The sequence below is a fragment of the Pseudomonas sp. PA-4-8C genome, assembly GCF_021606625.1.
GTDB lineage: Bacteria > Pseudomonadota > Gammaproteobacteria > Pseudomonadales > Pseudomonadaceae > Aquipseudomonas > Aquipseudomonas lactis.
In genome coordinates, this window is sequence record NZ_WKCD01000013.1 from 1 (window position 1) to 57,333 (window position 57,333).

General features: G+C 60.4%; 53 protein-coding genes and 5 pseudogenes (1 of these 58 only partly in view). 35 read left to right on the forward strand and 23 right to left on the reverse strand.

The genetic code is table 11. The features are described from left to right. The 5 genes from GIW04_RS04230 to GIW04_RS04250 form a co-directional block, all read right to left on the reverse strand. On the reverse strand, nt 1-1,125 hold a 1,125-nt coding region (locus tag GIW04_RS04230), incomplete at its 3' end, for an AMP-binding protein (RefSeq protein WP_236478934.1). Nucleotides 1,126-1,269: 144 nt separating this feature from the next. Beyond that, nucleotides 1,270-2,037 carry an SDR family NAD(P)-dependent oxidoreductase gene (locus GIW04_RS04235; protein WP_057005322.1) on the reverse strand — a complete coding sequence of 256 codons (768 nt, stop codon included), beginning with the start codon at nt 2,035-2,037 and terminating at the stop codon, nt 1,270-1,272. Continuing rightward, nucleotides 2,037-3,209 carry an acyl-CoA dehydrogenase family protein gene (locus tag GIW04_RS04240; RefSeq protein ID WP_057005323.1) on the reverse strand — a complete coding sequence of 391 codons (1,173 nt, stop codon included), beginning with the start codon at nt 3,207-3,209 and terminating at the stop codon, nt 2,037-2,039. The genes GIW04_RS04235 and GIW04_RS04240 overlap by 1 nt, the downstream gene beginning before the upstream one ends. Nucleotides 3,210-3,261: 52 nt before the next feature. Next, entirely contained in the window at nt 3,262-3,618 is a 357-nt protein-coding gene (locus tag GIW04_RS04245; RefSeq protein WP_057005324.1) for a DUF6285 domain-containing protein, read from the reverse strand. Then, nucleotides 3,615-4,673 carry a phosphotransferase family protein gene (locus GIW04_RS04250; protein ID WP_057005325.1) on the reverse strand — a complete coding sequence of 353 codons (1,059 nt, stop codon included), beginning with the start codon at nt 4,671-4,673 and terminating at the stop codon, nt 3,615-3,617. The genes GIW04_RS04245 and GIW04_RS04250 overlap by 4 nt, the downstream gene beginning before the upstream one ends. Nucleotides 4,674-4,917: 244 nt before the next feature. Here GIW04_RS04250 and prpR point away from each other — a divergent pair, with 244 nt between their 5' ends. Beyond that, nucleotides 4,918-6,873, forward strand: a complete 1,956-nt coding sequence (gene prpR, locus GIW04_RS04255; protein ID WP_057005326.1) for a propionate catabolism operon regulatory protein PrpR — start codon at nt 4,918-4,920, stop codon at nt 6,871-6,873. Nucleotides 6,874-6,989: 116 nt separating this feature from the next. Here the strand turns inward: prpR and GIW04_RS04260 are convergent, their stop codons facing one another. The 13 genes and pseudogenes from GIW04_RS04260 to GIW04_RS04320 all read right to left on the reverse strand — a co-directional run. Then, a complete protein-coding gene (locus GIW04_RS04260; RefSeq protein ID WP_057005327.1) occupies nt 6,990-8,408 on the reverse strand; it encodes an IS1182 family transposase in 1,419 nt (472 codons plus the stop codon). Between the two features lie 464 nt (nt 8,409-8,872). Then, nucleotides 8,873-10,118: pseudogene (locus tag GIW04_RS04265) on the reverse strand (OprD family porin). A gap of 182 nt (nt 10,119-10,300) precedes the next feature. Beyond that, the gene (locus GIW04_RS04270; protein WP_057005328.1) at nt 10,301-11,455 is read right to left on the reverse strand and encodes an iron-containing alcohol dehydrogenase; all 1,155 of its coding nucleotides are present in this window, start codon (nt 11,453-11,455) and stop codon (nt 10,301-10,303) included. A 17-nt stretch (nt 11,456-11,472) separates the two neighbouring features. Beyond that, nucleotides 11,473-12,627, reverse strand: coding sequence for an iron-containing alcohol dehydrogenase (locus tag GIW04_RS04275; RefSeq protein WP_057005329.1), 1,155 nt, complete (start codon nt 12,625-12,627; stop codon nt 11,473-11,475). Nucleotides 12,628-12,636: 9 nt separating this feature from the next. Then, complete coding sequence (locus GIW04_RS04280; RefSeq protein WP_057005330.1) at nt 12,637-13,284, reverse strand: ATP-binding cassette domain-containing protein; 648 nt, start codon at nt 13,282-13,284, stop codon at nt 12,637-12,639. Then, the gene (locus GIW04_RS04285) at nt 13,281-14,075 is read right to left on the reverse strand and encodes an ABC transporter ATP-binding protein (protein ID WP_057005331.1); all 795 of its coding nucleotides are present in this window, start codon (nt 14,073-14,075) and stop codon (nt 13,281-13,283) included. The genes GIW04_RS04280 and GIW04_RS04285 overlap by 4 nt, the downstream gene beginning before the upstream one ends. After that, nucleotides 14,072-15,016, reverse strand: coding sequence for a branched-chain amino acid ABC transporter permease (locus GIW04_RS04290; RefSeq protein WP_057005332.1), 945 nt, complete (start codon nt 15,014-15,016; stop codon nt 14,072-14,074). Before GIW04_RS04290 ends, GIW04_RS04285 begins: the two co-directional genes overlap by 4 nt. Further along, nucleotides 15,016-15,912 (reverse strand): branched-chain amino acid ABC transporter permease, encoded by an 897-nt coding sequence (locus tag GIW04_RS04295; protein ID WP_196765148.1) that lies wholly within the window; start codon nt 15,910-15,912, stop codon nt 15,016-15,018. Before GIW04_RS04295 ends, GIW04_RS04290 begins: the two co-directional genes overlap by 1 nt. A gap of 74 nt (nt 15,913-15,986) precedes the next feature. Next, a complete protein-coding gene (locus GIW04_RS04300) occupies nt 15,987-17,306 on the reverse strand; it encodes an ABC transporter substrate-binding protein (protein WP_057005334.1) in 1,320 nt (439 codons plus the stop codon). A gap of 30 nt (nt 17,307-17,336) precedes the next feature. After that, entirely contained in the window at nt 17,337-18,668 is a 1,332-nt protein-coding gene (locus GIW04_RS04305) for an ABC transporter substrate-binding protein (RefSeq protein WP_057005335.1), read from the reverse strand. Between the two features lie 270 nt (nt 18,669-18,938). Further along, nucleotides 18,939-20,288: a sigma-54-dependent transcriptional regulator gene (locus GIW04_RS04310; protein WP_057005336.1), complete on the reverse strand. Its 1,350-nt coding sequence runs from the start codon at nt 20,286-20,288 to the stop codon at nt 18,939-18,941. Between the two features lie 17 nt (nt 20,289-20,305). Further along, on the reverse strand, nt 20,306-22,012 hold the full coding sequence (locus GIW04_RS04315) for a sensor histidine kinase (RefSeq protein WP_057005337.1): 1,707 nt from the start codon (nt 22,010-22,012) through the stop codon (nt 20,306-20,308). Nucleotides 22,013-22,249: 237 nt separating this feature from the next. Continuing rightward, nucleotides 22,250-22,431: pseudogene (locus tag GIW04_RS04320) on the reverse strand (integrase); the annotation flags it as partial. 138 nt (nt 22,432-22,569) lie between these two features. On the opposite strand from GIW04_RS04320, the pseudogene GIW04_RS04325 reads away from it, so the two are divergent. After that, a pseudogene (locus tag GIW04_RS04325) lies at nt 22,570-23,146 on the forward strand (Tn3 family transposase); the annotation flags it as partial. Nucleotides 23,147-23,202: 56 nt separating this feature from the next. On the opposite strand, the pseudogene GIW04_RS04330 reads toward GIW04_RS04325, so the two are convergent. Beyond that, a pseudogene (locus tag GIW04_RS04330) lies at nt 23,203-23,476 on the reverse strand (IS481 family transposase); the annotation flags it as partial. A 260-nt stretch (nt 23,477-23,736) separates the two neighbouring features. Between GIW04_RS04330 and GIW04_RS04335 the strand changes: the two are divergent. The 10 genes from GIW04_RS04335 (at nt 23,737) to GIW04_RS04380 (ending at nt 32,307) form a co-directional block, all read left to right on the forward strand. Continuing rightward, on the forward strand, nt 23,737-24,642 hold the full coding sequence (locus GIW04_RS04335) for a LysR family transcriptional regulator (protein ID WP_057005340.1): 906 nt from the start codon (nt 23,737-23,739) through the stop codon (nt 24,640-24,642). 483 nt (nt 24,643-25,125) lie between these two features. Then, nucleotides 25,126-25,338, forward strand: coding sequence for an AlpA family transcriptional regulator (locus tag GIW04_RS04340; RefSeq protein ID WP_057005341.1), 213 nt, complete (start codon nt 25,126-25,128; stop codon nt 25,336-25,338). Nucleotides 25,339-25,374: 36 nt separating this feature from the next. Then, nucleotides 25,375-26,238 carry a ParA family protein gene (locus GIW04_RS04345; protein ID WP_057005342.1) on the forward strand — a complete coding sequence of 288 codons (864 nt, stop codon included), beginning with the start codon at nt 25,375-25,377 and terminating at the stop codon, nt 26,236-26,238. Continuing rightward, nucleotides 26,222-26,482 (forward strand): hypothetical protein, encoded by a 261-nt coding sequence (locus tag GIW04_RS04350; protein ID WP_019689285.1) that lies wholly within the window; start codon nt 26,222-26,224, stop codon nt 26,480-26,482. Before GIW04_RS04345 ends, GIW04_RS04350 begins: the two co-directional genes overlap by 17 nt. Then, nucleotides 26,475-28,199, forward strand: coding sequence for a ParB family protein (locus GIW04_RS04355; RefSeq protein ID WP_057005343.1), 1,725 nt, complete (start codon nt 26,475-26,477; stop codon nt 28,197-28,199). Before GIW04_RS04350 ends, GIW04_RS04355 begins: the two co-directional genes overlap by 8 nt. Before the next feature lie 11 nt (nt 28,200-28,210). Beyond that, the gene (locus tag GIW04_RS04360) at nt 28,211-28,771 is read left to right on the forward strand and encodes a DUF2857 domain-containing protein (protein WP_057005382.1); all 561 of its coding nucleotides are present in this window, start codon (nt 28,211-28,213) and stop codon (nt 28,769-28,771) included. Beyond that, on the forward strand, nt 28,771-29,958 hold the full coding sequence (locus tag GIW04_RS04365; protein ID WP_057005344.1) for an STY4528 family pathogenicity island replication protein: 1,188 nt from the start codon (nt 28,771-28,773) through the stop codon (nt 29,956-29,958). The genes GIW04_RS04360 and GIW04_RS04365 overlap by 1 nt, the downstream gene beginning before the upstream one ends. A gap of 617 nt (nt 29,959-30,575) precedes the next feature. Next, nucleotides 30,576-31,403 carry a PFL_4669 family integrating conjugative element protein gene (locus GIW04_RS04370; protein WP_057005346.1) on the forward strand — a complete coding sequence of 276 codons (828 nt, stop codon included), beginning with the start codon at nt 30,576-30,578 and terminating at the stop codon, nt 31,401-31,403. After that, a complete protein-coding gene (locus tag GIW04_RS04375) occupies nt 31,400-31,915 on the forward strand; it encodes a DUF3158 family protein (RefSeq protein WP_057005347.1) in 516 nt (171 codons plus the stop codon). The genes GIW04_RS04370 and GIW04_RS04375 overlap by 4 nt, the downstream gene beginning before the upstream one ends. Then, the gene (locus GIW04_RS04380; RefSeq protein WP_019689279.1) at nt 31,912-32,307 is read left to right on the forward strand and encodes a single-stranded DNA-binding protein; all 396 of its coding nucleotides are present in this window, start codon (nt 31,912-31,914) and stop codon (nt 32,305-32,307) included. Before GIW04_RS04375 ends, GIW04_RS04380 begins: the two co-directional genes overlap by 4 nt. Nucleotides 32,308-32,511: 204 nt before the next feature. On the opposite strand, the gene GIW04_RS04385 is transcribed toward GIW04_RS04380, so the two are convergent. Together GIW04_RS04385 and GIW04_RS04390 are read right to left on the reverse strand one after the other, a co-directional pair. Further along, nucleotides 32,512-32,751 (reverse strand): DUF7740 domain-containing protein, encoded by a 240-nt coding sequence (locus GIW04_RS04385; protein WP_082643880.1) that lies wholly within the window; start codon nt 32,749-32,751, stop codon nt 32,512-32,514. A gap of 223 nt (nt 32,752-32,974) precedes the next feature. Next, complete coding sequence (locus GIW04_RS04390; RefSeq protein WP_156422912.1) at nt 32,975-33,139, reverse strand: hypothetical protein; 165 nt, start codon at nt 33,137-33,139, stop codon at nt 32,975-32,977. Nucleotides 33,140-33,172: 33 nt separating this feature from the next. Here GIW04_RS04390 and GIW04_RS04395 point away from each other — a divergent pair, with 33 nt between their 5' ends. The 17 genes and pseudogenes from GIW04_RS04395 (at nt 33,173) to GIW04_RS04475 (ending at nt 53,210) form a co-directional block, all read left to right on the forward strand. Continuing rightward, nucleotides 33,173-35,599 carry an ATP-binding protein gene (locus GIW04_RS04395; protein WP_057005348.1) on the forward strand — a complete coding sequence of 809 codons (2,427 nt, stop codon included), beginning with the start codon at nt 33,173-33,175 and terminating at the stop codon, nt 35,597-35,599. Between the two features lie 319 nt (nt 35,600-35,918). After that, complete coding sequence (locus GIW04_RS04400) at nt 35,919-37,943, forward strand: DNA topoisomerase III (RefSeq protein WP_057005349.1); 2,025 nt, start codon at nt 35,919-35,921, stop codon at nt 37,941-37,943. 1,607 nt (nt 37,944-39,550) lie between these two features. Then, nucleotides 39,551-40,264 (forward strand): DUF5983 family protein, encoded by a 714-nt coding sequence (locus tag GIW04_RS04405; RefSeq protein ID WP_057005350.1) that lies wholly within the window; start codon nt 39,551-39,553, stop codon nt 40,262-40,264. Between the two features lie 309 nt (nt 40,265-40,573). Further along, nucleotides 40,574-41,374, forward strand: coding sequence for a hypothetical protein (locus GIW04_RS04410; protein ID WP_057005351.1), 801 nt, complete (start codon nt 40,574-40,576; stop codon nt 41,372-41,374). 83 nt (nt 41,375-41,457) lie between these two features. Beyond that, complete coding sequence (locus tag GIW04_RS04415; RefSeq protein WP_057005352.1) at nt 41,458-41,820, forward strand: DUF3085 domain-containing protein; 363 nt, start codon at nt 41,458-41,460, stop codon at nt 41,818-41,820. Between the two features lie 113 nt (nt 41,821-41,933). Next, a complete protein-coding gene (locus GIW04_RS04420) occupies nt 41,934-43,271 on the forward strand; it encodes an IS4 family transposase (protein ID WP_082643881.1) in 1,338 nt (445 codons plus the stop codon). A gap of 131 nt (nt 43,272-43,402) precedes the next feature. Further along, nucleotides 43,403-44,237 (forward strand): annotated as a pseudogene (locus tag GIW04_RS04425) (phosphoadenosine phosphosulfate reductase domain-containing protein). A gap of 319 nt (nt 44,238-44,556) precedes the next feature. After that, nucleotides 44,557-45,108, forward strand: coding sequence for an STY4534 family ICE replication protein (locus tag GIW04_RS04430; protein ID WP_057005353.1), 552 nt, complete (start codon nt 44,557-44,559; stop codon nt 45,106-45,108). A gap of 263 nt (nt 45,109-45,371) precedes the next feature. Further along, complete coding sequence (locus tag GIW04_RS04435; RefSeq protein WP_057005354.1) at nt 45,372-46,199, forward strand: DUF932 domain-containing protein; 828 nt, start codon at nt 45,372-45,374, stop codon at nt 46,197-46,199. Between the two features lie 449 nt (nt 46,200-46,648). After that, the gene (locus tag GIW04_RS04440; protein WP_024718111.1) at nt 46,649-46,957 is read left to right on the forward strand and encodes a hypothetical protein; all 309 of its coding nucleotides are present in this window, start codon (nt 46,649-46,651) and stop codon (nt 46,955-46,957) included. A 226-nt stretch (nt 46,958-47,183) separates the two neighbouring features. Continuing rightward, nucleotides 47,184-47,768: a PFGI-1 class ICE element type IV pilus protein PilL2 gene (gene pilL2, locus GIW04_RS04445; RefSeq protein WP_057005355.1), complete on the forward strand. Its 585-nt coding sequence runs from the start codon at nt 47,184-47,186 to the stop codon at nt 47,766-47,768. Next, nucleotides 47,765-48,421, forward strand: a complete 657-nt coding sequence (locus GIW04_RS04450) for a hypothetical protein (protein ID WP_057005356.1) — start codon at nt 47,765-47,767, stop codon at nt 48,419-48,421. The genes pilL2 and GIW04_RS04450 overlap by 4 nt, the downstream gene beginning before the upstream one ends. 9 nt (nt 48,422-48,430) lie before the next feature. Further along, entirely contained in the window at nt 48,431-49,168 is a 738-nt protein-coding gene (locus GIW04_RS04455; RefSeq protein WP_057005357.1) for a TIGR03759 family integrating conjugative element protein, read from the forward strand. 35 nt (nt 49,169-49,203) lie between these two features. Then, a complete protein-coding gene (locus tag GIW04_RS04460; RefSeq protein ID WP_235000080.1) occupies nt 49,204-49,734 on the forward strand; it encodes a transglycosylase SLT domain-containing protein in 531 nt (176 codons plus the stop codon). After that, a complete protein-coding gene (locus tag GIW04_RS04465; protein WP_057005359.1) occupies nt 49,731-50,282 on the forward strand; it encodes an integrating conjugative element protein in 552 nt (183 codons plus the stop codon). The genes GIW04_RS04460 and GIW04_RS04465 overlap by 4 nt, the downstream gene beginning before the upstream one ends. Before the next feature lie 10 nt (nt 50,283-50,292). Further along, nucleotides 50,293-52,464 carry a type IV conjugative transfer system coupling protein TraD gene (traD, locus tag GIW04_RS04470; protein WP_057005360.1) on the forward strand — a complete coding sequence of 724 codons (2,172 nt, stop codon included), beginning with the start codon at nt 50,293-50,295 and terminating at the stop codon, nt 52,462-52,464. Continuing rightward, entirely contained in the window at nt 52,461-53,210 is a 750-nt protein-coding gene (locus GIW04_RS04475) for a TIGR03747 family integrating conjugative element membrane protein (protein ID WP_057005361.1), read from the forward strand. Before traD ends, GIW04_RS04475 begins: the two co-directional genes overlap by 4 nt. Before the next feature lie 15 nt (nt 53,211-53,225). Here the strand turns inward: GIW04_RS04475 and GIW04_RS04480 are convergent, their stop codons facing one another. Further along, on the reverse strand, nt 53,226-54,515 hold the full coding sequence (locus GIW04_RS04480) for a type II toxin-antitoxin system HipA family toxin (protein WP_057005362.1): 1,290 nt from the start codon (nt 54,513-54,515) through the stop codon (nt 53,226-53,228). Next, nucleotides 54,512-54,835 carry a helix-turn-helix domain-containing protein gene (locus GIW04_RS04485; protein ID WP_024718120.1) on the reverse strand — a complete coding sequence of 108 codons (324 nt, stop codon included), beginning with the start codon at nt 54,833-54,835 and terminating at the stop codon, nt 54,512-54,514. The genes GIW04_RS04480 and GIW04_RS04485 overlap by 4 nt, the downstream gene beginning before the upstream one ends. Nucleotides 54,836-55,212: 377 nt before the next feature. On the opposite strand from GIW04_RS04485, the gene GIW04_RS04490 reads away from it, so the two are divergent. From GIW04_RS04490 to GIW04_RS04515, 6 genes are all read left to right on the forward strand, one after another. Further along, nucleotides 55,213-55,569 (forward strand): integrative conjugative element protein, RAQPRD family, encoded by a 357-nt coding sequence (locus GIW04_RS04490; RefSeq protein ID WP_057005363.1) that lies wholly within the window; start codon nt 55,213-55,215, stop codon nt 55,567-55,569. Next, on the forward strand, nt 55,566-55,799 hold the full coding sequence (locus tag GIW04_RS04495; RefSeq protein WP_057005364.1) for a TIGR03758 family integrating conjugative element protein: 234 nt from the start codon (nt 55,566-55,568) through the stop codon (nt 55,797-55,799). The genes GIW04_RS04490 and GIW04_RS04495 overlap by 4 nt, the downstream gene beginning before the upstream one ends. Before the next feature lie 16 nt (nt 55,800-55,815). After that, entirely contained in the window at nt 55,816-56,172 is a 357-nt protein-coding gene (locus tag GIW04_RS04500; RefSeq protein WP_057005365.1) for a TIGR03745 family integrating conjugative element membrane protein, read from the forward strand. A gap of 10 nt (nt 56,173-56,182) precedes the next feature. Then, entirely contained in the window at nt 56,183-56,584 is a 402-nt protein-coding gene (locus GIW04_RS04505) for a TIGR03750 family conjugal transfer protein (protein WP_057005366.1), read from the forward strand. Beyond that, entirely contained in the window at nt 56,581-57,273 is a 693-nt protein-coding gene (locus GIW04_RS04510; RefSeq protein WP_057005367.1) for a PFL_4703 family integrating conjugative element protein, read from the forward strand. The genes GIW04_RS04505 and GIW04_RS04510 overlap by 4 nt, the downstream gene beginning before the upstream one ends. After that, nucleotides 57,270-57,333, forward strand: part of the annotated coding region (locus tag GIW04_RS04515) for a TIGR03749 family integrating conjugative element protein (RefSeq protein ID WP_236478935.1) (this coding region is incomplete at its 3' end). Its footprint extends 350 nt past the window's final position; 64 of its 414 annotated nt are in view. The genes GIW04_RS04510 and GIW04_RS04515, both read left to right, overlap by 4 nt.

Consider the following 57,333-nt stretch of genomic DNA (forward strand, 5'->3'; position numbering starts at 1 on the left):
ATCAAGTACCGTGGCGTCTTCAAGCATCGGGTGGGCTACACCTTGGCGGCTCATGAACTGGGCGCGGGCCTCCAGTGGCATTTCGTCAAGGCCCGGCTGCCACAAGCAGAGGGTGCTCGGCCCGTAGCTTTCGGTCATACCGTAGGCGTGGGTGATGCTGAAGCCTCGCGCTTCCATGGCGGCTATCACCACGCTGGGCGGCGCCGCGCCCCCTGTGATCACCGCTACAGGCTGACCGGTGCGCCGCTCGAACTGCTCCTCGGCATGGATCAGCATCGACATCACCACCGGCGCCACACTCATATGGGTGACACCATGCTCGGCGATGGCCGCATAGATCGGCGCGGTCTGCACCTTGCGCAGGCAGACATGGGTGCCGCCAGAGAGCGTGACCGCCCAGGTATGGCTCCAGCCGTTGCAATGGAACATCGGCAGCGTCCACAGGTACACGCTGCGCGGCCCGAGCTGGAAGATCAGCGCACCGGCGCAGGCGTTGAGGTAAGCCCCACGGTGATGCAGCAGCACCCCCTTGGGATCACCGGTGGTGCCTGAGGTGTAGTTGAGGGCAATTGACTGCCATTCGTTTTCCGGCAGCGAAAGCGGCCGCTTGCAATCTCCCTGGGCGAGGAACGCCTCGTAGTCCAGTTCGCCGATCAGTTCACCGCCACTGGACTGTGTATCGTCGATATCGACCACCAGCGGTCGCGTTTCCAGCAGTGCCAGCGCCTCGCGCGCAGTGGCCCCGAATTCGCGGTCACAGATCAGCAGCTTGGTAGCGGAATGGCGAAGGATGAAGGCGATACTCTGCGCTTCCAGGCGCGTATTGATACTGACCAGTACCGCGCCTGCGCCAGGCACACCGTAGTGCGCCTCCAGCAGTTCCGGCACGTTCGGTGCGAGTACCGCAACGCGGTCACCGGGGCGAACCCCTACCCGCTCCAGTGCGCTGGCCAGGCTACAGCTGCGTTGATGCAACTGCCGGTAGGTGTAGCGACGCGCGCCGTGAATCACCGCGTCCCGCTCTGGATAAATGTGCGCGGCGCGCTTGAGGAACGAGACCGGCGACAGCGGCACATAGTTGGCGTCGTTGGGCGCCAACTCGGCGTCGAACATCGAAGGCATCATGACCACTCCCCCGTTGCCACTCGGGCGCTGTCGAAACGATGGGCGGGTACGGCACTGTGATGTGAATACATACAATCCTCCTGACCGTTATCGGTCTGTTGTTCTTCTGGCGAAGCGACACGCATGCGGCATACGGCATACGGCTTACAAGCTGCTGCAGAGATGTCCTCCATCAACCACGATTTCTGCCCCGCTCATCGCCTTGCCGGCATCCGAAGCCAGTAGCAACAAGGCTCCATCCAAGTCAGCCGGCAGATTGAAACGACGGCTCGGAATGCGCGCACGCAGCTTTTCTCCGGCTTCACTGCAAAGGAATTCTTCATTCAGCTCGGTCATTACGTAGCCGGGAGCCAGGGAATTGACCCGGATGCCGTGGCGCGCCAGTTCCAGCGCCATGGCGCGGGTCAACTGAGCCAGTCCGGCCTTTGCTGCAACGTACGGGCTTACCGCACCGGCCACGCGGCTGGCGAGAATGGACGTGACATTGATCAGGCTGCCGCCCCGCCCGCCTTGCACCATTTGCCGCGCCGTTTCCTGGGCGACTATCCAGGCACCTTTGAGGTTGGTATCGAGAATCCGATCCCAGCCCTCATCGTCGTAGGCCAGCAGGTTTTGGCTGTCGCTGACGCCGGCGTTGTTGACCAGAATGTCCAGCGGGCCGATTTCATCAAGGCAGCGACAGACGTCGTCGCGGTGGGTCACGTCGAGGGTGAATGCCTTGGCATGGCCGCCAGCCGCTTCGATCTCCTCCACCAGGCTGCGCAACGGCTCGCTGCGCCGCGCCGCCACGGCCACTTCAGCGCCGGCCGCCGCCAAGGTCAGGGCAAAATGCCGACCGAGCCCGCTGGATGCGCCAGTAACCAGGGCGCGCCGGCCGTCGAGGCTGAAAAGATGGGCAATAGAAGGCTGCATCAGTGCGCTCCTACGCGGCGGTCGAGAAGTTTTTTCGCCAGGCTCATGCGGTGCACTTCGCTCGGGCCGTCATAGATGCGAAACGGTCGAATGTCGCGGAAGATCCGTTCGACCACGGTCTCATCGGTTACCCCTCGGCCACCAAGCACCTGCACGCAACGATCAACCACCCGCCACAACGCTTCGGAGCTGATCACTTTGGCCATGCTCGAATCGACATTGGCGCGCTGCCCTTGATCAAGCACCCAGGCGCAATGCCAGACCGCCAGGCGCACGACGTGCAGGTCCATCATGTTGTCCGCCAGCATGAAGCCAACGCCCTGATGCTCGCCCAGCGGCTTGCCAAAGGAATCACGGGTACGGGCGTAGTCGCAGGCGATGTCATGGGCGCGTCGGGCGGCGCCAAGCCAGCGCATGCAATGGGTTAGCCGGGCGGGCGCCAAGCGCACCTGGGCATAGCGAAAGCCCGCGCCGATCTCACCCAATACATCACTGGCCGGCACGCGCAGGTTGTCGAAGCGCAACTGGCTGTGACCACCAGTGAAGCAGCTGTCCAACGAGTTCATCTGCCGCTCGTGGATGATGCCGTCGCGGTTCATGTCCGACAGAAACATCGTCGCGCTGCCGTCTTCCATACGCGCCATGATGATCACGAAACCAGCACCATCGGCCCCAGTGATCAACCATTTGCGGCCGTTGATCAGGTAGTCGTCGCCATCGCGGGTGGCCGTGGTCCGCAGCATCGAAGGGTCGGAACCCGAGCCCGGCGCCGGTTCTGTCATGGCGAAGCAGGAGCGTATGCGGCCCTGTACCAGCGGACGCAGCCAGCGATCCTTTTGCGCCTCGGTGGCGACCACATCCATCAGGTGAATGTTGCCCTCGTCAGGCGCGTGGATATTCAGCGCCACCGGTCCCAACGGCGAGTAACCGGCTTCTTCGAAGACGATGGCTTTGGCAGCATGGCTAAGCGCCTGGCCACCCATCTCGCGGCTGGCATGGGGCGTCAACAGTCCGGCCGCACGGGCGCGCTCGATCAACTCCTGGCGCAAGGCTTCGCTCGGGCCATGGGCGGTCTGCCGTGGGTCATTTTCCAGCGGGATCACCTGCTCGGCGATAAACAGGCGGGTCTTTTCCTGCAGGGCGAGCAATTCATCGGGGATAGTGAAGTTCATGGCTGTCCTTGTGTTCTAGGCTCGGTGCGGTGTTTGGAAAGTGCAAGCGCACTCAAGGCAGCGCCTTGGGATTGCTGATCGCCAAATGCGCGAGGGTTGTCTGTTGCAGCACCTGCAGTAGCTGAGCTTGTTCATCTCCAGCGTCGAAACGACCTTCGCGGATCGCGGCGACCAGGTGCTGACGCGCAAGCTCAAGCGACAGCTGCGGATCATTCAGCAGTGCACGCAGGTGCTCGCCCTCCTCGGCGTCGGCGCGACTGCCGGCGTGATACTCGCGGACAGCGATGGCCATCGCGTTGGCCACCATCAACGTCAGGTAGCGCTTATCGGCGGGCAGTTCGGGGAGCAACGTCTGTAGCAGGGTCTGGCGAGCGATTTCCAGCAGCTCGCGGGCATCGGGGCGGTTCATCGGGCACCTCCGGTGGTCAGGCGCAGGATTTCCAGCTCCAACTCGGGCAGCAAACGCCCGGTCAGTGCTAACTCAAGCGACGGCTCTTCACCGCAGAGGTGGCGTTGCGCTTGTTGCAGGGCGATCACCGCCCAGCGCAAGGTCGCCATCACTTGCCAGTAATTCAGTTGTTCACGGTCGATGTGCAGCGTGGACACCTCGCGGTAGCCGCGTAGAAAGTCCTCCAGCGGGCCGATGCCCCCCGCTTCTAGGTCCGGTCGGGCGAATCGCCAGCAACGTGCGCTGAACCAGCCGATGTCTTCCCGCGGATCGCCCCAGCCGGTGAATTCCCAGTCGAGTACCGCCTGCAAGCCTTCTTCGCTCGCCAGGTAGTTACCGGTGCGGTAGTCGCGGTGCAGCAAGCACACCACACTGTCACTCGGCGCATTCAGTTCGCACCAGCGCAGGCCCCACTCCAGCACTGGATGGGCAAACGCGTGCTGGTCGAGGAACGCGCGGTAGGCAGCGATGGCGGCGAGTGCCGGCGGCGTGCTCGGTACCGGCAGAAATTCCAGTTCTGCACTTGGCGGGCGTAGTTGATGCAGCCGCGCCAGGTTGGCCCCCAGCTCAGCGGCCAGTTGCGGATTGCCTCCGCTAGCGCATCGGCCAGTGAGCAAATGGCCGGCTGCGATCCCGGAAACCATTTCCATCAGAAAGAATGCGCGTCCAATCACTGCAGTGTCGCGACACAACCACAGCGGCCGAGGCACTTTCACGCCGGCCCGATGGACCCGACTCAGCACCGCGAACTCTTCGGCACGGCTGAGACTGGCCGGTAGCGCGGAGACTGCATCGCTGCGCAGTACCCAGCGTTGCACGCCGGCCCAGGGGCCACCGTCGACCTGCAATTCGAGCAACCAGTTTTCCTGGATCGCACCGCCTGAAAGCTGCTTGCGCTGCAGGATGACCACCCGATGCGCCTCGGCCTGCTCTCGGATGAAAGCCAGCAGGCCTTCGTCATTCGCCACGTCGCTGCGCACGCCAGCTGCTTGAGATGCTGCGTTGAGACTGCTCATCAATCAATTCGCCCTGACTTTTGGATTTTTTATCGGGAGTTGCTTATGGCGTGTTAGCTATAGCAACTGCCGGGCCAAATCCTAACAGGCCTTCGTCAATCAAGCGCAAAGCCCCGCCATGCCTGGGCTGCAGCAGCTCACTTGAAATGCAGGGTGCATCACCACGCTGAATATCCGTTTCACTATCGAGACAAATCTGTTCAACTATGAAAAATAATTTCATATTTGAAATGAGGAGTTGTGCATGTCACTGCCCCGTGCGCAAATCGTCGTGCTGATCAGCCACCTGCAACGTCCCAATCAGCAGAGCCGACTGGCGCAAGTGGTTGAGGGGTTGATGGGTGACTACGCCGATGAGACCAACATCAAGGTGCTCGACACTTCGGTGGACGAAGCGCTTCAGGTCGCTTGCGAGCTGGAGCGGCGCGGTGAAGTCGACGTGTTCGTGTGCGCAGGCGCAACCGCTGCCTACCTGCGCAAGCATCTGACCCGCCCGGTACTGTCGATGCGTATCAGCGGCGCTGACCTGCTGCACGCACTGGAGCAGGCACGTTCGCACTCCTCCCAGGTGGCACTCCTGAGCTACAACCGCACCAACGTGGAACTACAAGCAATGGCCGCGCTGTTCACCGTACAGATCCATCAAGCGGCCTACACCACCCTTGAGGAGGCGCGGCAGGCGGTGGAAAAGATGGCCAGCCTCGGTTGCCGCAGCATCATCGGTTCGTCCACTGTGCTCGAAATCGCGGAGCAGGCCGGTCTGCATGGCGTACTATCGCTGAGCGCCGAGACCGTCCGCAAAGCCCTGGAGGAAGCGCTCGGCATCCTGCACAGCCAACGCATCGAAATCGCCAAGCGCCAACATTTGAATGGTGTTTTGCAGCACATTCCGGCCGGTGTGGCTGCGGTGGACAACCAAGGTATCGTGCAATCGCTCAACCCGGCACTGGCGTTGCTGCTGGACCTGCCAGTGAGCGCCGCGCTCGGTCGGCCCTTGCAAGAACTGTGTCCGGCGCTGGACCTGGAGCAAGCGCTACGCGATGGCATCGGTGAAGAAAACCAGGTCATGCGCCTCGGCACACATCAAGTGGTCAGCAACTTGCTGCCGATCCTGGAAAACGGACAGCGCACCGGCATGGTGTTGGTCTGTCAGGACACCACAGCAGTACAGCGCGCCGACCAGCGCATTCGCTCCTCCCGCCGCCCGGGAGCGTTCGCCGCCAAATACCGACTGGAGCAGATCAGCGGCAACAGCCTGGCCAACCGTGAACTGCTGCACTTGGCCGAACGCTATGCGCTGACCAACTCGACCATCCTCATCACCGGCGAGAGCGGCACTGGCAAGGAGCTGCTGGCCCAGGGCATCCACAACACCAGCCATCGCCCGCATGGGCCTTTCGTGGCGATCAACTGCGCGGCGTTTCCGGAGTCGCTGCTGGAGAGCGAGCTGTTCGGCTACGAGGAAGGTGCGTTCAGCGGCTCGCGCAAAGGTGGCAAACCCGGTCTGTTCGAGGTAGCGCATCGCGGGACGCTGTTCCTCGACGAGATCGGCGACATGCCAGTGTCGCTGCAGACTCGTCTGCTTCGCGTGTTGCAGGAACGCGAAGTGTTGCGCCTGGGCGGCACCGAGCCGATATCCATCGACGTGCGGGTCATCGCGGCCACCCATCAGGACTTGCGTGGAGCGATTGAGGCCGGACGCTTTCGCACCGACTTGTATTACCGGCTGAACATCCTGCGCCTGCAAACCCTGCCGTTGCGCGAGCGCCCTGAGGACATCGCGCTGATAGCCCGCGGCATCGTCCAGAGCCTGCTGGTCAGCGGCCAACCGCGAGGTGCGGGTGCGCTGCCCCCGGCGTTGTTGCCGTACCTGATGGCTTACGCCTGGCCGGGCAACGTGCGCGAACTGGAGAACATCGTCGAACGCGCAGTGCTCTCGGCCAAGGAACTGACGCAACACGGCGAGATCGACGAACAACGCCTGGCGCGCCTGCTTCCCGAGCTCTTCGAGCAGCGAAAAGACCCATCGGCCATGCCGCCGGCACCGACGCAGAACCTGCGTACGCTAAGCAAGACGGTGCAATTGAACCATGTGCGCCAGACGCTGGACGACTGCCAGGGCAACCTGGATGAGGCAGCCCGCCGTCTAGGCATCAGCCGCACGACACTCTGGAGAAGGTTGCGCAACGAGCGCAGTTGAAAACAAAAAAAGCACCCTAACAGACTGTGTGAAAACACACTGAAGGCCAGCCCAACAAACGCCCCGACTTGTTCGGGGCGTTTGTTTTTGTGCGAACGACAGACGAAAAAAGGCCTTTAGCCCATTAGCGCCATCAACTGGCGGGCTCCGAGCACGCTAATTGCGCGTTTTAGGTTGTAGGCGTTCACTGCCAGGGCCATTTCCGCTCTCGCTCCATCCAGTTGGCGCAACAGGAAGCGAGCGTTGCCAAACACCCATTGCTTCAGGTTGCCGAAGGGGTGTTCAACGATGGATCTTCGGCTGGCCATCATCTGCGGATGGGCCAGCATTCGTTGCTCCATTCGCTCAAATGCTTCCTCATGGGCATGACGTGAGATGTAGCGGCGTTGAGCGCCAGTGCATCGGGATTTGAGCGGGCAGGCAGCGCAGCCGCTGACATCTGCCTGATAGATCCGATCACCCTTGTTGCGCTGCTTGAGCGTCAACCACTTGCCCGCCGGGCATTGATAACGATCGTGTTCGGCTTCGTAGGTAAAGTCTTTGCGCTCAAAGAGTTCCTCGCCGCCTGGGTTGACTGAGCGATTAGGTGGCACATAAACCGTAATTGCAGCCTCCTCGTAGGCCTGAAACTGCTGGCCGTTTGAATAGCCGGCATCGGCCGTCACGCTCAAGGCATCTTGTTCCAGGTATTCTTTGGCGGCCTTTGCCATTGGCTCCAGTTGTTTTCGGTCGTCGCCGTCCTGGGTCACTTCATGATGCAGAATCAGGCAATGTGCGGCATCCACGGCGCTCTGCACGTTGTAGGACACACGCGGCCCCTTGGGCGTGCGCATCATGCGGGCATCGCTTTCATGGGTGTTGAACTGCTCCAGGCCCATCGAATTCATCAGCGCCTGGCAGCTCTGATTGTCCTGCTGCCGAACTTCAAGCTGCGCCAGTGCTGTTTTGATCGCGCCGCGATCAATCACCTCTCCCGCCTCGGCCTTGTCGGCCTCATCCAGTTCCGCCAGATACTGGGCTATGCGCTTGTCCAGTTTCTCTTCCTGACGCTTGAGTTGCTTGAGGTTCATGTGGCGCCGCGAGGAAGCGACCGCCTGAAACTTACTGCCATCGATGGCCACCAAGTCACCTGCGATCAGGCCTGCCATGCGGCAAAACCGAACGAAGGCGCGACACGTCGCCACAAAGGCGAGTTTGTTGTTTTTACGAAAGTCAGCGATGGTCTTGAAGTCGGGTTTGAGTCGGTTGATCAGCCACATCACTTCGATGTTGCGCTGGCATTCGGCTTCGAGCCGCCGCGATGAGCGGATCCGCTGAAAATAGCCGTAGAGGTAGAGTTTTAGCTGATCGGCAGGGTCATAAGAGGGGCGACCGGTGCTTTTGGGAAGCGCTTTATCAAAACCCAGTTGCACCAGATCCAGCTTGGCGACGTACAGGTCAATAACCCGGACGAGGTGATCCTCAGGGATCAACTCTTCCAGCGAGACCGGGAATAGACTGGTCTGGCTGCGGGACTCTCCTTGGATGTAGGCCATAACGAAAAATGCTCCGTATCTTTCGATACGGAGCATTTTCTTTGAGCGCTGCGCAGATTGCTAGGTTTTCACACAGTCTGCTAAGGTGCTTTTTTTGATGTCGCTATCTATAACGACCTGCATTTGAAAACGCCCCGACCTGCAATCAAGGCGCTTTTCGACCAGGATTAACTGCGACTGTCCGGTCCTGCAAACCAGCATTAATTGCGAATGAACCTGCACTGATCCGCGCCGACCTGCATTCCATTGTCGCCAACCAGCATTAGGGCTTTATTCATGTGCCCTACTTGCCCAGCCCGCGTAGACCCTGGGCAACCTTCGATGGCACTGGAAGCGCTGGTGAAAGGTTTGCGGATCGCCGCGCTCACCGCGTGGAATACGCAACAGGATCTGGTGGCAAGCGCAGGCCAGGTCAGTTGAGGCAACGCTGTTGCTGATCCAAACAAAAGAGCGTCTAACCGCGCTTATAGCGCCGAGAAGGCGTAGCTGATAATCAGACGGTTCTCATCGAACTCCAGGCTGCTGTAATCGCGACGCAATGTGCTGTTGCGCCATTTCAGCGACAGGTTTTTCAGGCTGCCACTCTGGATCACATAGGCCAACTCACTTTCCCTGCCCCACTCCTTGCCGTCGCTCACAGTCGCGGTGTGCACGTCTTCACCGCTGATGTAGCGGTTCATCAGGGTCAGGCCAGGAATGCCGACACCGGCGAAGTTGAAGTCGTGACGCAACTGCCAGGACCGCTCCTTGGCGTTGTCGTAACTTGAGTTGTAGCTGTCGTTGGCCAGGGTGCCGCCGCTGGTGCCATTGACGCGCATCCAGGCGTTGTCGCCGCTGACTTTCTGCAACCCCAGGTAAAAGGTGCTGCTGCCGTACTTGGCCGAGAGCATGGCGGAGGCGGTTTTGTTGTCCAGCTCCCCTGCCCGTTTGCTGCCGCTCTCCTTGCCGATGAAGTAGCCAAGATTGGCGCCCAGCACCCAGCTACCCACCGCTTGGCTGTGCACCAGGTTGATGAATTGCTGGTTGTAGATGTCCTTGAGCTCGGCATTCCACAGGCCAATCATGGTTTGCTTGCCGTTGAAGCTGTACTCGCCACCGGCAAAGTTGAAGCGGTCGGAGGTAACGCCGCCGACACCGGTCATCGACATGTCGTCCATGCTTGCGTCGTTGCGCGGGCTGTTACCCCGGAACTGCCCGCCATACAGGGTCAAGCCGTCGATTTCCTGGGAGGTAACCTGGCCTCCCCGGAAGGTTTGCGGCAGGGCGCGGCCGTCATCGGAACGTAGGATCGGCAGTACCGGCATCCATTCGCCGACCTTCAGTTCAGTTTTTGACAGCCGAGCCTTCAACGCCACGCCCAATCGCCCAAAATCATCGGCAGGACGGCCATCCTCATGCACCGGTAACAATTGGGTGTTGGTCGGTGCCGCGACCACCATCGAGCTTGAGCGCATACAGCCCCAGCACGTCGACACCGAAACCCACCGTCCCCTGGGTAAAGCCGGACTTGGCGTCCAGGATAAAGCTCTGGGTCCACTCCTCAGCCTTGCTCTGCGGATAAGCCGGATTGGTGAAGTTGCGATTGATGTAGAAGTTGCGCGCCGTCAGGCTCGCCTTGGCGTCCTCGAAGAAACCCTCGGCCAGGGCCGGAAAGGCAAACACGGCCAGCGCCAGTCCGAGAGCATGGGTGCTCACGACAGGTGTAAGCATGCGGATAGTTTTACTGCTGCAGTTCATTATTTTTATTCTCATGGTTAAAAAGCGCACAAAACCCTCCCCTCTGCGTTGACAGACGAGGTGAAAAAAGGGAGGGCAAGCTGATACGGCCCCTCAAATTAGGGTGCGTACCCCTTCAGTACACCGCCTGTTAGCAGGCGATGCGCGTCAGTCGGTTAGAAGATGCTGCGGTAGAGGGCTTCTACGTCCTGCTCGGTCATGTCCTTGGGATTGCTGTCGATCAGGCGACGCAGGTTCAGCACCACCGCGTTGGCCATCTCGGCGAGGGCGGGTTCGTCTACCTCGAGTTTCGACAGGCGGGTTTCCAGGCCGCTGGCGGCCACCAGCGTTTCAATGGCCTGGACAAACGCTTGCGCGGCATCGGCCTCGTGCTCGAAATGGCGATCAGGCAACAGGTACGCCGCCAGCTCCGCGTATTGGCTTTGCGCCGCGCTCAGGTTGAAGCGCAGCACCGGCGCCATCACCAGGGCATTGGCGTGGCCGTGGGGAATGTGAAAACGCGCCCCCAGCGGATAGGCCAACCCATGGATCGCCGCCACCGAGGCGTTGACGAAAGCCATGCCCGCCATCAGCGAGCCTTGCAGCATCGCCGTACGCGCCGCTACGTCCTGACCGTTGGCCAGCACTTTGCGCAGGTTGGCGCCCAGCAACCCCAGGGCTGCGGTGGCCAGGCCATCGGCAATAGGGTTCTTGCGGGTGCGACTGGTGTAGGCCTCGATGGCATGAACCATGGCGTCCAGGCCGGTGGCAGCGGTGACCTTGGCCGGCAGACCGAGTGTCAGCAGCGGGTCGAGCACCGCCACGTCCGGCATCAGTTGCGGCGAATACACCGCTTGCTTGCGCTGTTGCTCGTCAGTGATGACGGAGACCCAGGTCACTTCCGAGCCGGTGCCTGCCGTGGTCGGCACCAACACCAGCGGCACCCGCTGCCCCTGGGCTTTGTCGGTGCCATACAGATCTTCCAGGGGCTGTTCGCTGTTAATCAGTAAAGCCACCAGTTTGGCGGCGTCCAGGGAACTGCCGCCACCGAGGCCCAGCACGCCATCGGCCTTGAATTGACGTGCCTGCTCGGCGGCCTCCTTGACCACGGCGGACGACGGATCGGGAACCACTTGGTCGAACACAGTGACCGCGCAGCCAGCCGCTTCCAGCGCCGCCTGGGCCTTGCCTGCAAAGCCGAGGCTGACGATGCCCGGATCGCACACCAGCATCACCCGTTGTGCACCGAGGCCCTTGAGTTCCGTGCCCACGCTGTGCAACGCGCCCGCTTCGCAGACAATGCGCGGCACGCTTCTGAATTCATAATTCATCGGTCAATCCTCTCTGTTTACAGCACCGAGGCATAAATGGCGCGGGCATCGTCGCGGGTTACCGGACGCGGGTTATTGATGAGCAGGCGCTCGACCTTCATCGCGTCATCAGTCAGGCGATCCAGGTCGTCGGCAGTCACGCCCACGTCCCGCAGCCGCTGGGCAAATGGCATGCGTTCCACCAACCGGGTCATGAACTCAATGAAGGCATCGCAGGCCAGTGCCTCGCTGGCAAAGCGCTGCCCCGGCAGCACCGCCGCCGCCAGTTGCGCGTACAACGCCGAGGCTGCGGGACGATTGAAGTTCAGCACCGGCACCAGCACCAGGGCGTTGCTCAAACCGTGGGGTACATGGAAGTGGCCGCCCAACGGATACGCCAGCGCATGCACCGCCGCCACCGGCGAGTTGGCAAAGGCCATGCCCGCGAGCATCGAGCCCAGGAGCATGTCGGAACGGGCCTGCAAATCACCCGGCTCGGCCAGGACCCGATCCAGATTGCCCGCCAGCAGGCGCAACGCCTGCACTGCCAGGCCATCGGACAGCACATTCTTCTTGTGCACGCTGGTGTACGCCTCGATGGCATGGACCATGGCATCGACACCGGTCATGGCGCTGACGGCAGCAGGCAAGCCAACGGTCAGGCGGGCATCCAGCAGCGCGATATCCGGATACAACAATGGGCTGACCACGCCCTTCTTCTCATGACTGGGGGTGGTGACAATCGCCACCGCCGTCACTTCCGAGCCCGTACCCGCCGTGGTCGGCACCTGGATCAATGGCAAGCGCGGGCCTTGGGCCAGGTTGATACCGTAGATCGACTCCAGCGCCTGTTCGCGGCCACAGAGCAAGGCCACCAACTTCGCGGTGTCCAGGGAGCTGCCGCCACCCAGGCCGATCACTGCTTGGGCACGGCAGTTACGCGCGGCATCCACCGCGTCCTGCACCGATTCCGACGGCGGATCGGCCTGCACATCGCTGTACAGCGTCGCTTCGACCCCGGCTTCGCGTAGGGCCCGCAAGGGTGCATCCAGCAAACCGGCGCGCAACAGCCCCGGATCGCTGACCAGCAATACCCGCTCGGCCTTCAGCTCGCGGCACAAGGTGCCCAGGCGTAATGCGCCATCGATCTCGCAAATCACCCGAGGCGTGGTTTCAAAGTTAAACGTCGACATTTATCTGCCCTACCCTGCTGTCACGCTGCCGCGCTCGATGCGGAACAACGCATCGACCAGGTCGGCAGAGTGTGTGTCATCGGATTCGGAGATCAGCACGCACAGGCCTTCCTGGCCCAGTTTTGCGATCACCTCGCTCAAACGCCGGGACAACACCGGCGCCACACCCTCGAAAGGTTCGTCCAGAATCAGCAACTGGTTGCCCGGCATCAGCGCGCGGGCCAAAGCCACCAGCTTCTGCTGGCCACCGGACAACTGCATGGCCTTGCGGTCACGGAACTGGGCGATTTCCGGAATCAGACCGTAGACCCATTCCAGGCGCTGCTTGCTGTCGGCCAGTTTATTGGCCCACACCGGCAGCATGATGTTCTCTTCCACGGTCAGCGCCGGGATCAGGCGCCGGTCTTCCGGCAAGTAGCTGATACCCGTCGCCGCACGAGTAAAGGCCGGTTGCGCGCAGAGGTCCTGCCCATCGAAAAACATTTCGCCGGTGTCAGTGGGCAACAACCCCATGATGGCGCGGATCAAGGTGGTCTTGCCGGCGCCATTGTGGCCGATCAAGCCGACCATTTGCCCGGGGCCTACGTACAGCGACACGTCATTGAGGATCGGTATGCCTTCAATCGACACGTTGAGATTGCGAATTTCCAGGCTCATTTCACGGCCCTCCTTTGCGCCTTGTCGTGGGCCTTGTCGTGGGCTTTGGCGCCGCCGGTGACGAACTCCTGCACCCGAGCATTGGCCAACACCTCTTGCGGGGCGCCGTCGGCCAGGACTTCACCGCTGTAGAACGCAAGGATGCGCGACACATAGCGGCGTACCACGTCCATGTCATGTTCGACGAACAGCACGGTCACTTGATGTTCGGCGACTACCCGCATCACGGTGTCCATCAGCGCGGTTTTCTCTTCGGCGCTGACACCGCTGGTGGGCTCGTCGAGCAGCAACATCTGTGGGTCACCGATCAACGCCATGGCGATGTCGATGAGTTTGCGCACCCCTTGCGGCACCGCCGTGACCAGGGTGTCGCGCCATTGCGGTATGCCGAACTCTGCGAGAATGGCGTCGGCGCGGGCGATCCGTGCGGCGCTGCGCACGGGCGCCAGCAGCGCTGGAAACGGACTTTCTGCCGCCGCCACCGCGATCAGCAGGTTGTCCAGCACGCTCAATTGCGGGAACAGTTGGGCGACCTGGAACGAACGGGCCATGCCCGAGCGGGTAATCGCCCGTGGCGTGCGGCCAATGATCGACTGGTTATTGAAGAGGATCTCGCCCCGGCTCGGCTTCAAGTAACCCGTGACCATATTGATGAAGGTGGTCTTGCCGGCGCCGTTGGAGCCGATTACACCGACCACTTCCCCTTTGTTGATCCGCACATTGACGTCCTTGGCCGCAGTGACGGCGCCGAACTCTTTGCACAGGCCCTGGGTTTCGAGAATGCAGGTCATGCTTTGGCCCTCCTGGCGTTACCGGTAAATAGGCTCCACAAGCCCTTGGGCAGGAACACGATGATCGCCAACAAGGTGAAGCCCAGGATCATCTGCCAGCTATGGGGCACCAGTTCGATGGCGTAAGTGCGCACCACGGCAAACACTATGGCGGCGATAAAGGGGGCGGCCACGTGGGCGGTGCCGCCGAGCAAGGCGATGAACACGAACTCGCCGGAGGTGATCCAGTAGGCCATTTCCGGGTCGATATGCCCGGCGGACAGCGCCATGAAACCACCACCCAATGCCGATACCGCCGCGGCTGCGACGTAGTTCATGTACAGCACCCAGCGCGGGGACTGGCCGAGGTACTCGACCCGCACTTCGTTTTCACGGATGGCTTCGCACATCATCCCGGCGCTGCTGCGGCTGTAGCGATGCAGCAACACCGCCAGTACCGCCGAGCAGGCAATGATGATCATGAACAGCGCCAGCGGCCCCTGCCCGGAAGCCGGCGACCAGCCAAACAGTGTCCAGGCCTTGACGTTGAAGCCGTCGGTACTGCCCAGGGCCGAGCTTTTCACCAGCACGCCGTAGAGGATCATCGAGAACGCCAGCGATAGCATGGCAAAGAAAATCTCCCGATAGCGGGTCATCAGCAGACCCAGAATCATCGCCAGCAGCACCGCCGCGCCAACGCCGATCACCAACAGCAGGGCCAGGTCGCTGATGTTGAGGAAGTGCCCGCTCATGCCCACGGCGTAGCCACCGACACAGAAGAACAGGCCCTGACCAAAGGTCACCAGGCCGGCGCGCATCTGCATCACCACGCCTTGCACCACCATGGCCTTGGCCAGCGCCATGGTCAGCAGGAACACCAGCCATTGCGGGGCAATCCAGCCACCGGCGGCCAGTAACGCTGCAACCGCCAGTAGAATCAGTTCGGTTTTATCCAGGCGCATCAGATTTTCCTCGCAAGCACGCGGCCGAACAGGCCTTGCGGACGTACCGCCAGAACCAGCGCCATGACGCCGTAAATCACAAAGAGTTCGAATTCCGGCGCGTAGTGCACCGCCGCCGCACGGCTCAGTCCCACCAGCAAGGCGCCTACTGCCGCGCCTTCGATACTGCCCATGCCACCGATGACCACCACGGCGAAGGCCAGGACGATGATTTCCACGCCCATGCCCGGCACCACTGAAATCGCCGGAGCAGTCAAGGCACCAGCCAAGGTGCCGAGCATGGTGCCCAGCACAAAGACCAGGGTGAACATGCGCTTGACGTTCACGCCCATGGCCATGGCCACTTCGCGGTCGTGGATCACAGCCCGCAGGACCTTGCCCTGGTTGGTGCGTTCCAGCCACAGGTACAAGCCCAGCCCGAGCACCAGCGACACACCCACCAGCATCAGGTCGTAATTGGACACCTTCAATCCGGCCAGGGCGCTGCGGCCCATTTCGGCATAGGGTTGATAGGCGAAATAGGGGTTCACGCCCCAGATCATTTTCATGGTGTCTTCCAACACCAGCAGCAGCGCGTAGGTGATGATCACCATCAGCACTTCGTCGCGGCCGTACATGAACTTGAGCAGGCCGCGCTCGATAATCAGGCCGACGATCAGCCCAGCCACCAGGGCACAGCCAAGCATCAGCAGGTAACCGGCCCAGACTGGGCCGATGCCGTTATTGAAATACCAGCCCACCAGCGAGGCGGCGGTGTAGGCGCCAATGGCATAGAAGCTACCGTGGGCCATGTTCAGGATCCGCATGACCCCGTAGATCACCGTCAGCCCGGCCGCGACCAGAAACAGCCACGAGGCATAGATGGTGCCGTCAATCAGCACCGCGAAAAGACTCATCATAGAGGTCCTACCTTGGCAAAAAGGTGGCGGCGCCACAGGGCCGCCACTTCGGATCAATCAAGCGAGGTTGATCAGTTGCACTGGGCACCGGGGAAGCCAGCCTTGATCCACTCCAGAGCGGTGGTGCCGTCCGGTGGGGTCACGCACTCACCAGAGAAAGCGATGACGTTTTGCACGCTGCCTTTCTTACTGGCCTTGTCGTACTGGTACTCGCCATAGGAAATGCCCTGCATGGCCTGATGGCCGCCGGCGCGGGCCATTTGTACGGTGCCGGACACCGATTCAAAGGTCGCGCCCTTGAAGGCCTTGGCGATTTCCAGCGGCGCCGGGATCTTGCCCGATTCAACCTTGGCGTTTTCCGCCGCGTGCTTGAGTCCGAGAATGGCCTGGGCCATTTTGCTCGCGGGGTAAGTCGGCGCGGTGTTGTACGCGGTTTGGTACTTGTCCTTGAACCAGCGATTGAGTTCGTTATCCGGCGCGAACGCACCGAACGGGCCCCGACCGCCGATAATCATGCCGTTCGGCGCCTGGTCCTTGTAGCGGTCCAGGGCAGACTCGCCGCAGGTCAGCACGGCGGTGGCGTCTTCCAGCAGGCCACGGGCGTTGGCTTGCAACACCAGGGCTTCCATGTCGCCGCCCCAGAAGCTGGAGTGGATGATGTCCGGACGCTTGACCGACAGTGCGGAAATCTCCGCGCCGTATTGGCCCTGGAAGACCTTCGGCATCTGCGACTCGACCACCTTGGCCTTGGGCATCAACTGCTCCATGGAGTGGGTGAAGTCGTTCCAGCTGTCCTGGCCCCAGGCGTAGTTCTGCTGGATGCCGGCAACTTTCTGCGCGTCCGGGCGGGTCTTGGTCAGGTAACGGGCGGCGCCGATATTGTCCACGGCCGCATCGAGGCTGGTGCGGAACACGAATTGCGGGGTCTTGTCTTCGTTGAACAACTGGGAAGTGCCGCAATCGTAGAACACGGTCATGGCACCCAGTTCTTCGGCCACAGGCGCAATGGCCAAGCAGTCACCGGAAGAAATGTAGCCAACCACCGCATCAACCTTCTGGCGCTGCACCAGGTTACGGAACTCTTCGACCTGTTTGGCCGCGCCGCCCGCCTCGTCGATGATCACCACCTCGATTTCGGCACCGTTGATACCGATGGTGTTGTAAGGCACCGGGAGCTTGCCTTTGTTTAGCCCTTCCACCAGCACTTTGGCGGCGTTCGCGGAGGGCTCGCCGAACGGCCCGGCTGCTGGACCCGATAGAAAAGTCACCACGCCGATGCGGAACTTGCCGTTCTCGGCAGCCATGGCCGAGGAGCCCATGGACAGTGCCAAGCCAGCGGTAATGGCTAAGGTCAAAGGGTGTTTCAGTGCGCTTTTCTTATAGTTGTTCATCTGTGCTTCCACTGTCGATTAATGAGTTGACTAAGGACTCTCGGGACGGCTGTTTTTCGAGCCAGGGCTTTCAGCGGCCATGCGACGTTTGATGGTGGCGCTGCTTTGCTGCAGTTCCTGGGCGGAATACACCGCCCAATTGCCCAGCATGGCCTTGGCGGGCGGGTAGTCGTTGTTGAGTACCGGTGTGCCGATGGCCTGGGTCTGCTGGATCTGGTGGGTTTGTGGGTCGATCCGCGAGACAAACCCGGGCGGGTCTTCCGGCAGGGCGATCTCCAAACCCTCCAGGGCACGGATCAACGCCTGGGTGTCAGTGCTGCCCGCGGCTTTTTCGTAGGCTTTGGCCAGCACCATGACCCCGGTATAGGCGCCTTGGGCGGCGTAGGTCGGGTAGCGACCGTTCAAGGCCTGGAAGCGCTCGACAAAGGAGCGATTGCGCGGCGTGTCCGGCCAGTTGTTGTGGTGCCGCGCCGAGAGGATCAGCCCGGGCGGTGCTTTGTCGCCCAGGGACACCAGGAAATCGTAGTTGCCACCGGTGTCGAAGTTGGCTAGGCGCGACGTGGCGAACAATTGGGTGCCGGCCGCCTGCTTGACGAAGGCGTGGAAGTCACCGCCCCACAGGGCCGAGACAATGATGTCGGGCTTGGCTTGTTCCAGGGCGGCGATATAGGCCGAATAGTCAGGCTCATACAGGCGTGGCCAGAGCTCGGTGACGTCCTCAAACTTAACCCCCAGTTGGGCAAAGGCTTCGTGCAAGTCATCACGGGACACATGGCCGTATTCGTAATCCGGGCCGATGAACGCCAAGCGTTTCCAGCCGGTTTGTTGTTGCAGGGCTTGCAGGTAGCGGGCACCGGCGGCCATCGAGGTCCAGGTGTCATTGGTGACCCGGAAGTAGTACGGGTGGCCGTTTTCCAGGGGCATGCGCGAGGACGCATGGTCGGTGCCGATCATCAACACCTTCTCGCGCTTGGCCAACTGGCTGACCGCCAGGCCCACGCCGGACGAGACCATGCCGCACAGCACTTGCACACCGTCCTGGTGGATAAAGTTTTTAGCAAGGCCTACGCCGTAGGAAGCCTTGGACTGGTCGTCGTCGATAATCACCCGCAGGCGCGGCACTTGCTGGCCGGCCTCGCGCTGGGCCTGCAACTCGCCGAGGGCGAGCTGAATCCCGGCGATGCTGTCCTGGCCGTAGATCACTGCGCGCTCGGTCATCGGGTACAGGCAACCCATGGTCAGGTCCGCCTGGGAGGCGGCCGCGCCCAACTCCACGCGGCCGACCTGGGCTGAGGCAACAACGCTCAGCAGCAGACCGCCCAATGTGAGCGCGCAATGAAACCATGGTCGTGGCAGTGACATAGAAATCCTTTAGGGCGTTGGCAACGCCTCTTGTTAGTTAGCCAGAGGGATAGAGCAAAGGGTGTGCCAGGACGCTGGCACAGACGGATTTTCGTGTGAGCGAGCTGGCTCCGGGCGGCGTTCCTACGATGACGAAGTCACATTCATCGGGGATGTTGGCGGGAACAACACTATCGCGAGCAGGCTCGCTCTCACATGGGTATGCTGCTTTGAGCGGTGCCCACGTGGCGTTGAGCGCTTAGCGCTCAACCTGCGCGCGGTATTGAGCGGTTACCGCTCAGTGGAGCGATCCAGCCCCAGGCGTTGCAGGCGACGCTTGAGCGCGTGCCGGGAAATACCCAACAGGCCCGCTGCCAGACCTTTATGGCCCGATGCGCGGCTCAGAGCATCGGTGACCAGATCACGCTCGGCGCGCTCCAGTTGCTCGCCCAGCACCAGCGGCTCGACCTGCGGGCCTTGCAGCGGCGCTGGCAGCATCGCCACGGTGATCGCCTGCCCCGGCGAAAGAATAGTCAGGCGTTCTACCAGGTTCTTCAGCTCGCGTACGTTCCCGGGCCAGCGGTGACGGGCCAATGCCTGGGCGCTGTCCGGCAGGAAGCGGATCGGTTCTACCCCCTCCTCCACGGCCTGGCGCCGGGCAAAATGCTGGGCCAGCAACAGCACGTCTTCACCGCGTTCGCGCAGTGCCGGAATATCCAGGGTGATAACGTTCAGGCGATAGAACAGGTCTTCGCGAAACCGCCCCGATTGCACGTCATCGGCCAGATCCCGATTGGTCGCCGCGACTACTCGCACATCAGCGCTGCTCGCGGCACTGGCACCCACGGCACGGTAACTGCCGTTCTCCAGAAAATGCAGGAGTTTGGCTTGCAGCGCCAACGGCAGTTCGCCGATCTCATCGAGGAACAGGGTGCCGCCATTCGCCTGACTGACCAGCCCGGCACGCTTCTGGTGGGCACCGGTATACGCGCCCTTTTCCGAGCCAAACAACTCGGCCTCAATCAACTGCTCCGGCAACGCCGCGCAGTTGACCTCGATAAACGAATGCCCGCCCCGCCCGCTATGGTTGTGCAGGGCCTGGGCGACCAAGGTTTTGCCGGTGCCGGATTCGCCCAGCAGCAAAATCCGCGTCGCGGAACTACGGGCAATGCGCCCCACCGCTGCGTGCAAGGCGCCCATCGCCGGGCTGTGCCCAAGCAGCCCGGCGGCCAGTTCACCGCTGACCACCACTGTGGGCTCTTCGTGGTTGGCCAGCGACAGGGTGCTGGCGATGGTCGCCAGCAGGTCATCCAGTTCGAAAGGTTTGGTCAGGTAGTCGGTGGCGCCGCTTTTCACCGCCTGTACGGCGGCGCGGGTGTCGCCGTGAGCGGAAATCATGATCACCGGCAGTTGTACGTGACGCTGGCGTAAACCGTCCAAAGTGGCCATGCCATCGATGCCCGGCAGCCCGAGGTCAAGCAGCACGATGTCGATGTCGGTGGTGTTCCCCGCCAGCAATTCCAGTGCAGCCTCGCCGCTGCCGGCCGTGCTGATGCGCATGCCTTCGCCGCGCAGGGCATAGCTGAGGGAGCGCACCAGCGCCTCTTCGTCATCAACGATCAAAACGTGAATGTCAGACATCGGTGGTTTACTTCGCCTCATTCCCTGGGGGCGTGGGGAAAGTCCAGGATCACCTGAGTCCCTACGCCAAGCGTGCTGATAATGTCCATGCGCGCACCGTTGGCTTCCAGCAGTTGCTGACTGATGCTCAGCCCCAGCCCGGTGCCCCGCGCCTTGGAGGTAAAAAACGGTTGGCGGATGCGTTGCAAGTCCGCCTCGGAGATACCGCAACCCTGGTCAATGACCATGACCCGCACCTGCCCATCCCACGCCTGGGCACACAGGTGCACGGGGCTTTGGTTGTCGCAGGCCTGGAAGGCATTCAAACACAGGTTGAGCAGTATCTGGCGGATCTGATCCGGGTCGACGTACAACTGCAAGCCGGGTTCTGTCTTGCACAGCAATTGCAGGTCATTCGGCGCCACCAGCCGGGCGATCTGTTCGAACAACGGCGCCACGGCCACCACCTTGGGTTGAGCCGGGTGCGGCCTGCCGTATTCCAGCAGATCGCTGGTGACGTGGGACAGGCGGTCGATCTCCTTGCCCAGGTCGGTCAGCAAGTGGCGTCGTTCGGGCTCCTCCTCACGACGCAGCAAGGCTTGCACCGTGGTTTTCATGGTCGCCAGGGGATTGCGCACCTCATGGGCCACGCCGGTGGCAAAAGTCCCCAATACCGCCAGGTTTTCCGTGCGCACGGTGTTTTCCAGCACGTCGGCCAGGCGCGCGGCCATCACGTTGAATGCCCGCGCCACATGGCTGATTTCGTCGTCACGGGGCTGTTCGGCCAGGCGATAACTCAGGTCGCCCATGGACAACTGATGAGCGCCCTGCAACAAGGTGCTGACCCGCGAACGCAGCTGCCGGGACAGGGTAAAAAACACAACGAGGATAAACGCGATAAAACCGGCGGCCACCCAGTACAACCACCAACGCGCATCGTTCAACGGCTTGAGGATAGCCCCCGGCTGCACACTGAACACCAGTTGCCAGCCGGGGATGATCTGCGGGCCATCACGCCACTGCTTAGGCGCCTCGACCGCGCGCCCGGTGGGGTCGATAAAGGCACCGCTCGGCACCCGCAGCAACGGTGCAACCACCCCGCTCATCCCGGCACTGACCAGCAGCTCGGTCAGCGAAGCAAGGCGCAGGTGCAAGGCGATGCGCACGCGGTGATCGGTGCGGCCATTGCGGATCGTCTTGCGGATCAAAAAGCCACCGGAGCGCCCGGGTTCGGCGAGCAACGGCCCAATCACCTCGATGTCACCCACCCACTGGATCGGCAGACCGGCGATGGACCAATGAGTGTTGGTCCAATAGGGCTCGCCGGAGGCGGCTTGCCCCGGCAGCACATTGATCAAGAGGTCGTGCTCATCGAAAAACAGCACGCCATAGAGGAACGGTAAGTCCGCTTCGAGCTTGAGCAATGAGTCCACGTCACTGCCAGGGCCAGACTGATCGGCGATAAACCCCGGCATGTTCGGGTGATTGGACAATGCCGAGAGCTGGTAGAAACGGTCATCGAGAAACGACGACAAGCGGTTGGCCGTGGACAGCGCCTGGGCGTCCAGACGTTCACCGGTCAGGCGATTGAGCAAATCCTTGGCCAATTGCTCATAGAGCACCGCCAGCGTGATGAGGGCAATGCCCATCACCAATACGGACAGCAAGGTATAGCGCGCCACCAGGCTGCGGTGCGGCCGGGCGAGCCACTTGCGTAGCCCGCAGAAGTAAGCAGTGCGGTTCATGGCTTTTTTGATTATTTTTTATAAAGTCGCCGCCAGCATAGGGATGACAACTTGTACCTGTCTATTAGCATAAGCATCTGCGCCCATCATACGGCCACTATTGAATTCTGTAGCCGCTGCCGAGGCACGAGGCTGCGAACGGTCCTGAAGGGGCCGCAGCAGGTCCGAAACCTGCGTTGCCTTCAGGATTTTTACGACCGCTTCGCGCCCGATCGCAGCCTCGTGCCTCGGCAGCGGCTAGAGGTCAAAGCGATCAATGGCCCTGCGCCTTTCGTTATCGTCGCACACGTCGTAGCTGGCGGTGGTCTGGATATTGGTGTGATGGGCCAGTTTTTGGGCGATCGACAGATCATGTTCTTCGATCACCCGGGTAATGAATGAGCGCCGGAAGTCATGGGCATGATCTTCACCCCGACTTGCGTTTTGTTTGCGTGAAATGACGATCCATAAAAAGCCAAGTAAATCATGCCATTACAGGTCTAATGTCCTAATTTTTCCTTATCTCGGCATGATCCCATCCACACGTAACTGAGCATTCGCATCGCCGGCGGCAGCCTTACCCGACGCTGCGCCCAATGATCGGCGGCACGCTGAACATCAAGCACATCCGTGCCCACTGGGACGAGATTCTGCGTCTGGCCACGTCGATCAAGCTGGGTACTGTCACTGCCTCATTGGTGCTGCGCAAGCTTGGCAGCTATCCACGCCAGAACGGCCTGGCCGTGGCCCTGCGGGAGCTGGGCCGGATCGAGCGCACTCTGTTTATCTTGGACTGGCTGCAAAGTGTCGAGCTACGCAGCCGTGTGCATGCAGGACTCAACAAGGGCGAAGCACGCAATGCCCTCCGCCAGGGCGGTGTTCTTCAACCGCCTAGGTGAAATCAGGGATCGGAGCTTCGAGCAGCAGCGCTACCGGGACAGCGGACTGAACCTGGTGACCGCTGCTATTGTGCTGTGGAACACGGTCTACCTGGAACGCGCAACCCAAGGGCTGACTGACACCGGAAAACCGGTGAATACCGACCTGTATCAATACCTATCGCCGTTGGGCTGGGAGCACATCAACCTGACCGGCGACTACGTCTGGCGGCAGAGTCGCAAGCTGGAAGAGGGGAAATTCAGGCCGCTACGGTAAGTCGGAAAACCTTAGCGTACGATTTTTTCCGAATTCTGTAGGCTCCCCTTGTAGGTGCGTACCAGGTAACGCATCAGCCATTCGTTGACTTGCGCTTCAGTTTCCGGCTTGTGGAAGTGATACAGCGTTTCGTGGGCTTCCTTCACTGTGCGAAATGGCCGCTCAACCTTGCCCTTCGAGCGGGTCGTAGTGCGTGTGCCATCCTTGCCTGCCGGCGGGAATGTGCGTCTGCCACTCGATGTCCAGTGCCTGCATGACGTTCTGGAAGACGCGGCGCTTGGCCACCGGGCCATTGTCCAGGTAGATCATCTTCGGGCGGCCTTGGAGCGGAAAGCTGGGGTCGGCCTTCGGTGATCTGACCCCGAAATGTTGGACATCAACATTGGGGGGCACGTAGAGACGCCGGTAGGATCAACACTTCAGTTCAGGAAGCAGTCACACGGTTGCGACCTGTACGTGTCAGCTTCGGCTGCGTCAAAACTTGTGGACTGAATCACACAGCAGCTCACCGAAACCACTACCCGTGCGCGAATAACAGGGCACTGCTCGCGGTCAAAGCACAGGTCAACAACCAACAAGGAAGATGCACCATGAGGATACGTCACCTGCGCTATTTCCTGATCGTCGCTGAAGAGCAAAGCTTTGCTCGTGCGGCGGCCAGAGTTCACATCGAACCTTCCCCGTTGTCCAGAGCCATAAGAGATCTTGAGTCCTATCTCGGTGTCCGACTGCTCCATCGCACCAAGGGGCGTATACAGCTGACTTGGCCAGGGGAGGTTTTCCGTGAGGAGGCGCGCCGCGTCCTTGCCTTCATGGATAACGCCCTGACGCGCGTGCAATCGGCCTCCCAGGGCTATCGTGGCCGGGTACGTATAGCCATCGCCGATAGCCTGGCTCAGCCTCGGCTGACACAGCTGCTGGCTCGATGCCGTGAAGAGGAACCTGCCACCGAGATTCGGATCGTGGAAATGACCGTCAACGAGATGCATAAGGCTCTTGCCCATGACGAGATAGATGCGGGTTTCACTGTCGACAGCACAGTCGCCACCAATGGCTTCACAAAGTTAAGGGTGTGGGTCGAACGCCCTGCCATCGCTATTCCCACTCACCATCCGCTGCTTTCCCTGGATAAAGTGCCTCTTGGGGAAGCACTCCGCTACCCGTTGATTCTTTGCCATCCTGAACGTTGCGCCGGAGGACACAACGTCATTAATCATTGGTTTGAGGACGATTCGTTGCCCTCCCCCAATATTGCTGAACATGTTTCTGGTCATGAGCCAATGATGATGCTGGTGGCCGCTGGCTATGGCATTGGTATCGGGTTGGAATCGCAGCTTTCCATTTACAACCACCCTGACGTCATTGTTCGGCCGGTTATCGACGCTATCCCCGACACGGCAACATTCATCGTTGTACCGGAGAGGCCAATTTCAGCAGAGCTGGAACGCTTCATTAAAAGAGCGCAACACATCGGGGGCAGCATGACCAATGAGTGACGATGATCATTCCATGCTCAGCACTGGGCTCTCACATTAAGTTCCATACATTTTTGTCTGGTGCAAGTCTCAAATATCCCCTTCATCATCGCGAGATAAAGGGGGCGGCCATTGAATTCAGTTGGGGAGGCGCCTGCTCATGCACAAGCGTTGGAGCTGGTAGCGCTTGTCAATCGCACCCCGCCATTAATGACCGACTTTTTTTGTCGTCTAGATGACGAAAAATGCCGTATTCAGTTGCTACTAAATTGAACAACGAGCCAACGCCCGACGGACTATTTATCAAAACGCTGAACCTTTTAATAGTGTCAGTTCCACGGATAGCGTTGGCCGCAATGCTTCGCCTCGCAGCCTTAGCTTCAATGACGAAGCAATGAATACGATGGTCAGCACAATCCTATTGTTTGATGTGCTCCAGTGGTGACATCGATTCAATACGGGTCACGCCCAACACGTGCCACTGAGCATTAAGGAGTGACCATTATGTCTGAACAGAACTCGGCTCCGATTGCGGAGCGACGCATTCTCCGCCGGCCTGAAGTCGAGGCCAAGACAGGCTTCAAACGTGCCTATCTTTACAGCCTCATGAAGGCGGGACAATTCCCCAAAGCCATAAAACTTGGCGTCCGTGCCGTTGGCTGGGACTCCACTGAGATCGACCAGTGGATCACTGACCGCCTTAAAGAACGCGCCTGACTGAGCTCCCCATTCCTTGCCAAAGAGGAGCACGTCATGCAGGTGATTTCTGTTATCTCGACCAAAGGCGGTGTAGGAAAAACCACCGTAGCCGCGAACCTCGGCGGCTTTATCGCCGATGCCGGCCTAAGGGTTCTGCTGCTTGATCTTGATATGCAGCCGACGCTGTCATCCTACTACGAGCTTGCCCGTCGCGCTCCATGCGGGATCTATGAGCTGCTGGCATTCAACGAGCGCGACATTGCGCGCCTGGTATCGCGCACCGTCATAGACCGGCTGGACGTGATTCTGTCCAATGACGCGCATCGGCAGTTGAACACCCTCTTGCTGCATGCCCCGGATGGGCGGCTTCGACTGCGGCACCTGCTACCGGTGTTTCAGCCGCACTACGACCTGGTGCTACTCGATACTCAAGGCGCTCGCAGTGTGCTGCTCGAGATGGCCGTGCTGGCGTCCGAACAGGCGGTCTCGCCCGTCACCCCCGAAATCCTCGCCGCGCGTGAAATGCGCCGAGGCACTCTGCAGCTCATCGAAGACATCGCCCCCTATAGGCATCTGGGCATTAACCCGCCACACCTTCATCTCCTGCTCAACCGCGTACCTGCTGTGTCAGCCAATGCAAAGCTGATCCAGCAGACACTGCGTTTGATCTACCGAGATCAGGAAGGGGTTCACGTCCTGCGTACCGAGATTCCTGCAATCGAGGCATTTCCCCGAGCGGCAACGCGTGGTTTGCCGGTCCACCGGGTTGAGCACCGACGGCCCACTGGCCGAGTCGCGGCAGCCGCACTGGACATTGTCCGCGGGCTGGCCAGCGAACTGTGCCCGCAATGGCAGGAACAGTTCGCTCTGGTCACCGGGAAGTTTGAGGGAAGACATTCTCATGTTGAACGCCCATGAACTGGCCCGTGGCCACAAGCGACTACTGCCACTGATTGAACATGCCCTGAGCGAGGGTTGGAATGTCTCCCGAACACCTGGCGGGCACCTGAAATTCGTCAAGCCGGGCTTACCGCCGATTTATACCAGCGCGACAGCCAGCGATCACCGGGCAGAACGCAATGCGCGCGCCATGCTGCGGCGCGCACAACGTCACGCCACAGTGGTCGAGCACCCCGATCAAGAGGGAGCCGACCATGACTGATGTCTCCCCAGAAGACATCGCCAGCAAGCTCCTGAGCGATGGTTTCACACGCAACGGCCCGGTAGCGAGTTCGATGAGCGATCCGATCGCCGACACGCCAATGGTGGTGACGCTGGACCAGTTACGCTCCTATGAGCTCGATCCGAGGCTGACGCGCAATCCGCTGTACGAGGAGATCAAAGCGTCCATCCGCCAGCGTGGGCTGGATGCCCCGCCGCCGATCACCCGACGCCCTGGTGCCGATCACTACATCATCCGTAACGGCGGCAACACGCGCCTGGCGATACTGCGCGATCTTTGGAGTGAGAGCAAAGACGAGCGATTCTTCCGTATCGGCTGCCTGTTCCGCCCATGGCCGGAGCGTGGCGAGATCGTTGCCCTGACGGGACATTTGGTCGAGAACGAACTTCACGGCGGCCTGTCGTTCATCGAACGTGCCCTGGGCATCGAAAAAGTCCGTGAGCTCTATGAGCAAGAGGATGGTAAATCGCTGTCGCAATCAGAGCTTGCCCGACGCCTCAAGGCTGATGGCTACCCCGTGCCCCAACCCCACATCAGCCGCATGCAGGAGGCGATCCAGTTCCTGCTGCCAGCGATACCGAACGTGCTCTATGCCGGCCTCGGACGCCCCCAAGTCGAGCAACTGACCAGCCTGCGTAGGGCCGGTTCCCGGATCTGGGATGCGCGCATGACCAGAAACAGTGCGAGCATTGATTTTGCGACGCTGTTCCAGGACGTCCTGATGGTATTTGACTCCCCAGGGAGCTTTGCGGCGCAGCGAGTACAGGATGAGCTGATCGGTCAAATGGCCGATTTGCTCGGGGTGGACTATGACACGCTGGCATTCGAGATCACCGATTCCGAGAAGCGCTGGCAACTGCTGAATAGTGACCCCAACAACACGTCCAGCACGGCGACTACCGGACAGGCACCCACGAGCCAGCCAACATTGCCATCGACGGTCGCACCGCCGCCGTCAGCATCCACACCGCGGACGACGGAGACATCCAGAACATCTGCAAGCGAGCCCCATACGCTCCAAGGTGGATCTGCAACACGTCCTCCGGCCGACGCGGTTGAGGATCAACAGGACAAGGACGATCGCTCGGTCTTGTTTCAGGAACATATCGTTTCGCCGGCCGAGACCACCGATCGCCTGCAGTCGATCCAGCGACTGGTGGCTGACCACACCGGCGAGACACCACCTGATTTCGGAACAAACGTCCTGCAGGCCATCCCTGTCCAGGCTGGAGGTCTCTATCCGATCTCGGATGTCTGGTACATCGACCCCAGCCTCGATACACCCGATCGGCTGCGTATCCACATCGCTCAATTCGCGCGTGAGATCGCCAACGAAGCGGGTCTGGATGATGGCATCGTCGCCTGCAACGAGGGCATCGGCTTCACGTGCGCACGAGCGTTTGGCGAGTTGGACACGCCATCAAATCTCCCGCGCTCGTTACTGTCACTGCTGCATGCCTTGAGCGCCCCCTATCAGCCGGTCGGCAGTTTGCCTGTACGCATCAACACAGCACAACTGGCCGAGGACCTGGGCGCTCTTTTACTGGGGCAGGTGCGTACGCCCTCATCACAGCAGGTCGTGCGTCTGAGCGACAGTGGGCTGGTGAAGCTTTTCCGCTTGTTGAGGCTTGCCAGGCGATTGCTGGACATCGAGGCCGGCATCACTGATGGCGACACCGCCATGCACGGATCATGAGGACGGCCGCCATGCCCGACCCCCATCCGCTCAATCAGGCAGTGATCGCGCAAGCGCTCCACGATTTGCGCAACGGCCAGCTACGCCGGGCAAAATCCATGGGGTTCGACGACACGGCGCTGGAGGCACTCAAGCACCCGGCCATGGCCAGTCTCCTGGCCAACGCAACCGTTAAATGGTGCTCAGTGAGCGTGAACAAGGAGGTGCTGCATCATCTCTTGAGCCAGGTGAATGATGTCACCCGGGAGATTGAAGAAATCGATCGGCTTCTGCGGCTGGGAGCGAGTACGGAGCTCATCAGCAAGTTCTACGGCTTGACCCACCAGGAAATCGCCCTCAGGCGCGACGTCATCGGGCTACCGAAACGCAAGGGCCGGCATCCGGTCCTGTCAGAAGAACAGGACGCTGATCTCTGGCATCGCTGGTCAGCGACCGTCAAAGAACGTGGCACCGAGTTGAACGACGACATGGCAATGCTTGCGATTACAGCCGATCTTGCCGAATGCACGGGCCTGCCCATCTCAGTGATCTGGAGCGCTATCCGAGGGTGGATTGATGAAGGGCTGGTCTGATGGGCAGTCCACGTCATTCACGCGGCCCCGTATCGCTGGGGGAGCTGTTCGACCAGGCACTGCAGCACATGCAACCTCCCCCGGACACAACACCGGCGCCGACTCCGGCACCCCCTCCCTCTGATGGATTCATCTTCAGCGGCAACCGCCATGACAGCGTGCCCCGTGCATTGCTGCTGGATAACCGGCTGACCCCGCTTGAACGAAATGCCTGGCAGGTCTTTCGTCTGCTGCTCAACGACGATGGGGTCACCGCCTTCCCCACCTACGATCAGCTCTGCCCCTATCTGGCCTCAATGCCGTGCACGGCTCGTGCGTCCCATGAGACCGTCGCGCGGGCGCTAACGTTGCTGCGCCTGACGCGCTGGATCAGTCTGGTGAGGCGCCGTCGTGATCCGAAAACAGGACGAATACAGGGCAATCTCTATGTGCTGCACGACGAGCCCCTGACGCCCTATGAAGCCATTCAGCTCGACCCGGATTATTTGGGTCTGGTCAGCCAGGCATTGAATCACGCCAGCAAGTCCGTCCAGCGTGTCGGTGTGCACACGCTCAAAGAAATGGCCGACGACCCGCTGCTCAGCGGGCGAATACTGCCAAGCAGGCTTCAGGTGCTGTCGCAGCGATTGGCTGCGCAAGGCTGGACCGAAGAGCAAAGTTATCCACAACCTGGGGATGACCACGAATCCGAAGAAGGTCCCAAAGACTTACTTCGGAATCCTACCCCCCCGACTTCGGAATCCGAAGCAGGCGTAAAACCCAGTAAAACCGACTCACTTCGGAATCCGAAGACCGATAGTACTGTACGTAAAGAAAAAGAATTAAAAGAAGTACGTACAGTACCGCGCGAGCGGGGAAAACTTCGCCTACCCGAACGCTTCCTGTCACTCAAAGCAGAGCAGCAATCAGGCGCGCTGACCGCACTGCAGCCTGTGGATGCCGAGTTGCACCAAGCCATCCTCGACGAATGGGATGCACGTTGTCGGGCAAGCTCAGTGCGCAACCCTGCGGGCTACCTGTTTGGCATCATTCAGAAGGCCATGAAGGGTGAGTTTCACGCCTGGGTCGGTCAGAAGACAGCCAGCCCCCCGGTAAGCCAGCCCCCACAGCCACCGCCAACGCAGGCTGTCGACCCTGAAGTCGCCCGAAAGAACATCGCACGGCTGCGCTCTCTGCTGGGTAGGTGAAAGCAGCACCCACGGGGCATCAATGGCGTTTTGCCAATGCTCAACATCAGGGTTTGTCCTATACCTCTGCCAGCAAGTCCAACGACGTCCATGATCGCCTATACCACTGGTATAGTTGAACACACTGCCTTCCCTTCAATGCATCACCTCCAGCCGCAGAGTCATTCGCCTGAAGAGTCCACCGAAGGCCACCGTCGCCTATACCACTGGTATAGTTGAACAGGCTGCCTTCCCTGCAACGCATCATCTCCAGCCTCAGGTCATCCGCCTGAAGAGTCCACCGAAGGCCACCGTCGCCTATACCACTGGTATAGTTGAACAGACTGCGTTCCTTGCAATGCATCACCTCCAGCCCCGGGGTCATCCGCCTGAAGCGTCCACTGAAGGCCACCGTCGCCTATACCACTGGTATAGTTGAACAGGCTGCCTTCCGGCAACGGTGGCGGGCAACGGACGCAGAATGCCTCACGCCACCCTCTCATCCGCAGGGAGGTGCAAGATTCCACTGCGGCAGTGCGAATTCACAAACAGGCGGTCATGCGGTGCGGTTTGATGACTGACACCCTTCCGGTCAATGCCGATGCTGGCGACTCGTTTCCTCACCGAGAGTCGTCACGATGGCCACCGAACCCGAATCTTCTCTGCAGTTGAACCTTGGGTCATTGCGCAGCGCGATGTCGCTGACACTGCACACCCATCATGCGTCCCGCATCTGGCACGGACGCGCGCCCTCCGAAGGCAAGCCGGGCATTGTTGGCCTCAACGGTTTTGTCGCCATCATGACCAAGCTCAAGCGAGGTTCTGAGCAAGACGACCCCTACTCCGACTGGTGGATGCTGCGCATCGAAGACAAGCTCAGCACCACCAAGGCACAACTCCAGACCCTGCGCGAACAGGTTGATCAGGCGCTGGCCGATGTGCCGGCGGCACTCAGTCTGGGCGAGAACCTCAACGTCCAGCCGGTAAAGCTACCCCTGTTCGTGGCCTCGCAACTCGGCTTCATGGCGGTCTATCTGCTGGCCGACTACGACGACCTGGCCCGGCGCCTGATCCTGGCGCATCACACGGCCCTGATCGACCGCAGCACCCTGGAACGCTGGCTCAATGAAGGCGCACATGCGCTGCGCAGCCTTTTCAGCCTGGCGCAGCAGTATCGCTACTCCGGTACGAAGCGCGATGATTTCGCCGCAAACAACGCGGCGGCGCGTGCCGCCCTGGAGAAATACGGTGAACTGCCGCAGGACGTGCTGGAAGGCACGCGCCGTTCACGCTTTGCGCCACCGCTCATCCGTCGTGCCCCTTTTGCATCGGCGCCAACTCCGTCAACAACTTCCGATATTGCGCCAGCCGGTGAACCCGACGCGGCTGAGCCAGCCGTATCTGCAGGGGGACCTCTGGGCGAAGACTCTTCCGTGTCGTTGGACCGCGAGGACCACCCAGCATGACCGCATCCAACCGCTTCTTGGCACTGGAACAGGCGGACTTCCAGCGGCTGGAACACGCAGGCTACCTAAAAGGCCTTTTAAAACCTTTTAAAGGTAATGGGGAGCTTGCGACCTGGGCCAGCCAGTGCAAAGCACTGCGGGACGATCTGATCGGACTGGCGCAGCGCAAGGTGCTGTCGCAGGCCCGCAGCCACCCCTTCAACCTCCTTCCTGTGCAACTGGCCCAGCAAACCACTGGCGCAGGCACGACCTTTCTGCGCTGGCGCAACCTTGATCGCTCACGCATGGGTACGGCTTTGTGGGAGGAGCTGCTTGCCAGCCCCGGCACACCGACATCGCTGATCGATGACCTCTACACCATCGAGGTGCAGCGCATCGTGCTGAACCTGCAGATCAGCCTCACTCACAGCATCGCCCGCCAAACCTCGGAATGCGCCAGCAAGTTGGTCCACGCCGAGGGGGCTTACCAACGGCGTGTCCACGCCACCACCCCCAAGGAGTCACACCCATGAGCACGCATTTCTACGGCGAGGGCAACATCGGTTCTGCGCCAGAATTCCGCGAGTTTCCGAACGGCAACAATGAGCCGCGCAGGCTGCTGCGCCTGAATGTCTATTTCGACAACCCCGTGCCTACCAAGGAGGGCTTTGAAGATCGCGGTGGGTTCTGGGCGCCGGTCGAGATCTGGCATCGCGACGCCGAGCGCTGGGCCGCGCTGTACCAGAAGGGCATGCGCGTCTTGGTCGAAGGTCGGGCGGTGAAAGACGATTGGGAGGATGCGGACGAAAACGAGCGCGTGACCTTCAAGATCGAAGCGCGTCGCGCTGGCATCCTGCCTTATCGCATTGAGTCTGTCGTGCTCGGGGCCAAGCCCGCGGCAGCGGAGCCAGCCGAGAACGAGTGATCATTCCCGCCCTGCGTGCACCTTTCCCGCTGAGCGATTGCGCCAACCACCAGTCGCTCACCGGGCAACAGTCAGCGTCCATGGCGTTCCACTGAGATCCACCGCTCGCGGCACATGGAGAAGCTCCCGGAGAACCAACCTACGGCCCCCATTCGCGGCCTCATGGCTTCCGGCTACTCTTGCAGACGCTTCTCGCTTGCCACATCAGTCCAGATTCTCCGCGATATGGAACACAAGTTTGAGCGGTTCCTTGCTGTCGACTATCTGGTACATCACATCCCGCTTGCTTCTCGGCAGCGTTTTGGTACAGCGCTTCGCCGTATCACGCACTGCGGCATCCGTGCCGTGGATGGTCGCCGCCAACAGCAGCACTAGGTATGCATCGGTAAGCGTCTTCGCCATCACCTCACTCTCGTTGCAAATCGTCACTAACGCTTGGCCCATTGCATAGCGTCTTTCTTCGGCTGATCAGGGGGTAGCTTAACGACCATCACTCGCTGTCTCGCCACTTTGCACCCAACCGCTTGGGCCTGGATCATCTCAAGTTGCTCCACTGACGTCCACTGAGGTCGCTGTCCGCGGTACATGACGATGCCCCCCGATGTTCCACTCACGACACGCTTGAACCTCCTGAGCACGCCATCACACGCTGCTTACGTCGGTCTGCTCACACCCACTCACGCTGAATACGGAGCAGCAGCGGCTCGGTTAGGTTTTCGACAACCCCGGTAATCGCCGGCATCAATGATCGGGTGTCCATTCTTTCCCGGTGCACAGGTCGAATGCCGGGCTCTTCATTGCGCATCGGCAATGAAATGGACGGCGTATTCATCAATATCTTGACCTAACGCTACAAGGAGGGTCCATGCGTCTGCCATTCGAGCTCGATCCGCAGATCATCCATCACATCATTTACAGCCAGGCGGGCTCCATCAGCAAAGCCCTCATCGAGTTGCTGATGAACTCGGTCGACGCCAGGGCCAGCTCTGTGCATCTTTCACTGACCCGTAGTGGCTTCACCTGCAGCGACGACGGCCAGGGCTTTGCCAGCCGCGACGATGTCGTTCGGTACTTCGGTCGGTTCGGCACGCCACACGATGAAGGCGACGCCACCTACGGCCGTTTCCGCCTCGGGCGCGGCCAGATCATGGCGCATGCCAAGACAGTCTGGCGCTCCAATGCCTGGAGGATGACCGTCGATACACGTGCGATGGGCTATCACTACGATCTGGACGACCTCCAGGACGCGTCGCCGGGCTGTTCGATCTCTGGCGACTGGTACGAAGTCCTGAGTGATGTGGAGCTGATGTCGGCCATCCAGGAGGTTCGGGACCTGGTGCGTTACACCCCCGTCAGCGTTGAGCTGAATGGCCAGCGCATCACCCGCGATCCCCGCACCGAGCACTGGGATGCCGAGGACGAGTTCGCCTGGTATCGGGTGAAAGCGGACGGCGCCGTTTCCATCTACAACCAGGGCGTACTGGTGCGTCACGATCCCGCGCATTTGTGGGGTGCAGGCGGCCTCATCGTTTCCAAAAAGGCCATCGGCCTGAACGTCTCCCGCACCGAAATCCTGCGCAAGACCTGCTCGGCGTGGAAATCAATTGCCAGGCAATTTGGCCAGATGGCTGACCAGATGGCGTCCCGTCTTGGTGACCACCGCAAAACCGAGGCTCGCCGTGAAAAATCCGCGCGGGCCTTGCTTTCGGGCGATGCCAACATCGTCCAGATCTACTCTCGGGAAGAGGTCGTCACGCTTCTGCCCGGCAAGCGGCACGTGTCGTTAGAGGACTTTCTGCGCAAATGCCGTTATAGCCACAACCAGCGGCAAGGCGGCAGGTTCGCGGTCGTAGACAACGCCTTCGAGGTCCCGAAGGGGGAAACCATCGCCCGCGAAGGTATCGCCGTGATTGTTCACCCCACCACGCTCGACCGCTTCGGCTGCTACAACGCACAGGATTTTCTCGACTGCATCATTCGGGTCCATGCCAACCTGCGCCACGACGTGGAGCAGAACGGCACACCGTACTGGTGGCTGAACGGCCTCTACGTTCCGGACTTGCTCGCGTTTTCAACACTGCGCGACGCGTTCATTGAGCGGACCCATATCTTGACGGAGAAAGACGCGCTCGATCGGGAAACACGGCGCGCCTGGACCGCTTTACGCTGGTGCCTGCATCACTACGCCGCCCTGTGCACGGGTGGCCGGCCTGCGTACGGGGGGCAGGTCCGTGAGGGTAAATCGCTGCACATTCTTCTCGGGCAGTCCAACATCGCCGAGGCGTGGACCGACGGCAGCAGCTACATCGCCGTCGACGTCACCCTTGTGAAACGGCTCAAGTCCAGTCCGCTCAGGAGCGCTGCCTATATTTTTTCTCTCATCGAGCACGAGGTTGCCCACGAAGGCGACAGCCTCGACTGCGGCCACGATGAAGCGTTCTATCAGCGCTTCCATGACCTCGCCCTGCAACACAGCGAGCAACGCCAGCGCTACATGCACATGTGGCTAATAAAGTACACCATGAGCCTGGAGGGTGACGGGAAGCGCGCGCGTGGCGAGGCCTGGCGTGAACGTTATCTGGTCGACCGTGCCGGCAGCGGTCGGGAGAAACGCGGCCTTCCGCCGATCATCGAAGATATCAGCAACGATCCTGTCGTCGTCGACCCGGTTCCTGGCGAAAATATGGCCTTCATCGACTACCAGAACACGCTTCTTGCTGTGGTTGGCACCGATTCCCCGGCACCCAACTGGCCGAATGTCCTGACGCGTGCCGAGGCTGACCAGAAGCTCATCGAGGCGCAGCACCGGGTTGACACGGCGCAATGTACCTCAGCGCAGATCCAGTACGACGAGGAAGAGGCCACGTATTGGGCCGAGATCGAAGCCTATGAGAAAGCCCAGGCCGGGGCCAAAGAGGCTGCACGGCGTCGATTCGCCACACTGTTCAATGTACAGGTCCAAGAGCTCCATCCTGACGCACTGTGCTACTTGCTGCGCGAGGATCTGAGCGATGAAGAGCTTCATGCCCTGTGGGCTGCAAAGCCCTGGGAGGCTGACGACCAGGAGTACTCTGGCGATGACGAACTTGAAGACGGCGACCTCGAAGAAGTCGACCCGCCCGATGGTCGTCAAGGAGCTTCTTGTGATGGCCCGACAGCGCATTTATCCGAAGACCTGCAGGCACTGATCCGTCCCGGCGAGACAGCATGGACGCTCGAGCGCAATGCGGCCGCTGCCGGCTTCTTTTGTGTTGGTGATTATCTGAAATGGCGTGAAGGGCCGGATGCCTGATCCGGGGGCGGCTGTAGCAACCGATGGTCGCCCTCAATTCGCCAGCGCCTATCGGCCTGCCAAGTACCGGCTTCCAGCGGACACCGCTATACCCAGGGTATAGCGCCATGGACGTCCACTGAGTTCCACGTGCGCGCCCAAAACGAAGCGCCTGCTCTGACGATCGCCTAAACGACCCTGGATTCAACTGCCGCAATCTTGCCTCCCAGGGCCAACAAGCCGGTTATTGTCGAGTCCACCTTGTTTGCGGTCTCTCGCGGTCTCCCCGGACATGCTGGTGCTCATTCGATGGACACCACGCTATTTCCGAGGAGGTTGCATGCGCGTGTATCTGTGCGAGAAGCCTTCGCAGGGTAAAGACATCGCGCGTGTGCTGGGTGCGAAACAGCGCGGAACTGGCTGCTACAACGGACCAGGAATTGTCGTGACCTGGTGCATCGGTCACCTGATCGAGGCGGCACCACCGGAAGCCTACGGTGAGCAGTACAAGCGCTGGTCCATTGAACAGCTTCCCATTCTTCCCGAGCGCTGGCGCAGCGAGGTCAAGGCCTCCACTGCCGCGCAATTCAAGGTCGTCAAACAGTTGCTCGGACAGGCCACCGAACTGGTGATTGCCACCGATGCTGATCGCGAAGGCGAGATGATTGCCCGCGAAATCATCGAGCTGTGCGGCTACTGTGGTCCCATTCAACGGCTGTGGCTGTCGGCACTGAATGACGCCTCCATTCGCAAGGCACTGGACGCGCTCAAGTCATCGAGCGAGACCCTGCCGCTGTATTACTCGGCACTCGCCCGCTCTCGCGCCGATTGGTTGATCGGCATGAACCTCAGCCGGTTGTTCACGGTGCTCGGCCGCCAAGCCGGCTACCAGGGCGTCCTCTCAGTCGGTCGTGTGCAGACGCCGACGCTGCGTCTTGTGGTTGATCGCGACCGCGAGATCGCCCGGTTCGTGTCTGTTCCGTTTTGGTCCGTCGAAGTGCAGCTATCGCACGCCGGCAATTCTTTCACCGCAAACTGGATGCCGCACGATGCCACCACCGATGCTGCAGGTCGGTGCCTGGACCAACGAACGGCCCAGCAGGCAGTAAGCCAAATCGGCGGCACTCGTGAGGCGCAGGTGCTGTCGGTGGAAACCGAGCGGGTCCGCGAAGTCGCGCCTCTCCCGTTCGACCTCAGCACGCTGCAGGAAGTCTGCTCGCGTCAGTTTGCTCTCGACGTTCAGGAGACACTGGACATCGCGCAATCGCTGTACGAGACGCACAAGGCGACCACCTATCCCCGTTCGGACTCCGGCTACCTGCCGGAGAGCATGCTGGCCGATGTGCCGACGGTACTCAACGCCATCCTCGCAACTGATCCCAGCCTGCGCCCCTTGATCGACCAACTCGACCGCACCCAACGCTCACGCGCCTGGAACGATGCGAAAGTCACTGCTCACCACGGCATCATTCCCACGCTGGAGCCGACCAACCTTTCTGCCATGTCGGAGAAGGAGCAGGCCGTTTATGGGCTCATCCGTTCGCATTACCTGGCGCAGTTTCTGCCTCACCATGAGTTCGACAGAACAGTCGCCACCTTGTCAGCCGGCGGCCAGACACTGCAGGCGACGGGTAAGCAGGTTGCCGTCCTGGGATGGCGCCTGGCGCTAATCAACAGCGGACCAGCAGCACCCGACAATACGGACGACGAGCCCACCCAACGTAGCCAGATCCTGCCGCTGCTATCCGAGGGCACACATTGCCAGGTCCACTCTGTCGATCTGAAAGCGCTGAAGACACTGCCACCCAAGCCGTTCACGCAGGGGGAGTTGATCAAAGCCATGAAGGGTGTCGCCAAACTGGTGACCGACCCACACCTGAAGCAGAAGTTGAAGGAAACCACGGGCATCGGCACAGAGGCCACCCGTGCAAACATCATCAACGGCTTGCTGGGCCGAAGCTACCTGATCAAAAAAGGCCGATCCGTCCGCGCCTCCGAGGCGGCTTTCACCCTGATCGACGCAGTTCCAGCGGCCATCGCCGACCCGGGCACGACCGCCATTTGGGAACAGGCGTTGGACATGATCGAAACCGGTCAGTTGACCCTGGACACCTTCATCGAGAAGCAATCGGTCTGGATCACGCAACTGGTGCAACAGTACCGTGACATCATCTTGTCCATCCAGATTCCCGAAGGTCCAGCTTGCCCATTGTGTGGTGCAGCGACGCGGCAGCGCACCGGCAAAACCGGTCCTTTTTGGTCGTGCAACCGTTATCCTGACTGTAAAGGCACCGTACCGTTCGAATCGTTCGATGGGAAGCAAGCCGCTTCGCGCAAGCGGCGGACCGCTCCCAGAGCTTCCTGACGCCTGCCAGACACGTCCTGCCCCAGCCGCGTTTTCCAGCGGTTGTCAGGAATGGCCCCGCTACCCGCGGGGCATCCCAAGCATGCCCCCGCCTTCTGCAATGGCATGTACCTCTCCAGCGGCTCGTGTCGTCGGGAGGATTGAAGGTGCTTTCCTGCCCGGCCGGATGCACGGCCTGTTGATCGGCACTCTCTACGTCCGGCCCGAAGGGTCTCCTGGCGCCTTGCGCGCGAGATGCCAGGAGACCCTTCGGGGACGACGGTGTTCTCCCCCGGTGCCCGCCGGTGAAACAACGGGCTCCTTTTGTGCGCGGATGTGCGCCGAAAGATATCGACCCCAGCCACGAAACGGGTCGGGTGCGATCTGCTCCAGCGACAGGCGTTGACGACGGCCAGAGTCCCTGCGACAGCCACAGGTGGTATCCCTGTCCCCCGCTGGAGGCGTACTGCCTCCAGCGCCTTGTTCCTCTCCGCATCTTGAACGCCGTCTGCCTGCGACCTGTCCAGAACCGGGTGACTTCGCCACAACCAGAACAGAAGATGGACACATGCACCTTCAACCCCTTCGGTACGGCAGCGTGTGCCGCCGCATCAAAGTCATGAACTTGGCCGCCGAACAGGGAGAGTGGCATGTCGCCATAATTAGGCGTCAGCTCCGGTAATGATGACGAAAGCCCCATACCGGTGCCGAACTATGAAACCCTATTTCTGCTACTACGGGAATACCCCGGCACAGCGGACAGGTACCAATGACGGGGGCTCTGGCTAATGCCCAAGGAGTGCCGCCGCCTTTAAGGCATACCGGACGACTACACCCTGGTGCCGTATCGCGTGCACCTCGCTGCAAAGCCATTGGCAACTCAATGGCCGTGCCTTGCGGCCTAGCTCGGACGACACCTGCAACAGGTCTTGCAATAACAGGGGCGCGCAAAAAGCCCATTGTCGGCAGACGCCATGAAGCCGCTTTGCCATTCTGCCACCATCTGTTGCTAACTCCGGTCAGCACCATGCCAGCAGCCACGGTCCTCAGGCTGCGACGTGGAGGTTCCACGTAGACCGATCCAGTCCGCTTCGCATCGTTTTACGCGGACGTGCGCCACACCTAGCGCCGATGCTCTTCATTCCCGCGCAACCCCGCGTTTCTTCATTCGACGCATGGCACTGACCAGTTCAGAACTGCCGTCGTGTCGGCGTACGCGAATTCAATCCACCGCGCCTATGGCGCATCGTCTTCTGGAGGCTCCCATGGCACTGTGCAGCAAATCACGACTGTTCGAGTTCGGCGGCCATGGCTGCGTCATCAGCAACGAGGTGATATTCCACCCACGACTCAACACAGGCACTGAATCTCGGCGAACAACTGCGCGAGGCCGTGCTGCAGAACCAGATCGATGAAACATCGTGCCTACTCAAGCGCTAGACGGTGAGCCTACTTGTCGGCATCTCCGACCTGCATATTCAAGCGATCCTGCGAGCGCACGTTGCGCAGCTTCTGCTTGATACCTCCAACGCTGAGTGCTTCGACTGAAGCACCAGCATTTATTCACCCACTGGGACCCGATCCCCAGTTGGGGATGGGCTCCGCCTAACCTCTGCTGGAGAAATACCATGTCTCAGACTCCCAATCCTTTCATCCGAGGCTACCAAAACCTGCATGTCGTTCGAACTCTCTGCATCACCTATGAAGACGACAGCCCGCCCGTATGGCGGCGACTTCATCCCAGCCAAGCACACCTTCTGGACGATCAAATCGCACAGTTTCCCTGCATCCTGTGCAACGACTTCGCGCTGATCACGGAAGGCCAGGAGGTCGGCGACGACCTTGAGGCACAGTGCCAAACCGAAGGAATCGTCCGCTCGGTGGTCTACGCCGTCCTCGGCGGCGATGCCGGGCAGCCCATCCACATCGGCGATACCTACGCCGCTGAGGACGCGCGGGAAGTTGTACGGCGCCTGACTTTTGAGACTGGCTTCTACAGCCGATGCTGGGAAATCAGTACGGCGCACATCACCGAAGAAGCGGGTTGCTACCTGACAGAGCTTGCAGACATCGCCACGCCGATCGGTTTTCTGTTCGTCGCTTTCCGGATCCCATACAGCCCGGCGATCGGCGTCAAGGTGATTGCCACGCCCTGGACCGATGCCAACCTGCAGTACGTCGAAGGCATCACCGCCGAGCAGTTGCGGCAGGAGCAATGCGACAAAGGCATGCCGGAGTCGCTGGTGAATGTTCTTCTTCTGGCCGCGCAGGCTTATGTCCGCATCCTGATCTTCGACGCCGACGCACCGGTACTCGACGGCTTGCCGTTGTACGAAGAATGACCCTTGCCACGACATACCTTCTAGCCCCTCAACCGAGGGGCTTTTTTCTGCTCGGATGAAACGACAAATGCGGGGCACGCCGGTTGCCGATTGACGCGGGCCTACCGCCGTGTGGCGATGTCATTCTGCGCACAGGTTTGCTGGCGTAGCCGGCACCATCCCAGGTAGTCGAGACCTTCAAGACTTCGGTGCGGCTTTGCGCGCTGGTCACTGTGCTCCCTGATGCACGCAGCATCTATTTACCCACCCCCCAAGGGATACCCTCCCTTGCGGGCAGGAGTCCCTTGTTTTCCTCAAAGGAGTCTCCCCATGGATCACTCGTCCATTCGCACGCAGATACCAGCGTTGGTGTCGGCCCATGTTCCGCGCAATGTTCGCAGCTTCAAGTTCCGCATCTACGAAGACCTTCCGCAGGAATCCTCGCTCGGCGTCCGTATGGACCCGCAGCCCTTCGAGGGCAAAATTGTCGCCAAGACCGATCAGGTCATTGTGGTCAAGATCGGTCGTGCCGAATTCGCCGTACTGGATCGCCACCAGGTGAGCCAGGAACCCGACGAAGGCACCAAGGTACAAGTCCAACCCTATGTTCGTCGCCGCTTCGACGGTCTTCGCGCGGATACGCCCGAAGAGCGCACAGAAGTAGCCTCAGACGGCACTCCATACACGGTGAAGACACACATTCTCGGATCAGCACCGGCCAAGTTGCCGGCCCCTGAACTGCGTTGCCCGGAGTTGCAGGAACTCGTTCATCAACTGGAGCAACTGCCCGCTCCCGATGGTTTCCGGCGCATCACCCACCTCCTGGTGGATGCCAAGGCCAGGGATTTCACCTGGGTCGACCCGTTGCCCAACAACATCATCGAAACGCCACCCGCGATCAGCTTCACGGTCTCCACGGAGAAATTCCAGGGCCGCGTCACGGTGCTCTATGACCGTGCCGGCGACCATTACGCCGTGGAGTTGCGCCACGCTGATGAACTCATCCAGCGCGTGGACGAGGTGTACTTCGACATGCTCGGCGAAACGCTGGAACACCTGATCGACGACGGGCATTGGCGGCAGATCCAGGTGGAAATCCTGTCGGACGGGCGCAAGCCGATCCGGCATTGATCAGTCGACCAACACCACTCCTTACCTGTCCAGCTTCCTGCCTTCCTGGCGGGAGGCATTTTCCTCAAGCAATGGAGACCACCATGTTGCGATTCAAAGGTACAAATTTGCGTCCCGTGCTGGCCGAGGCAATCGCTCACAAGGGCCGCCTCATCCTCGCCAAGGATCATGGGGTGTATTTCCTGGCCGAGTTCGGCGAGCGTACACCCGATGGGCAGCAAAAACTGCTGGCCTACGCCGTTGGCTGCGATCCCGACATCGATCCATTCGATGACTGGTGGGAACTCGCCCGCACCGAGCTTGGCGGGGATGACTTCGGGGAGTTTCTTGATCCTCACGATGCTGTCTTCACCCGCATCCTCAACAGTGAAGACGATCTTGAGTTGTCGGCCACGCCGACACAGCTTTCGCTGCAAGCCGTTGCGTCCAAGCCTGGTAAAGGCTAGCTCACCACCTGATCACAAGGCCTCCATCCGGGCAATGCTGTTCACTTAAGGATTGTTGACTAATCCTTGAACCGCTGGAAAATCCGGAATTCGATAAGGATTCCGGATTTTTTTTGTCTATTGCCCAGGATTTGAACACTGTTTTGGAAACTGCCGGACAGTCCCTTGCTCGATTGGATGTCTTGGCGGAACACATCCCAGTGGAATGGATAGAGGCTGCGGCGACATTAGCTGAGCAAGCCAGCATTCGCCGTCGCCGATTACCTTCCGACCTGGTTTTATGGCTGGTGGTGGGCATGGCTTTCTTTCGCGGCGAACCGATTGCCGAGGTCGCTCGCCGCCTTAATATCTGCTCCAAGGGCTTGGCCAACGAAGTGCTTCTGGCCAACAGCGCTCTCTCCAAAGCCAGGCAGCGTCTGGGTAAAGAACCCGCTTCGTGGCTCTTCCAGCAGTGCGCAAATGTCTGGGGTTATGAGCGTTACCCGAAAGACCACTGGCATGAACTGCAAGTCTTTGCCGTCGATGGTGCGTTGTTTCGAACCCAGGAAACACCGCAACTGCGTGATCACTTCGGGGCAGGCAATACCTCCAGCGAACGACAAACACCGTACCCGGTCCTGCGTCTGGTGGCCTTGATGAATGTCCGTTCTCATGTACTCGCCAATGCGGCCATCAGTCCATATCGTCGCGGGGAAATCCCCTTGGCTGCCGAGTTTGTCGAGGCGATTCCCGCTCACTCGGTCACCTTGCTGGATAAAGGGTTCTTCAGCGCCGACTTGCTATTGAACATCCAGAACGGTGCGGCCAATCGGCACTGGCTTATTCCAGAGCGAAAAGGCCTTGTGTCCACAGAACTGCTGCGGTACGGCGACGGGGATCGCCTTCTTCAAATGCGCGTCTCGCCTCAGGCTCGAAAGAAAAATCCGACGCTGCCGGAGCACTGGCAGGTTCGAGCGGTGACCTACGAAATCCAAGGAAAAGAGAAAACGGTATTCACCTCTTTGCCCTCCGAGCAGTTCAGTGCTGAACAAGTGGCTACGCTGTACCACGAACGCTGGGAAATTGAACTGGGGTTCAGGGATATCAAAAGTTCAATGCAGGACAACGCCTTGACGCTTCGAAGCAAAACCGTGGACTTGGTGTATCAGGAGTTGTGGGGATTGCTACTCGGTTACAACGTCGTGCGTAGAGAAGCCAGTCAGGCCGCCGTGGCCCACCAGCGGGCGCCTTGCGAGATCAGTTTCAAATTTGCCTGCCAGTTTATTGCCAGCCACTTGGTTGTTATGGCAGCGGTGTTGTCGCCCTCGCACACACCACGAAGATTGAAGGAGCTGCGCGGCAGCATCGGCACGCTGTTCATAAAAAAATGCCCCAGGCCGTCGAGACCCAGGGCAGTGAAGATGTCTAAAACCCGATATCCAGTGGATCGCAACGCTGCTCCGCTTAAGTGAACAGCATTGCTCCATCCGGGGGCCTTTTCTGAACAACGGCCATGTGACCGCATGCCTGTCTCTCGTTCCTTTCACAAGGAGTTCCTTCTGTCGTCGGTGCCTGCCGGCACGCCAGCCTGGAGACAGCTCACATGCGCGACCCATTCAAGATTGACCAACCCACCTGTATCAGTTTCAGCGGCGGTCGCACCAGCGCCTACATGCTGTGGCGAGTGCTGCAGCCAATGCGGGCCTGCCTGCGGATACCGTAGTCTGCTTCGCCAACACCGGCAAGGAAGTGGAGGCCACGCTGCGTTTCGTACGCGAGTGCAGCGTACGGTGGCAGGTGCCGATCCAATGGCTCGAATATCGCGATGCGTTGCCCGGCTTCGCGGTGGTCAATTTCGCAAACGCCAGCCGGCAAGGCGAACCCTTCGAGGCGCTAATCCGCAAGCGCCAGCACCTGCCCAACCCGGTAGCTCTGGGTTGCACCACCTCCCTGAAAATCCGTGCAATGCACAAGTTCGTAAGCAGTTTGGGTTGGACCGATTGGGATCAGTTCATCGGCATCCGGGCTGACGAGCAGCACCGCGTGGCGAAGATCAGGACGCGCAGTCATTCCACAGAGTCCAGCGAGAGACGATGTGCATGCCGTTGGCCGAGGCTGGCGTGCGCGAGGTGACCGCCTTCTGGCAGGCCCAGCCCTTCGATCTGGAATTGCTGACCGTGAACGGCCGCACGCTCGAAGGCAACTGCGACCTGTGCTTTCTCAAGCCACAGGGACAGCGGCTGGCACTGATCAAGGCCAAACCGGGGTCCGCCGTCTGGTGGATACGTATGGAGTCTTTGAATCTTGCCAGCAAACCCAGCGGCGCGCGCTTTCGCCACGATGACCCGAGCTATGCCGACCTAGCCCGATTCACCGCCCACCAGCGCGACATGCTCGATTCCGACGAAGCGTCCATCGCCTGTTTTTGTGGTGACTGAACAATGGGGATGCGCGCCAGTACCGATTTCCGGTAGCGGGCACATCGCACGGGTGCCACGTTACAGCCGTGTTCCGCTGACGTTGTCAGCAACATGCCCAGGTGGTCACGATCTTCAAGACTACGGCGCGGTTCCGTCCGCGTTGATCAATCCAGTTCGCACTCGGCATCCCAGATGCGAACGCCCATCGAGTCTTCGATGGTGATGCCAGTCTAGTTGTACCGGATCCCAGGATCCATCAACCCACGCGGGGGTTACACACCTCCCGTCCGGGTCGGTGTGTCTCCGCACTCTTGTCCTGCAAGTCTGGAGATTCACCATGACCACTTCATCCGAAAAAACCTTTTTCGATCTTCACATCACCGGCCTCGGTTATCTCAATCGCGTTCGCGAAGTGAAGCCAAAGAAAGGTGATCCGTTCCTGGCCTGCGATATCGCAGCGCTCAATGGTCCGAGCGACGACGTCTCGTACGTGCGTTTTGATACGCGCGTATCGGGCTCGGAAGCACAACACCTGGTTCGTCGCTGCATCGAGGCCGTCGAGGCGGAGAAGAAAGTGATGATCGGGTTCCGACTCAGCGACCTGTGGGCTGATACGTTCACCTACACCAAAGGTAAACGTGCAGGCGAACAGGGAGTGAGCCTCAAGGCCCGTCTGCTGTTCATCAGTTGGATCAAGGTCGACAGTACTTTGGTTTACAAGGCCGAGCCGAAATCGACCAAGGCCGATGAAAGCAAATCGCAAGCCCCTGCGGCTTCCGAAACGCCTGTCAGCCAAGAAGCACCCGCTTCGGAAACCTCCGAGCCTGTTGCAGAACCTGTCGACAAAGCCACCGATGCACAAACACCGGCACTGGCCGAGTCGTTCTGATCCGTAACGCCGGGGTGGTCCTTCGATTCAACCCTCGTGCGGTTGATATCGGGCCAACATAAGCCCCGGCCTTCCTTCATTGCCTAATGGGTTATTACGCCATTGGCGTATCCATCCGCATCGGTACGACCGACATGCAGATAGGCTTCTTCCTGCCAATTTTCGTCCAGCCCCTGCATCGCGGGGCTTTTTGTCCTATGCACTCGTGCTCGCCTGGCTCCTAGCCAGTCGTTGTCGGCTGCTCAATTTTCAAGGAGTTTGTCATGCAACTTGCCTCTCGTTTTGCATCACGTTCCCCCGTGCTACGTGCTGATCATCCGCTGTCGGATGACCAGATCCGCGCAGTCGCCCCTTCCATCTTCGCGGAAAACCCGCATGAAAGCCGTTCCGAGCGGTACAGCTACATACCGACCTGCGCTGTACTGGCGAAACTACGCGATGAAGGGTTCGAGCCCTTCATGGTGTGCCAGACCCGCGTGCGTCACGAAGACCGTCGTGAATTCACCAAGCACATGCTCCGGCTTCGTCATGCGAGCCAGATCAATGGCAAAGAGGCCAATGAAATTATCTTGCTCAATAGTCACGACGGTACGAGCAGCTATCAGATGCTGGCGGGTATGTTCCGCTTTGTCTGCCAAAACGGTCTGGTGTGCGGCAACATCGTCGGTGACGTCCGTGTGCCTCACAAGGGCAACGTGACGGAACATGTCATCGAGGGCGCCTATGAAGTCCTGCGTGGCTTCGACCAAGTACAGGACTCCCACGAAGCCATGCGAGCTATCACGCTCGACGATGGCGAAGCAGAGGTCTTTGCGCGCTCGGCACTGATGCTCAAGTACGACAGCCCGGACAAGGTGCTGCCGATCACTGAAAGCCAGGTGTTGGCGACACGCCGGTTCGATGACCAACGCACGGATCTGTGGTCGGTGTTTAACCGAGTACAGGAAAATCTGGTCAAAGGAGGTCTGTCCGGCCGGACTGCCAACGGTCGTCATCAACGCACACGCCCGGTGCAAGGCATCGATCAAAACGTACGCCTCAATCGGGCATTGTGGTTGCTGGCCGAAGGTTTGCGACAGCTCAAAGCTTGACCGCTCGCTGACTTTGCCCACTCCGGGCAGAGTCAGCGATTCTCACACATCGCTCCTGCCAGAGCGCTCTTCAATCCCCAAGGGACTGTACTGGCCTCGCGGGCTGGTGCCGTCCCTGCTTCTTCGTAAGGACATCACCATGCCCCATGCATCCGCCATCCAACCGCTACTGCGCATCCACGGACCGACTTCTTTATCCCAAAGGAGCTTTAGCATGAACCTTCGATACCTCCCACATCTGCGCTCCGCGCAGCCCTTCTCCGCCCAAGGAGCACCGTGCCATCAGTGGTGATTTAGCGTTGGTGGTTATCACTGACGAGCAACGCAGTCTCACGACCATTCAATTACTCGTCGAGGCAGTTGCCCCCTGAAGGCCGAGATTGTCGGTTTATCCACCTGTTGGGGCCCATCCCCCCAAGGGTGCTGTGGTCCTCAACAAGGAAACTTCCATGGCACATTCATCCAGATACCACCGCCGCCACTCCAAGCTGTTGTTTCCGGTTGGCGCGTTGATCTTCAGCAAGGGCGTCGATCGCCTGATGCGTGAAGGTCGCCTTGATCCAATGCCGTTCTTTCAACGTCATGCGCGTGGTGACTGGGGCCAGGTTTCCGACGAGACATGGTACGCCAACAACGCCGCGCTGAAGATCGACGGGCAGCTCAATTCATTCTACGTGGTCACCCGCGAAATCAGCCTTAGCATCATGTCCGAGGCCGACCGCAGTGCCACCATGATCCGGCTACCGTCGGAACGCTGAGGCCGCTCTTGCCATTATCTACCGACTTCCGGTCGCCAGTACCGGTCAGTCACTTTTTTCACCGCCCGGGGGCCTAACTCGGCCCCTGTTCCCCTTGGCCTAAGGCAGAGTTTCCGAGCGCGGCCAAGGCCATGATCAATCTGGTGACTCGGCGAATCCTATTGTTTGCTGATGCACCGGCCTTGTGAGGCGATGGTGTCGGTTCCACGCTCCAGAGAATCGACCGATGCCAGCATTCAGCCAAAATCACCCCAGCAAGGTCTTACTCTGCCTGCTGATGACAACCGCTCTGGCCGGTTGCACGACGGCATCCGCGCCTACCCCGCCCACTCCGGCAGAACCCGCAAAGAAAGGTCCCAGCGCGTCCGCGCGCTGGATGCCGGAGTTCATCCCGGTGGTGCGTTATGGCCGGTACACCCTGGTCGAGTTGGCCCCGGCATCAGCGCAACAGGACCTGCTGCTTCAGGTCGTCGATGTGGCCGTTCCCGAGACACGCACAGCCACCGTTGGGGACGCCCTGCGTCATGTCCTGCTCCGTTCTGGCTACCAGTTGTGTTCCAGCAGTGATATCGCAGCGCTGAATGCGCTCCCGCTACCGGCTTCGCATTACCGACTGGGTCCGCTGTTGTTGCGTGATGCGCTGCTCACGCTGGCCGGTCCTGCCTGGGATCTGGAAGTCGACGACGGCGCACGCCGGATCTGCTTCACACACGCAGCACAGCCCACCACCGATGGCGCCCTTCCCCAATCCGGACCAGTCGCCCCTGTCGGCATAGCGCGGCCTCCATTGAAAACGGAGGCCAGGCCATGACGGGATCTCAATCCACCACAGCCGTTTCCCGCAGCATGCTGTTGCGTGCAGCAGGTATCACATGGCTGGTCCTCACTAGCGCAGCCACGATCGTCAACCATGTCTCACTGTCGAGTCTGGCCACCCAGGCCAGCGCCAACGCTCAGGCCAGCCAGGTTGTTGCCTTGGAAGCCCGACTGACTGATCTGAACCAGCGCCTCGACGTTCTGCAGAAACGGCCTGTCGCCTTGACCCAAGCCCGTTATGAGGCTGATAGCAAAACACTTGAGCAACGAATGACCGCCGTCGAAAGCGGGCTCGACCAGCGTCTGACAGCAGCCAGCCTGTCTTCTCTGGAAACACGCATCGACCAGTTGACCTCCCGTCTGGATAAACCCAACCAGACGACTCCAGTACCGGTGCGCACCCGTGTGACACACCCCACAAAGCCAATCCAAACAGCAAACCTACCGTTCACGGTTATGGGAACGGAGCTTCGCGGCGGCGAACGATTCCTGTCGATTCTGCCAACTGGCAATGCCGCCTTTTCCGAGATGCGCGTCCTGCGTCCCGGTGAGACCGACAGCGGCTGGCGCCTGCAAGCCATCGATGGCCAGACCGCCGTGTTCCAGCGCGAGAACGACGGTCAGACGCATCGATTGACGCTGCCATAGGGGCTCCGGATGAACAGCAATCTTGTTTTCCGCGCGTTAACGCTGAGCCTGATCGCCTTCTTTAACTCTCCGGTGATCGCACAAAACGCTCGCACGATCGCCTCTACCGTCTCGCCCAGCGAGGAACAAACAGCGACCTCACGCGTCAGCGACGAACAACAGGCCCGTGACTGGGGGTTGCACACGGAAGAATGGGCTCGCTATCGCCAATTGATGCAGGGACCGCTGGGCCTTTTTTCGCCCAACCTCGACCCATTGACCGCACTCGGCATCGAAGCGCGCTCCGAGGAAGAACGCGACCGCTATGCCGAGTTGCAGGTTCAGGTTGAAGCCCGCCGCGTCGAAAAGACGCTGGCATACCAGCAGGCCTACGACGCCGCCTGGCAACGCCTGCACCCGGGCATGCAACGTGTCACCCTGCCCGGCCATACTCCACGCAATTCCTCCACCACAGCCAACAGCACCGACCGCATCGCCGTGTTCATCAAGGACGGCTGCGCGCCCTGTGGCCTGGCGGTTCAGCAGTTGCAGGTATCCGATGTCGGCTTCGACCTCTACATGGTTGGCAGCCGCGCCAACGACGCGCTCATTCGCGACTGGGCAAAACGCGCCAGGATCAATCCAGATCGCGTACGCAACGGTTCAATCACGCTCAACCACGATGCCGGTCGCTGGCTGTCTTTGGGCCTGCCGGGGGACCTGCCTGCCGTTGTGCGGCAGGTCAATGGCCAATGGCAACGGCAGTGACCCGCTGGCGTCATCGGCTCGTGGTACTGGGCTGGATGGCCATAATCGCCTCCGCCGGCGCGCAGGAAGTGCCGCCGCCGGCGTACCAGATCGCCGCGCACCGGGCTGGCATTCCTTCTGCAGTGCTGTATGCGGTGGCGTTGCAGGAGAGCGGGCTGCAGCGCGATGGCCGGATAGTGCCGTGGCCCTGGACCCTGAATGTGGCGGGCGCACCGCGCCGTTTCAGTTCCCGCGCCGATGCCTGTGCAGGTCTGCAAAAGGCGCTGCGGACGGCTCCCCCCTCACGCGTCGATGCCGGACTCGGTCAGGTCAATCTGGGTTATCAGAAGCACCGTTACCAACAACCCTGCGAACTACTGGATCCGTATCGCAACCTCGCTATCGCCGCGGAAATTCTGCGCGAACAGCACACCGACGGCGAGGACTGGCTGCTCGCCATTGGACGCTACCACCGCCCGGCCGGAGGGGCACCGGCCGCCCGCTACCGCATGAGTGTGCACAAGCACCTGCAGCGCGTGCTCGGCGGCGCCCTCGCTGAAAACTCCCCCAAGAGAAAACCACTATGAGGCTCCATCCTCCTCTGCGAATCGCCGCCCCATCGCTGTTCGGCCTGCTATGCCTGGCCACCAGGGGAGCGCTCGCGGACGCCCCCTCGTTGATCGTGGTCGAAGACCGTGGCGGTGTTTCGGCATGGCCCTACTACCAATCACTGAATCTGCGGCCACGCCAGGACCAGCCGTTGGCCCCTTCCCTCTCCGCACCTCATCCTTCACAGCAACGTTTCAGCGAAACAGACATGCTGCCGGTTCGTTCCGGGCGGCTGTCGCCGGGGGAGGAGCCGCGCAGGGTCATCCAGGCCTCCGGGCTGCGGCCAATGTTTCTGGTCGGCGATGACGACCGCTCGCGCCAATGGTTACGCGAGCGTGCAGCAATCCTGGGCGAATTGAATGCGGTCGGCCTGGTCGTCAACGTGGCATCTGCCGACGCCCTTGCCACCTTGCGCGGGCTGGTCCCGGGCCTGACACTATCGCCGGTATCGGGCGACGATCTCGCAGAACGCCTGGGGTTGCGCCATTACCCCGTGCTGGTCACTGCCACCGGCATTGAGCAGTGAGCCGCTCGCCATGGCCCAGCCTCATGCGGTGGAAGTCCTGCTACGGTCAGCGGTGGAGTTGTACACGGTGGCCGTCTGCGCCGCCGCCGCGCTTCTGTGCCTAGTGGCGCCATGGTCACTCGCGTTAAATCCACTGCTGGGCCTGGGATCAGCCCTGGCGTTCCTGGTGTTTGGCATTATTCGGCTCCGTGAGGCTCGGTTCATTCTGCGCTATCGGCGCAACATCCGCCGTCTGCCGAAGTACGTGATGACCAGCCGCGCTGTGCCGGTCAGTCAGCAGCGCCTGTTCATCGGTCGGGGGTTTCGCTGGGATCAACGGCACACGCATCGGCTGATGCAAACGTACCGCCCCGAGTTTCGTCGCTATGTGGAGCCCACGGCCGCCTACCGCATCGCCCGCCGCCTGGAAGAGCGACTGGAATTCGCACCCTTTCCACTCTCAAAGCTTGCCCGACTGACGGCCTGGGACAGCCCATTTAATCCGGCGCGGCCGCTACCTCCAGTCGGTGGCATGCCGCGCCTGCATGGCATTGAACCGCATGAGGTGGACGTCACGCTTCCGCTAGGGGAACGGGTTGGGCATTCACTCGTCCTGGGAACCACGCGGGTGGGCAAAACAAGACTCGCCGAGCTGTTCATCACCCAGGACATCCGGCGGCGTAACGCAGTTGGCGAGCACGAAGTGGTCATCGTCTTCGACCCCAAAGGCGATGCGGACCTGCTCAAGCGCATGTATGTCGAGGCCAAACGCGCCGGGCGCGAGGGCGAGTTCTATGTTTTTCACCTCGGCTGGCCAGATATTTCCGCCCGTTACAACGCCGTGGGACGGTTTGGTCGCACCAGCGAGGTGGCCACGCGCATTGCCGGTCAACTCTCCGGCGAGGGTAATTCCGCGGCGTTTCGCGAGTTCGCCTGGCGCTTCGTCAACATCATCGCCCGTGCACTCGTCGAGCTGGGGCAGCGGCCCGACTACCTGCTGATCCAGCGGCACGTGGTGAACATCGACGCCTTGTTTATCGAATACGCCCAGCACTACTTCGCTAGCAACGAGCCGAAGGCCTGGGAAGTCATCGTGCAGATCGAGGCCAGGCTCAACGACAAGAACATTCCCCGCAACATGATCGGCCGCGAGAAGCGCGTCATTGCGCTCGAACAATACCTGTCACAGGTCAGGGTCTACGATCCGGTGCTGGACGGGCTCAGGTCTGCCGTGCGCTACGACCGCACCTACTTCGACAAGATCGTCGCCTCGTTGCTGCCCCTGCTGGAAAAACTCACGACCGGCAAGATTTCTCAGTTGCTGGCCCCGGACTATGCCGATCTGGCCGATCCCCGGCCCATTTTCGACTGGATGCAGATTATCCGGAAGAAGGCCGTGGTGTATGTGGGCCTGGATGCGCTCTCGGATGCCGAGGTTTCAGCCGCCGTGGGCAACAGCATGTTCAGTGACTTGGTGTCGGTCGCTGGACACATCTACAAGTTCGGAATTGACGATGGTCTACCCGGCACGGCGTCTGGGGTCAAAGTACCGATCAACGTGCACGCCGACGAGTTCAACGAACTGATGGGTGATGAGTTCATCCCCATGGTCAACAAAGGCGGCGGTGCCGGTCTCCAGGTCACGGCCTACACGCAAACGCTCAGTGACATTGAAGCGCGTATCGGCAACCGCGCCAAAGCCGGTCAGGTGGTCGGTAACTTCAACAACCTGTTCATGTTGAGGGTGCGGGAAACTGCGACCGCCGAGTTACTCACGAAGCAATTGCCGAAAGTTGAGGTATACACCACCTCATTGATGAGCGGCGCCACCGACAGCTCCGACATTCACGGCAAGACCGATTTTACCAGCAACACCCAGGACCGCATCACGACGACGAGTGTGCCCCTGATCGAACCCGCCCATGTTGTCGGCCTGCCCAAGGGGCAGTGCTTTGCACTGATCGAAGGCGGCAACCTCTGGAAGATTCGCATGCCGCTGCCGGCACCCGACCCTGACGAAGTGATGCCTAGGGACCTGCAGCAGCTTGCTGGGTACATGCGCCAACACTACGCCGAGGCGGGTGACTGGTGGGACAGCAAAGCACTACCGGGCCTGCAGGATGCCCCCCTACCTGATGACCTGCTTGACGGGTTCCGGCATATGGCGACCGCCGAAATGGATGCTGAAGAGGCGCAACCGTGAGTGACCCGGCCAACACAGCGCAGCGCCAGCAGACCCAGCAGCAGGGTTTGATCACCGGCATCATCACACTGCCATTCCGGTTTGTGGCCGTGCTGTTGGGGTCTTTGTTTCTGTCCATCGTGATCGAATGCGTGGGTATGCACCTGTTCTGGGCCGATCAAGGCTGGCGGCATGCGCAAGGCATGCTGGACTACGAACTGACGCAGCTCTCACAACACTTCATGCGCAGCGCCATCTTGCAGGAACCGGGACGAACCGCGTCCTGGCTGGTAGAAACGGCTTACCAATGGGTGTTCGTCAAAAGCGGGCTCATCGACTGGATGCGCGACGCATCCGCCAAAGCCAGTTCACCCAGCCAGGGAACGGGTCGGGATTTCCGTTTTTATCTGAGTCAGGTTTATGTGTACCTGGAGAGCTACCTGATCGCCAGTGCGTACACGCTACTGGTGTTCCTCGTCCGGCTGCTGGTGCTGGTACTGACCATTCCGCTATTTCTGATGGCGGCTTTCGTCGGTCTGGTCGATGGCCTGGTGCGGCGGGACATCAGGCGCTTTGGTGCGGGCCGTGAGTCAGGCTTTGTCTACCACCGGGCAAAGGCCAGCCTGATGCCTCTCGCCGTCATGCCTTGGGTCCTTTACCTGACCCTGCCCGTCAGCGCACACCCGCTTCTTATCTTGCTTCCCTGCGCAATTCTGTTAGGTGCCGCAACAGACCTCGCAGCAGGAAGCTTCAAAAAATACCTATAAGTGCTGAGCGGTATTTCAGGCCAGTAATGCCTGCGCCGCCTCCATTTGCTCGTGCTCAAACGCTGGAGCAAAATCGTCCAACTCGCTCGCTTGCAACCCCACCACTGCACTGAGCGCAATCTGCCGCCAGTCCAGCACGGCGTCATACACTTCTGCCAGCACGGCCAACGCATCCTCCCGGCTCAACGAAAAATAGGTGCTCCGCGCCAGCAGCATCTCAAGATCGGTGATCGGTCCATCCTCCTCCGATAGCCAGGTTTTCGACTCTCGCTCTTTGTCCGGGAAGGGATTGACGTCGAATGCCGGTGCCAGCCGCCAGAGCCCCTTTTCCACATGAAGAAAGCCATGGTTCTGCAGGTGGTCATCCACATTGGTGATCAGTAGGTTAAACACCAGTCGCCGCCACAGCTGCTGCACATCTGCGGTCGGTGCATGCCCCACGGAACGGATAGCATCGGCAATTTCGGTATAGCTTCGATCCTCTTCGCGCGACGCCTGCAGCAAAGACGCGGCGGACTGGTATGGAATACGCCCATCAGCACCATCGCGATCGAAACGGCGGATGATAGCGACCGGTACGCCATCCAGCTCTATGATACGGGCCGGCGCGGCATTGATACCTGCTTGTTTTGCCAAGCATAAGGCCAGCACTTCGCCGCGCGTCACGCTACGGGTGTCGCCCACGCTTGGGAATTTTCCTATGGCGAGTGCGCCATCCTCATCGACCACCGTGCTCTTGGGGCGCATCCCGCCGAGCGATGTGCCTTTGCCCTGTAGGTAACGCAAGTCTTCAGTGCTTTCCTGACCTTTCTCAACTGCCCGGCTGGCCTGGTAGATGCGCTGCAATTCCAGCAGTGGCGGTGTAGCGCGCCGTCCATCTTCAGTCGTCCGGCAATATTGTCCATTCTGATCGCGCAGTCTCAGCGCGCCGATCCGGCTGAAATCGTCAACCGCCAGCAGGTAGTCCATCTCTGTCAGCGACGCGAGCGATGGATTACCCTTACGACGCTTGGCATGGTCACGTGCGATGACCCGGCGTCCCCAAGCGTCCGGTGTCGTATCGGCAATGGCGAAATGAAAGACCGAATCGTGAGCTGAGGGAGCTCTACGTGGCTGATAACCCGAGATCAGGCTGAGATCGGCAGAAACATTGAACCCCTCCTGATTCCCCAACCATCCCTGCTCATAGGCAAAGGTGGTGTTCTCGCGGCGCCCCTGCTTGACGTAAATAAGAGTGCCAACAGCTATTCCCGCCTTACCAAGACAGACCTGGACTTGCTGGCGAACTGAAGTAACCGATTTCATAATGCCCCCGATGCCGGCGGTTTACTGCGTACACGTTTAGGCAATTGTTCATCCATCAGCGTCAGCCCGATATCGTCGTGCGCCGTATCCAGCAGGTTGGCCAGCGCCTGTACCTCACCGAACACGTGCAAGGCGCGGGCGAAGAAATGAATAGGCACCCGCATATCCCCTTTCTCCATGCGCCGAACAGTGGATACAGAAGCCCCCATTCGCTCTGCAAGCGAGGCCTGTGAAATCCGTCGACGCCTGCGTGCAAGCTCAATGTCGCTGCCGAGCTTGCGGAGCGCCCGCTCGACGGGTAACGGCAGTGGTGTACTCATTTATCATCCTCATAGGAACGCTTAAGGCTATTATCAGTTCCCATAAGAACAATTACCTCACGCCTCGTTACTGTTGTCAATAAACATCCCATGGGAGCGCTAGTAAGCGATTAGCGCTCCAAGCAGAATGCTAAAGTGAAATCTGACAAGATATCAGCCCTTAGCGTCCACGATTTCGATACGCAGAGACACAGATGAAGAGATAGCTGTTCTGCGATGAAACAGTCGCCCCTGCCACTCTCTTCAGAATGCACAACGCAACACCACCGAAAAAATGTATGTAAGGAAAGTGGTGAGGAGTAACTCCCCATTGTTTGCGGCTTTCCACCAGCCATCCCCGCAGCATCGAGCCATTCGAGTCCATCGGAAATGGCGCCATGGCAAGGTTTCACAATTCGGCTTACGCATGGCGACGTCCTGTCGTAGCGTTGCTGCTCACCAGTATCGTCATCACTCAGCCCGCCGCCGCAGCTGACGATGGGTATGAGCGTGAACACCTGGCGGCCGTCGCCCGCCAGCTCGACCTGCTTGACCGCCTGGCCAAACAATCCGCCAGCACCGCCCCCGAGTCACGATCCCGCTATCACTTCGACTATCGGCGTCTGGACGCCGACCTGCAGCGCATGCGGTCGGGCATCGACGACTACCTGACGCCCCAGCGTGCACAGCCACGCGATCCCTTTGCACTGCTTGGTGATTACCGCCAGGACGCCGAACAGGGGGATGACCGATGAACGCCAACCAGCTTGCCGCCTTTCAGGCCAATGCAGGCTTCACCCCTTCTGCTGTCGCCGGCGTACTGCTCGGCGCCGTGTTCGCAACTCTGCTGCTGTGGGGCGTATGGGCCCTGCGCACAGCCTATGTCGGCTGGTCGGAACAGCGGATTTCCCAGCGTCAGTTCCTCGGCGTCGCGGTGAGGTTTATCGCGATGTACGTCGTGCTGACTTTTTTCCTGCTCTCCTAACGCAGAGGCTTACATCATGAACCCGCTCTCGCATCGCTTGCATTCGGCACGTGTGGCCGTCCTGGCCTCCGCATTCGCCATGCTGTCTTCGCTTGCCCGGGCCGATCTCCCAACCCTGGAAGATCCGTCACGAGGCACCGGGTCGGGCATCATGGATACACTGCGCAACTACGGTTACGACATCGTGATGCTCGTTGCCTTGCTGGTGGTCGCCTCGATGTTTGTCGGCGTCTGCTACCACGCCTACGGTACCTATGCCGAGATCCACACGGGTCGCAAAACCTGGGGGCAATTCGGCCTGACGGTGGCGGTGGGCGCCGTCCTGCTGGTCGTCGGTATCTGGCTGCTCACTGAAGCCACCGGCGTGCTCTAGGACTCATGCCATGAACACGCATCAGGACATTCGGCCTGACGGGACGGTAGTGTTTCTTCCACACCGTCTCAACCGTCACCCTGTGGTCGTCCGCGGCCTTACCGCGGATGAGCTGTGGATCTGCGCCGGGCTGTCGGCGGCAGGCAGCCTGGTGGTTGGCGTGCCGCTGGCCTTTGTATTTTCGACGATCGCCATCGTGCCCACGGCCATCATGCTGGGCATCGCTGCCGGGGTATTTGCCGGTGGAGGCATGCTGCGTCGCCAGAAACGTGGCAGGCCCGATACCTGGCTGTATCGCCAACTGCAGTGGCGTATTGCACAGCATCATCCAGCCTTAGCGTCTTTTGTGGGCGCGCACGCGTTAGTGATCCGCTCGGGTTACTGGAGCACGCGCAGGAGCAAGGCACTGTGAGCCGGTTCAAGAACGAAATCACTCACCTCCAGTCGCACATCAAGACCTTGCGGCTGGGGCTTGGCGCACTACTTGTTATCGCCTTGCTGATGGGCGGCGGCTGGTGGAGCGCACCGCGTGACCTGACCGTGCACGTCCCGCCCGACCTGCGCTCCGGCAGTACCCGCAAGTGGTGGGAAGTGCCACCCGAAAGCGTCTACGCCTTCTCGTTCTACATCTGGCAGCAACTCCAACGCTGGCCCACCAACGGTGACGAAGACTATGCGCGCAACATCCATGTACTGGCGCCCTACTTCACTCCCGCCTGCCAGACCTTTCTGCGCAACGACTACGAATACCGCCGTACGGCAGGTGAGTTACGCCAGCGGGTACGAGGCCTCTATGAAATCCCCGGGCGTGGCTACGGCGAGAACCCGACCCAGCGGGTGAAAGTCGTTTCCGACCGCGACTGGATCGTCACGCTTGATGTGACGGCGGATGAGTACTACGGCGCCGAACAGGTCAAGCGAGCGCTGGTTCGTTACCCGCTCAAGGTCGTACGGGTGGACGTCGACCCCGAGCGCAACCCTTTCGGCCTGGCCCTGGACTGCTACAGCGGCGCGCCGCAACGCATCATCACCCCCGATCCCGTCACACCTGCCAGCACAACGCCGGGCGGGCTGGGTGGCGCTATGGGAGTGACGCCATGAAACACCTGCTCTGTGCCTTCAGTTTGCTGCTCACCGTTGTGTTGTCGCCAGCAGCCCGCG

Bases quoted from the DNA above. Each gene is read 5' to 3' on its own strand.
- GIW04_RS04235 (WP_057005322.1), bottom strand. From the start codon at position 2,037: ATGCAGCCTTCTATTGCCCATCTTTTCAGCCTCGACGGCCGGCGCGCC.
- GIW04_RS04240 (WP_057005323.1), bottom strand. From the start codon at position 3,209: ATGAACTTCACTATCCCCGATGAATTGCTCGCCCTGCAGGAAAAGACC.
- GIW04_RS04245 (WP_057005324.1), bottom strand. From the start codon at position 3,618: ATGAACCGCCCCGATGCCCGCGAGCTGCTGGAAATCGCTCGCCAGACC.
- GIW04_RS04250 (WP_057005325.1), bottom strand. From the start codon at position 4,673: ATGAGCAGTCTCAACGCAGCATCTCAAGCAGCTGGCGTGCGCAGCGAC.
- prpR (WP_057005326.1), top strand. From the start codon at position 4,918: ATGTCACTGCCCCGTGCGCAAATCGTCGTGCTGATCAGCCACCTGCAA.
- GIW04_RS04260 (WP_057005327.1), bottom strand. From the start codon at position 8,408: ATGGCCTACATCCAAGGAGAGTCCCGCAGCCAGACCAGTCTATTCCCG.
- GIW04_RS04270 (WP_057005328.1), bottom strand. From the start codon at position 11,455: ATGAATTATGAATTCAGAAGCGTGCCGCGCATTGTCTGCGAAGCGGGC.
- GIW04_RS04275 (WP_057005329.1), bottom strand. From the start codon at position 12,627: ATGTCGACGTTTAACTTTGAAACCACGCCTCGGGTGATTTGCGAGATC.
- GIW04_RS04280 (WP_057005330.1), bottom strand. From the start codon at position 13,284: ATGAGCCTGGAAATTCGCAATCTCAACGTGTCGATTGAAGGCATACCG.
- GIW04_RS04285 (WP_057005331.1), bottom strand. From the start codon at position 14,075: ATGACCTGCATTCTCGAAACCCAGGGCCTGTGCAAAGAGTTCGGCGCC.
- GIW04_RS04290 (WP_057005332.1), bottom strand. From the start codon at position 15,016: ATGCGCCTGGATAAAACCGAACTGATTCTACTGGCGGTTGCAGCGTTA.
- GIW04_RS04295 (WP_196765148.1), bottom strand. From the start codon at position 15,912: ATGAGTCTTTTCGCGGTGCTGATTGACGGCACCATCTATGCCTCGTGG.
- GIW04_RS04300 (WP_057005334.1), bottom strand. From the start codon at position 17,306: ATGAACAACTATAAGAAAAGCGCACTGAAACACCCTTTGACCTTAGCC.
- GIW04_RS04305 (WP_057005335.1), bottom strand. From the start codon at position 18,668: ATGTCACTGCCACGACCATGGTTTCATTGCGCGCTCACATTGGGCGGT.
- GIW04_RS04310 (WP_057005336.1), bottom strand. From the start codon at position 20,288: ATGTCTGACATTCACGTTTTGATCGTTGATGACGAAGAGGCGCTGGTG.
- GIW04_RS04315 (WP_057005337.1), bottom strand. From the start codon at position 22,012: ATGAACCGCACTGCTTACTTCTGCGGGCTACGCAAGTGGCTCGCCCGG.
- GIW04_RS04335 (WP_057005340.1), top strand. From the start codon at position 23,737: ATGAGGATACGTCACCTGCGCTATTTCCTGATCGTCGCTGAAGAGCAA.
- GIW04_RS04340 (WP_057005341.1), top strand. From the start codon at position 25,126: ATGTCTGAACAGAACTCGGCTCCGATTGCGGAGCGACGCATTCTCCGC.
- GIW04_RS04345 (WP_057005342.1), top strand. From the start codon at position 25,375: ATGCAGGTGATTTCTGTTATCTCGACCAAAGGCGGTGTAGGAAAAACC.
- GIW04_RS04350 (WP_019689285.1), top strand. From the start codon at position 26,222: ATGTTGAACGCCCATGAACTGGCCCGTGGCCACAAGCGACTACTGCCA.
- GIW04_RS04355 (WP_057005343.1), top strand. From the start codon at position 26,475: ATGACTGATGTCTCCCCAGAAGACATCGCCAGCAAGCTCCTGAGCGAT.
- GIW04_RS04360 (WP_057005382.1), top strand. From the start codon at position 28,211: ATGCCCGACCCCCATCCGCTCAATCAGGCAGTGATCGCGCAAGCGCTC.
- GIW04_RS04365 (WP_057005344.1), top strand. From the start codon at position 28,771: ATGGGCAGTCCACGTCATTCACGCGGCCCCGTATCGCTGGGGGAGCTG.
- GIW04_RS04370 (WP_057005346.1), top strand. From the start codon at position 30,576: ATGGCCACCGAACCCGAATCTTCTCTGCAGTTGAACCTTGGGTCATTG.
- GIW04_RS04375 (WP_057005347.1), top strand. From the start codon at position 31,400: ATGACCGCATCCAACCGCTTCTTGGCACTGGAACAGGCGGACTTCCAG.
- GIW04_RS04380 (WP_019689279.1), top strand. From the start codon at position 31,912: ATGAGCACGCATTTCTACGGCGAGGGCAACATCGGTTCTGCGCCAGAA.
- GIW04_RS04385 (WP_082643880.1), bottom strand. From the start codon at position 32,751: ATGGGCCAAGCGTTAGTGACGATTTGCAACGAGAGTGAGGTGATGGCG.
- GIW04_RS04390 (WP_156422912.1), bottom strand. From the start codon at position 33,139: ATGAATACGCCGTCCATTTCATTGCCGATGCGCAATGAAGAGCCCGGC.
- GIW04_RS04395 (WP_057005348.1), top strand. From the start codon at position 33,173: ATGCGTCTGCCATTCGAGCTCGATCCGCAGATCATCCATCACATCATT.
- GIW04_RS04400 (WP_057005349.1), top strand. From the start codon at position 35,919: ATGCGCGTGTATCTGTGCGAGAAGCCTTCGCAGGGTAAAGACATCGCG.
- GIW04_RS04405 (WP_057005350.1), top strand. From the start codon at position 39,551: ATGTCTCAGACTCCCAATCCTTTCATCCGAGGCTACCAAAACCTGCAT.
- GIW04_RS04410 (WP_057005351.1), top strand. From the start codon at position 40,574: ATGGATCACTCGTCCATTCGCACGCAGATACCAGCGTTGGTGTCGGCC.
- GIW04_RS04415 (WP_057005352.1), top strand. From the start codon at position 41,458: ATGTTGCGATTCAAAGGTACAAATTTGCGTCCCGTGCTGGCCGAGGCA.
- GIW04_RS04430 (WP_057005353.1), top strand. From the start codon at position 44,557: ATGACCACTTCATCCGAAAAAACCTTTTTCGATCTTCACATCACCGGC.
- GIW04_RS04435 (WP_057005354.1), top strand. From the start codon at position 45,372: ATGCAACTTGCCTCTCGTTTTGCATCACGTTCCCCCGTGCTACGTGCT.
- GIW04_RS04440 (WP_024718111.1), top strand. From the start codon at position 46,649: ATGGCACATTCATCCAGATACCACCGCCGCCACTCCAAGCTGTTGTTT.
- pilL2 (WP_057005355.1), top strand. From the start codon at position 47,184: ATGCCAGCATTCAGCCAAAATCACCCCAGCAAGGTCTTACTCTGCCTG.
- GIW04_RS04450 (WP_057005356.1), top strand. From the start codon at position 47,765: ATGACGGGATCTCAATCCACCACAGCCGTTTCCCGCAGCATGCTGTTG.
- GIW04_RS04455 (WP_057005357.1), top strand. From the start codon at position 48,431: ATGAACAGCAATCTTGTTTTCCGCGCGTTAACGCTGAGCCTGATCGCC.
- GIW04_RS04460 (WP_235000080.1), top strand. From the start codon at position 49,204: ATGGCCATAATCGCCTCCGCCGGCGCGCAGGAAGTGCCGCCGCCGGCG.
- GIW04_RS04465 (WP_057005359.1), top strand. From the start codon at position 49,731: ATGAGGCTCCATCCTCCTCTGCGAATCGCCGCCCCATCGCTGTTCGGC.
- traD (WP_057005360.1), top strand. From the start codon at position 50,293: ATGGCCCAGCCTCATGCGGTGGAAGTCCTGCTACGGTCAGCGGTGGAG.
- GIW04_RS04480 (WP_057005362.1), bottom strand. From the start codon at position 54,515: ATGAAATCGGTTACTTCAGTTCGCCAGCAAGTCCAGGTCTGTCTTGGT.
- GIW04_RS04485 (WP_024718120.1), bottom strand. From the start codon at position 54,835: ATGAGTACACCACTGCCGTTACCCGTCGAGCGGGCGCTCCGCAAGCTC.
- GIW04_RS04490 (WP_057005363.1), top strand. From the start codon at position 55,213: ATGGCAAGGTTTCACAATTCGGCTTACGCATGGCGACGTCCTGTCGTA.
- GIW04_RS04495 (WP_057005364.1), top strand. From the start codon at position 55,566: ATGAACGCCAACCAGCTTGCCGCCTTTCAGGCCAATGCAGGCTTCACC.
- GIW04_RS04500 (WP_057005365.1), top strand. From the start codon at position 55,816: ATGAACCCGCTCTCGCATCGCTTGCATTCGGCACGTGTGGCCGTCCTG.
- GIW04_RS04505 (WP_057005366.1), top strand. From the start codon at position 56,183: ATGAACACGCATCAGGACATTCGGCCTGACGGGACGGTAGTGTTTCTT.